Consider the following 57,671-nt stretch of genomic DNA (forward strand, 5'->3'; position numbering starts at 1 on the left):
AAAGGAAGGTTTTACTTTTTTCACCCTAAATAATACAGCTCTTGAAAATGCCTTTTATGGTGATACGACAATCATCCATGAGGAGCTTGCCCAGTTTTTCTATCCCTTTTTAGAGGATAAATTATTCCCATACGATATGAATAGCCCTGACTTTATTCGGTTTTCAAAAGCATTCTATACCCAAGGCTCCTTACATCATCTAGACAGTCGTATTCATTATGAAATCACGAGTATTGATGTAACACTATGTCCTTTTGGAAACGGTATTATAACCGTGAGAACAAATATAACAGATACCCCACATGATATAAGTGACATTTTAAATTTTATTCACTATTTTAGAGTACTGGAGGCTAAGCTTCGAGAAGAAAAAGGGGCGAGTCATCATTTTTCCTTTGGCCATTGTTCTTCAACCAGTGAACTATTATTTAACTATTTTATCCCCTATTTACAGCCTTTTTTACAGCATCAACAAGACAATAGCTACGAAGGATTACCGTTTTTCGAGGATGAGCGGATGTATGCTTCTGCCTATTTAATTGCTGAGAAAGAAGCAGACATATTACCTGAGCATTTATTTCGATTAGGACAAGTAGATGGTAGAACACCTGCAGGCAAGCCCTTTATTTCCAGCACAAACGCTCAATATATTGCGCAATATGTGCAAGACCATGCACATACACGTTGGGCACCCAATAGCTATATTATTACTTCGGCACAGGCACAAATGACCCTTACGAATTTGCCCTTTGAAAAGTGTACACATAGCATTCAAGAGTTTATGGGAACACACTATTATAATCTTTTCATTCATTATTTTTACAAAATGATGCTCTTAAAGTTGTCCTATGAATATAGTGAAATCAAATGGGGCAAGGATAAGCTCGTTGTGAATGAATTAATTGAATTAATTACAAAATTTTCGGCACGCTATTATTTTGAAGAAGTGATTGTTCGAACGGAAGGAAGAGAAATTTCCCAAATGCTACGAAAGCTGTTCCGTATTAATGAGCATTATGTAGAAACCAAAGCGACATTGGACAGTTTGTATCGCACACAAGAGGATCAATCAGATAATAGAAGTAATAATTTACTGTTTATTTTAACTGTATTTACTGTGGTATCTGGTATTTACGGTATGAACTTAGTTATTGAGGGGTGGAAGGATAGCAGTGATTTCGAGAGTATTTGGAGTTATACACTATTCGAATGGGTAGCGTTTATTACCGCATTAAGTGGGATTGGTTTATCGCTTGTACTCGTTTGTTTCACTGGCTTCAAGACGGTGCAAAATATGATTCGTCGTTATAAAAAATGATCTATAAAAAAGAATCTGCTTACCCTTAACATCTAATGTGGGAAGCAGATTCTTTTTTAGCTAAATGTTTTGTTGATTATTTGTATTTTTCTTATCTGCTAGAATACGTGCTTCGATTTCTTTTGATTTCATTTCCTGTTTCTTAGAAATTTTTCTAAAAAGCATAAACACGATAATACATAGAATAAGCATGATTAAAAACTCAAAAGCCGCTGGAATATAACCTGATTTGTCTTCAGGGAAATATAAAAATTGGTACATAAAGTTTTGCATACTCTACACGTCCTTATAAGTATTATTCAAAAACCGTAATTGACTCAATTTTCACATCTTCTAATGGTTTATCGCGGAAATCTTTTTCAACATCCGCAATTTTGTCCACAATGTCCATACCTTCCACAACATGACCGAATACTGTGTGTTTATGGTCTAACCAAGGTGTACCACCATTTTGTGCATAAGCTTCAATGATCTCCTCTGGGAAACCAGCTCCTTGTAATTGGCGAAGCATATCACTTGGCAGATGCTTCATTTGTACGATGAAGAATTGAGAGCCATTTGTGTTTGGACCTGCATTTGCCATTGATAACGCACCGCGCAGGTTAAACAAGTTATCTGAGAATTCATCTTCAAAAGAATTACCCCAAATCGATTCTCCACCCATACCAGTACCAGTTGGGTCTCCACCTTGAACCATGAAGTCTTGAATAACACGGTGGAAAATAATGCCATTATAGTAACCTGATTTAGCATGGCCTAAAAAGTTCTCAACCGTTTTGGGTGCATGCTCAGGGAACAACTTAATTTTGATAGCACCTAGTGTTGTGTTCATTTCTACAAGCACTTCGCCTGCTTGTACGTCTGTTGTTAATTGTGGAAACATGGAAGTCTCTCCTTTAATGATAAATTTCAGTTTCAATGAAAAAAATGACTAATGCATCCTTTCCGACCTCATTTTAGTCTAACATACTTCTTATTGGTTTTCTTCATCAAAGTATTGACGATTTTTGCAATTTTAACTTTCATAATCAAAACCAAGGAAATAGGTCTGAGCGAGTATTTGGAATCAATCCAAAATATGTTATTCTGATGAAGGATTTATCGAAAGAGTGGAGGCACACATGAAAAAGGCTTTTGGTTTTTTTATTATATTACTATCCCTACCTGCTTTATGGTGGATTAGTACAAACATTAGGACAGAAATCAATACCGCTCAAGCACATGAGGAACAAATATCGAGTGCTATTCATTTACCTGAGGTACAAACCCAACTTCCTGTCACTCTAATTGATCGAAATGGGCAAACATTTAGCGAGGAATATGTCGAATGGCGACAGCCGTTAACCTTACAAGAAATTCCACAAATTGCCCAGGAAATATTCATTACAAGTGAAGATGCTGATTTTTATGAGCATATCGGTTTTGATTTAAGTGCAATCATTCGTGCAGTTGTAGCCAATTCGAATAGCAACACAGCCTCTCAAGGTGGTAGTACGATTACACAGCAGCTCGTTCGAATGCGTTATTTATCTGATGAAAAAACATATGAGCGGAAATTAACAGAGCTTTTTTATGCGCATGAATTAGAAAAAGAATTTGATAAAGAAACTATTTTAACAATGTATCTTAATGAATCCTATTTTAGCAACCAAGTTTATGGCATCGGCGGAGCAGCGACCTATTATTTTCAAAAGCCACTTCAAGAATTAAGCATTGCTGAAATTGCTTTTATTGCGGCGATCCCAAATAACCCCTCTCTTTATAATCCTTTGAAAAATTTCGATCAAACTAAAGCGAGACAGGAGCGTTTGTTAGATACGCTAGCAGTTAATGGCGCTATTACAAAGGAAAATGCAGCTACCTACAAAGCTGAGCCGATTACATTAAATGTGAAAGATAAAATTCAAAGTTATCCAATGTATAGCACTTACGTTCTTCAAGAGCTAAAGTGGTTAGTTGCTGAAAAAGAGGGTTATGCGGATCGACTGAGCAATACAGAGAATGAGGAAGAAAAGAAAAAAATTAAAGCACAATTAGATAATCGACTAGATACACTATTTCAAAATGGACTCATCATTCAAACTGCACTTGATCCAAATAAACAGCAACATGATGAGGTTAAAATGTCAGCTATTCTCGGTACAGGTTCGTTGCAAGCAGCTGGTGCAGTTATTGAAAACCAATCAAGAGAAATTGTCAGCTTGTATGCAGGAAAAAACTATGAAAAATTTGATTATCATCGTGCATTCCAAGGAACACGTCAGCCTGGATCAGCCTTTAAACCTTTAGCAGTCTATGCCCCTTTCTTTGAAACGTCAGCACATACACCTGATTCTATTGTCAATGGAGGTAGATACTGTGTTGGCTCGTTCTGTCCGCAAAACTATGGGGGCTATACGTATGGTGATGTGTCCCTCCGTACAGCTTTTCGACACAGCTACAACACATCTGCACTGCGTCTCTTTGAAACTATTGGCGTTGAAACGGCCTTTCAATACCTTAATCGCTTTCACTTCCGTTCGATTGTAGCGAAAGATCATAATTATGCCGCTTCATTGGGTGGGCTAACTTACGGTGTGACAGCCTTAGAGCTAGCAGATGCCTATACAAGCTTTATCGATGGCTCCTATGTTTTAGCACATGGTATTCGTAAAGTGACAGCTTTAGATGGAACTGAGCTTTATAGTTGGGATACACAGCGTAATCAAATCTGGTCTCCGAAAACGGTGAAATATATGCGTGAGCTTCTTGCTGATGTTGTGGCAAATGGGACAGGACAAGGGGTTTACAGTAACAGCGACTATATAGGAGCAAAAACAGGCACAACTAATGACTATCGGGACTACTGGCTTGCCGGACTTAATGATGGTTATACTGCGGCTGTATGGCTAGGCTATGATAAGCCTCAATCCATGCAAAAATTAGAGGCATACAAAATTCATCATCAATTATTTAATGTTTTATTAGAGTAGTGAAACAGCCAAGAGGTAGCAGTCTTACATGACTGCTACCTCTTCATAGTGTTGAAAAACAAAACCATCCATAGAATTTTTGTGATATAAAATATAGGTATTCACTACTCATTTTATGGAGAGGTATTGTCACTATTCACTTCTCTACAATGAAAATAAGAGCCTATCCTTTCTTTAATTATACAAATAATCTACGACTAGTATAAAAAATAAGGAAAAGGCACTTTTGCCACAGGGTTGATTGGAGTGGAGCTAGCGTCACTCCAAGGGGATTTAGCGTCTCAGCTGAGACCCTGGAGCGAACGCAGTGAGTGAAGCGGCTCATCGGACGCCCCCTGGAAAGAACGCTGGCGGAACGGAAATCAACCCCTAACTTTACCAAAGGTTCTTTTTCTGCTATTGCGATCATCTTTTTTCAACAACAGCCAAGAGGTAGCAGTCTTACATGACTGCTACCTCTTTTCACTAGTATGTAATGTAACTAATTGGCAAACGGCAAACTTGCCAAAATGCCATTATATAGCTTCAACACAACATAAATAATGAGTGTTAAAAGAATGGTCCACATAAAAAGCTCAAAGATTAATAGACCAATTGTGCCGCCCATCGACATAAAATGACTCATTTTATAAATCAGATAAATAAAATAGGTAAACACTGTTATGATAAAGATACCAATCAAAACATAAATAAATTGGATGGCAAATGCGGAACACATGGCGCCGATAAACAAGATAATATAGCCACCTCGAGCCTGACTAACAGTAGCTCCATCATTATCTTTTGAGAAAAACAGCATTCCTAGCTCATGAATCGTTTCCCCTACTAGTTTGAGTGCAGAGAATAACATAAAAAAAACAATAGCAAAAACAATGAGCAAAAATACGCGTAACTCAAAATCAGACAAAAATTCTCGCATACCTGAATAAACACCGATTGCTTGAAAAATCTGTAAGGATTCGCCAACAGCATACATGCCAAATGTCAAACTAAACAATAAAATTGTAATTAATGGTAGATAACCATAGATATAAGGATTCCTCATAAAAAATTTTTTCCTCTATTTTTATTGATAACTTCCTATTTATAATATAACGAAAATTCTTCCACTACCGCAAGCTAAATCCCATTCGTCCATATGCATTCGCAATTAAAGTACGTTATAATTGGTATACTTACCTGCATAAAGGAGGGTTTTTTTGTTACAAGTACTTTATATTTTCATTCCAATGCTTGCTGCAATATTAGTGCCTTTTTTATATAAACGCATGAAAAATATTCACACAGGCTGGTTTGTTCTTGCTGTACCTGCTACACTCGCAGTTATCTATGCAACATATATTGCACAAGTAGCTGAAGGAGAAGTATTTATTGCAGAGCTACCTTGGATTCCATCACTTGATATTTCCATCGTTTCGTATTTGGATGGACTTAGCTTATTATTCTCACTACTCATTACCGGAATTGGTTCATTGGTTGTACTTTACTCTATCTTTTACTTAGATAAGCATAAAGAAAAATTACATAATTTTTATGTTTACTTATTGCTATTTATGTCAGCCATGCTGGGAGTAGTACAGTCAGATCATTTAATAACACTTTATTTCTTTTGGGAACTAACATCTATTTCGTCATTTTTACTCATTGGCTATTGGTATAACCGTGATGCCTCACGCTTCGGTGCACTGAAGTCCATGATGATAACAGTCGGTGGCGGCTTAATGATGCTAGGTGGTTTCGTTCTTCTTTATTTAATGGGAGGAACCTATTCCATCCGTGAACTGATTGTGATGGCACCTAATTTAGTAGACCAACCTTTATTCACTTGGTCGCTCGTTTTATTACTTTTAGGCGCATTTACAAAGTCCGCACAATTCCCATTCTATATTTGGCTACCAGATGCAATGGAAGCACCGACACCAGTAAGTGCCTATCTTCACTCCGCAACAATGGTCAAAGCAGGTATCTATTTAGTGGCACGCTTTACACCTATTTTTGCTGCCTCAGAGCTTTGGGTATGGCTTGTAACAGGAGTAGGTCTCTTAACGTTATTCTGGGGTTCCTTCTTTGCAGTGAAGCAAACAGACTTAAAAGGCATTCTTGCATTTTCTACAGTCAGTCAACTGGGACTGATTATGTCACTGCTTGGGGCGAGCGCCGTTGCCTTTCATGCTAACGACACAGTCGATACGATTAAATTTGCGGCATATGCAGCTATTTTCCACCTTATCAACCATGCAACATTTAAAGGCAGTCTATTCATGATTGCAGGGATTGTGGATCATGAAACAGGAACTCGTGATATTCGAAAACTTGGTGGATTAATGAGTATCATGCCGATTAGCTTTACTGTGGCAGCAATTGGTAGCTTATCAATGGCCGGTCTTCCACCGTTTAATGGCTTCTTAAGTAAAGAAATGTTTTTAACAGCTATGCTTGCCCTTCAAAAGTTTGAATTTTTCGGCTTTGAAACATGGGGAGCACTCTTCCCTATTATTGCTTGGATCGCTAGTATTTTCACATTTATCTATAGCTTTTATTTTGTTTTCCGAACATTTAATGGCAATTACAAGCCAGAACAATTACCTCATAAACCACATGAGGCACCAATAGGGATGCTTATTTCGCCGATACTTTTAGCAGCATTAGTCGTAATTATTTTCTTCATCCCAAATTTGATAGGCAATACCTTTGTCAAGCCTGCTGTTCAAGCCATTCAGCCATTTTTATATGATACGCCACAAGCTGTTGATATACATGTATCAGCTTGGCATGGCATTAACCCTGAGCTACTGATGACAATCGGAATAATTATCATTGGGGTATTATTATTTGTTGCCTTACCAAAATGGCAAGGAATATACCAACGATTCCCACAAGCATTCACATTAAACAATGCCTATGACAAAATTATGCAGGGGTTGGGTGTTGGCTTAAATCGTTTATCACGACGCTATATGACTGGCTCGATGCGTCACTATTTACTCTATATGTTTAGTGGAATCGCTATTATCGTCATTGGCTCTCTTTTTGTGAAGGATGCTTTTAGTCTTTCATTCCAAGGGGCCTCACCAATTAGACCATATGAAATTATATTGATTGTGGTTTTATTAATTGGTACAGCCATTACTATCTTGGCCAAGTCACGTTTAACAGCCATTATTGGACTGGGTGCTGTTGGCTACACTGTTGCATTATTCTTTGTTATTTTTAACGCGCCGGATTTAGCGTTAACACAGCTCGTTATTGAAACGATTTCAGTAGCACTATTTTTATTAGCATTTTATCATCTCCCAAAGCTTGGCAAGCGCGAGGAAAGAATGAGATTCCAATTAAATCGTGCCGTTGTTTCAATTGCAGTTGGTGTTATGGTAACACTTGTGGCACTATCTGCGCATTCACAAAAACTGATTCCTTCTATTGCTAAGTACTACGAGGAAACCGTGTACTCATTAGCTGGTGGAGGAAATATTGTAAACGTAATTTTAGTAGATTATCGTGGTTTCGATACATTATTTGAAATTACAGTACTAGGCATTGCGGGCATGGCCATTTTAGCCATGATTAAGTTGCGTATGAATAGAAAGGAGAAAACACATGAAAACAAATGATGTGATAATACAATTTACAGCTAAAATTGTATTTTTCATTATTTTCTTCTTCTCCATTCATATATTTTTAGCTGGTCACTATACGCCTGGGGGAGGCTTTGTTGGAGGACTGTTAACATCAAGTGCACTTGTTCTCTTAGTGCTAGCTTTTGATATCAATACAGTGCGCCATATCTTACCTATCAATTATACGTATGTAACAGCTATTGGCTTACTACTAGCCCTTGCTACTGCGGCATTCCCAATGTTTGTGGGCAAACCGTTTTTTACGCATTACTTTGATTATTTCGATTTACCGCTTCTGGGCAAACAGTCATTACACACGGCCATGCTTTTTGATAGCGGTGTCTATTTGGTTGTTGTTGGCGTTACGATGACCATTATTCAAACGATTGGGGAGGATGAATAATGGAAATAATTATGGCCTTTGTCATCGGCTTTCTCTTTATGGCAGCTGTCTATTTAATTTTATCGAAAAGCTTATTACGCATTATTATTGGAACAGGTCTTTTAAGTCATGGTGCCCACCTGCTCATCTTAACAATGGGGGGCCTTGGTGGCGAAGCACCACCCGTTTTAAACGAAGGAGCCAAAACTTTTGCGGACCCTTTACCCCAGGCACTTATTTTAACAGCTATTGTTATTAGCTTTGGGGTTACAGCATTCTTCCTTGTACTTGCTTATCGTTCCTATCAGGAGCTTAACACAGATGATATTAGCTTAATGAGAGGAAGTGATGAGGATGAATAACTTCCTATTATTGCCCATTATCATCCCGTTTTTCTTCGGTATGATTTTAATGTTTGGGCAAAAAAATCTAACCTATCAACGGTCATTTTCATTACTTGGTATTGGGCTCGCCTTCATCTCTGCTATTTCACTTCTTTTAAAAGTGAAACAGGATGGTATTCAAAAAGTAACATTCGGAAATTGGCCTGTTCCTTACGGTATTACAATGGTATCTGATATGGTATCTGTATTACTCGTTACAACGACATTGCTTATTGCATTTTTTGTTGTTTGGTATGGTTTCGGTTCCATTACGAAGGAACGTGAACGCTTCTTTTATTACCCTGGTATTATGTTTATTTTAACGGGGGTCAATGGGGCCTTTACGACTGGCGATATTTTCAACTTGTTTGTTTTCTTTGAGGTATTGTTAATGGCTTCCTACTTACTCATCGTTCTAGGTGGTGAGAAGGGACAACTGAAAGGGTCTATTAAATATATTTTAATTAATGTTATTTCTTCGGCCTTATTCGTTATTACCGTTGCCTTTTTATATTCCGTAGTCGGTACATTAAACATGGCGGATATTGCTGTCAAAATTGCTGAAATTAATCAGCCGGGAATTATTACAGTTATTGCCGTCCTGTTTTTAATGGTGTTTGGACTAAAAGCAGCCATTTTCCCATTATACTTTTGGCTTCCTACTTCTTATGCGACAGCGCCAATTCCTGTCCTAACTCTATTTGGTGCTTTGCTTACAAAGGTGGGTGTCTATGCCATTACACGTACCTATACGCTATTTTTTGTACATGATTTATCCTATACGCACGATTTATTAATGGTACTAGCCATCGCTACTATCGTAGCTGGATGTATTGGGGCACTCGCTTATTTTGATGTCAAACTCATTATTATCTACAATATTGTTATTGCAGTAGGTGTCATTTTATTTGGTGTTTCTCAAATGAATGAGGTTTCCTTAAAGGGTGCTATGTTTTATTTAATTCACGATATGCTTATAAAGGCAGCACTCTTTATGTTAATCGGCATTGTCATCTACATTACTGGTACATCTGATTTGCGTAAGATGGGTGGTCTCATGAAGAAATATCCTGCCCTAGGCTGGTGTTATTTGATTGCAGCTTTTGGTTTAGCCGGCATTCCACCACTTAGTGGATTTGTTGGAAAGCTGCTTATTGTACAGGGAGGCTTTGAGGCTGGTAGTATGTGGAGTAGTATTTTTATCTTAGCATCTTCACTGCTTGTCCTATTATCCGTGATTCGTATTTTCCTTTATGCTTTTTGGGGTGAGGAGAAAGAAACACACGGGTCTGTCGATAAATCTGTCTATAAGATGCTGTTTATGCCTACTGCCCTTTTAGTACTCATTACTGTAGCATATGGTGTTGGTTCAGAATGGATTACGCCATTCATGGACGATGCAGCAAAATTATTAACGGATCCATCTATCTATATAGATGCTGTCATGAAGGGGGATTAACACAATGGCATTTCAAATGATTTTAAATTTTGTACTTGCCTTCGTCTGGATGTTCCTCTCCTCTAATTACACAGCAGCTGGCTTTATCATAGGGTTCATCATGGGGATCATTTTACTTATCATCATGCGAAGATTTTTCAAATCACGTCTTTATGTCTACCGCTTATGGGCCCTTATTAAACTGACTTTGCTGTTTTTTAAAGAGTTAATATTAGCCAATGTGCAAGTTTTAAAGGTCGTGTTAAAGCCTAAATTGGACATGCAACCTGCCTTTTTTGCCTATCCTACTGTTTTAACCGAAGACTGGGAAATCACTTTATTATCAAGTCTTATTACGTTAACACCCGGAACAGTGGTAGTGCATGTATCAGATGATGCGAAAACATTGTATGTACATGCGATTGATATTAATGATGTGGATGAAGCTGTTGCTTCCATTCGAGATTCATTTGAGAAAGCGATTTTGGAGGTGAGTAAATCATGACAACATTTATTATTGCTGTGATCGTAGTGATTTGCTTATCGATGATTGCAGTTATTTACCGAATGGTAAAAGGCCCTTCTGCATCTGATCGTGTTGTCGCTTTGGATTCACTTGGTGTTTCACTTATTTCTCTTATTGGACTATTTTCGATTTTAGTGGAAACAAGCTTCTTTCTAGAAATTATTTTATTGCTTGCGATTTTATCGTTTATCGGGACAATGGCTTTCTCTAAATTCATAGAGAAAGGAGATATCATTAAACGTGACAATTCTCGCTAATAGCTTAGTTATCTTTTTCATTTCTGTTGGCGTACTGTTTATCGTCGTCACAGCTATCGGACTTGTCCGCTTACCTGATTTGTATACGCGTGCCCATGCAGCTTCTAAAAGTGCAACACTGGGTGTCATGTGTGTATTGATTGGTGTATTCTTTCACTTTTGGCTAATAGAAGATCATTTCAATCCCCGAATTTTACTAGGGATACTGTTCCTCTTCATCACTGGTCCTGTAGGGGGACACATTATGACTCGTTCTTCCTATATCGCTGGTGTAAAGCCTTGGAAAGGTACAGTACGTGATGAGTTAGGTCCTGAAATTGACAGAATGAAAAAGGAACAAAATGTAAAATAAACATAAAAGAACTGCTCGTTCGTACTGTCGAGCAGTTCTTTTAATTTCTTTAAATGTATCCCTTCAAAGTTAAAATCTTCGTCAGTTGTTCAACACACTCCTCGATGGAATGCTGTTCTGTGTTCAAAATAATTTCTGGATTCTCTGGTTCTTCATATGGGGCACTAATACCTGTAAAGTTCGTAATTTCAGCATTCCTTGCCTTTTTATATAAACCTTTCGGATCTCTTTTTTCACATGTTTCTACTGAACACTTTACATAGACCTCTAAAAATTCACCGTCGTCTACAAGTCCACGTACTACTTGACGATCTTCTCGATAAGGTGAAATAAAAGCGGTTAGCACTATTTGACCACTTTCAATAAATAGCTTAGAAACTTCCCCTATTCGGCGAATATTTTCCTTTCGTCCGGACTCATCAAATCCTAAATCCTTATTCAAGCCATGGCGTACATTATCACCATCTAAAACGAAGGCTTGATTGCCCCGTTCAAATAATCGACGGGCAAAAGCATTGGCCACGGATGATTTCCCTGAAGCAGATAATCCCGTAAACCACAAAATAAAGCTTTGATGTTTGTTTTTTGAACGACGTTCCTCTTTCGTAATGGAGGCTTCATGCCAAACAATATTTGAACTCATTTAACTACCTCCTTACGCATGCCTTTGATTAATACATCTACAACTTCTTTGCGGCTAAATGTACTAGGTGGTACTTCTCCATTACGAAGCATTTCACGTACTTTCGTTCCTGATAGAATAACATGGGCAGAGCCATCATGCGGACACGTTTTGGTAGTAGCCATCCCCTCACATCGCTGGCAATAAAAACTATGTTCGAATTTTAATGGCACTATTCCTAATTCATCTTCCGTAAACTGTTCAAAAATCTTTTGTGCATCGTACGTACCATAATAATCACCTACACCTGCATGGTCACGACCAACAATAAAATGGGTACAGCCATAATTTTTCCTTACAAGCGCATGGAAAATAGCCTCCTTTGGCCCAGCATAACGCATTGCGGCAGGAAAAACGCCTAATTGTACACGGCTTTCAGGATAGTAGCTTTTCAATAAAACCTCATAGCTCTCCATACGTATTGTAGCTGACACATCATCCGATTTTGTTTCACCAATAAGTGGATTTAAAAATAACCCATCAATTGTTTCAAGCGCTGCCTTTTGAATATATTCATGCGCCCTATGAACTGGATTGCGAGTTTGGAAGCCAACAATTGTTTTCCATCCCTTGTCGGCAAATAATTGACGTGTTTCTACGGGATCAAACGAATACGCAGGAAATTTTTGTGCGATACGTTTGATTAAGGTAATTTTTCCACCGACATAAATAGCAGGTCGGTCATGAAGCTTTTGAACCCCTGGATGTGCTAAATCCTCTGTCCCATATACAAGCAAAGCCTCTTTTCGTTTATTCGGCTCATAAATATCAACTACTTCAATAACGCCATAAACTTCATCTTGATAGACCAGTTTCACCTCATCACCAGGCTGTATAGTAGCTGCTTTTTCTTGTGTAACAGGTAATGTAATCGGAATACTCCATACTACGCCTGATGCTAAGCGACTTTGTTCCACAACTGACTCATAATCTTCTTGTGTTAAAAAGCCTTCAATTGGGCTATAGCCACCTATCGCAATTAACTCTAAATCACTTAAAGAAATAGCATCCAGCTCAATTTCCTTGTGAATGGTTGCTATCTCTTTTTCTGGGTTAAACGCTTGCACAAGAAGCCCACCATGTGGTTGTAAACTCATGAAAATCTCCTCCTACTTCTAGTTAAATACTAAGTTTTATAGTCAAAATAGTAGTTCTAGCATGATTCAATTTATATGCCTTCACCTGCGTCATAAATGGACTGCTCTTCTTCTCGCATCGTCCGCATTAGGCTAATGACACCTAGTGTCCCAACAATAATAGTGCCAATCAAAATAATGGCATAGAGGTCCTTTTCTAAAAATAGCTGCACTAAAAAGTACGAAATAGCTAACGAAAAGATAGGCGATACAATCCAAATCCGAATGATTTTTTTGACAATATGCTGATGGAAAATTTGTTTTCCATTCTTCGCCATGCCCATACCGATGATGGATGAAGATGTTACTTGTGTTAAAGGAACTGGAAGCCCAAAAAGCGAGCTTACGCCAACAAGAAGGGCACCTGTACTAGAAATTAAGATTCCTTCTGCCTTTTGAAAGCGCACAATTTTTTTACCATTGGTTTCAAGCACTCGTTTGCCAAGTAGCATAGCACCTAGTGCCACAAATGCCCCACCTAGGACAATGCCCATCGTAACATCCATCATCCCTGCACCAACAAGTGGTCCAACAGCATTGGCGACATTGTTCATGCCAGCTGAAAAGGCTTCGAAAAATCCAGCTAATACGAGCAGAACCGTTAAAATCGGACGATCTTTTAGCAGCCCTCTGTTTTGTAATTTATATAATAATTTTCCAAAGACAAGTGCAATGACAAAGGCGACAAGCGGTACAATGATCCAAAATGATATGATAACTAGCAATGAACGCACGAATAATACTTTATAGGCTATTCCTACTCCAACAACAGCGCCAACCGTTACTTCGCTCGTTGATAAGGGGATACCTAAAAGATTGGCGAAAAATAAGGAGCTTGTCGCCGAAATTAGGATAATGATGACAACCTTTACCGTAATATAGTCCTGCGGCATAATGCCTGAGCTAATCGTTTTGACAACCTCTCCTCCGCCTAATACAGCTCCACTATAGACACCTATTGCACAAAAAAGTAATGCTTGCCAAGCTTTTTTGATAGCACCTGCACCGTAAGCAACGCCCATTGAGGCTGCTGCTCCGCTTGCCCCTATATTCATCGCAAAAAATAAACTAATAGCTATTGCAAAATATTCAAGCATGGCAAAACTCCTTTATTCATGTAAACCACACTCCGTTTTACCAGAACCTTGCCATCGTCCTGAACGTAAATCATCCATCGTAAATGCAGGCTTTGTACAATGCTCGCAGCCGATACTTGGATAGCCTTGATCATGCAATGGGTTGTATGGCAGATTGTGCTTAGAAACATAGCGCCAGACATCCTTCCATGTCCAATGAATCAGTGGACAAACTTTAATCGATTTAAATTTATCGTCCCTATTTAGAAAGTTTGTCTGTTGACGTGTTGGCGATTGTTCACGCCGCAAGCCAGATATCCAAGCCTTGTTACCTGACAAGGCTTCATGCAAAGGTTTTATCTTGCGAATGTCACAGCATTTATTTGGATTGGACTTCCAAAGCTCATCACCATATTGAGCGGCTTGTTGTTCTAATGTAAGGATAGGCTTCTTCATGACAATGTTTAGTTGTGGATATTTTTCTTTGACTCTATTAATCGTTTCATAGGTTTCTTTAAAATGGACATCTGTATCCAAAAAAACAATCGTAGCGTCTGGCTTTACCTTTGAAATGAGATCAATTAAGACAATACCCTCAATGCCAAAGCTACATGCATAGACGATTTCCTCTCCATATTCTCGATAGCCCCACTGTAAAACTTCCAGTGCACCCTTATACAGATCATCGACTTGAAAATCAATAATCGGTTCTTGCCAATTTTCGTACGTTAACATCAAATCCCCCTCATAGCAAAAAAGGCGTTTTAACAATAAGACACAGTAAAACAGGTCTTTGTTAAAACGCCTCTAGTTTGACTAGCCAGCTCTTTATTTAATGATTGTTCACTAGTATTTGCTACCTCGTATCACAATCATTCTTCTTATTACCAAATATATACTAAAATACACCAAGTAGTCAACTAGGTTTTTTGACATATCTTTTTCATCCACCCATTTTTTCAGTTCCTTCCTGCATAGAATGAGTGGTATCTAGTGACCGTTACATTCATTTTCAAAATAATTAATTTTTTATTTAATTCCTTGTTGACTAATAGGAAATATATGTTTAATGTATTATTAAAGCTTTGACATAAATAATAAGTTGCTGATCAGAGAATCTGAAGGCCATCTACCCATGAAGTCATAACATTATGGGGGATGGCTTTTTGCATTCTTTAGATGGAAAAGGAGCGAAATGATATGAAAAAAAGGAGCTATGTTCTCCAAACGTTAGCACTATTAGCTGCAGTAACGTTAAGTTTAACTGGCTGTGGAAGTGCTAATTCTGATGAAAAAGCAAGTGGTCAGGAAGCAAAGAAGTCTGTAGAACTACTCAATGTTTCCTATGACCCAACACGCGAGCTTTACGATGAATTTAACAAGGATTTTATAAAAAAATGGAAAGACGAAACAGGTCAAGATGTCAAAATCAATCAATCACATGGTGGATCTGGCAAACAAGGTCGAGCTGTGATCGATGGTCTCGAAGCTGACGTTGTCACCCTTGCACTAGCTTACGATATAGACGAAATTGCTCAAACACGCGAGCTATTGAATAAAGATTGGCAGACAGAATTTGATTATAACTCGACCCCCTATACATCGACCATTGTGTTTTTAGTACGCAAAGGGAATCCAAAAAACATTCAAGACTGGGATGATCTAATTAAAGAAGATGTGTCGGTCATTACACCCAACCCCAAAACATCTGGTGGTGCACGTTGGAACTACTTAGCGGCTTGGGCTTATGCTGGAAAGTTATATAACAATGATGAAACAAAAATAAAAAAATTTATGAAATCACTCTATAGCAATGTTGAAGTATTAGATTCTGGCGCTCGTGGTGCTACAACGACATTCGTAGAACGAAAGATTGGAGACGTCTTAATTGCATGGGAAAATGAAGCCTACTTATCTTTAAATGAATTAGGGAAGGACGAATTTGAAATCATCACACCATCATTAAGTATTTTGGCAGAGCCACCAGTTGCAGTTGTTGACAAAATCGTTGATAAAAAAGGGACACGTGAAGTTGCGGAAGCTTACTTACAACATTTATATAGTGATATCGGGCAAGAAATTGCGGCAAAAAACTATTATCGACCACGTAATGAAACCATTCTAGCAAAATATAAAGAGCAATTTCCTCAGCTTGAACTTGTGTCCATTGATGATTTTGGCGGTTGGTCACAAGCACAAGCTACCCATTTTAAAGATGGTGGTACCTTTGATGAAATATATGTACCACAATAAGGAGCGTTTTGATGAGTCAGTTAATCCTTCCTAAAAAATCACGGCGAATAATCCCAGGCTTTCATCTGTCTCTTGGTTATACAATGCTCTATGTTAGTTTACTAGTGTTACTACCACTTTCAATGATTTTCATTCATACCATGTCCTTAAGCTGGACTGAGTTTATCGCTATCATTACAGAGCCTCGTGCTGTTGCCTCTTATAAAGTGAGCTTCAGCACAGCATTGATTGCGGGCTTACTAAATGTACTTTTCGGCACCATTATCGCATGGGTTCTCGTTCGCTATCAATTTCCATTTAAACGAATCATTGATGGGCTAGTAGATTTACCCTTTGCCTTGCCTACTGCTGTTGCTGGTATTGCTTTAACATCACTCTATGCGCCAAATGGCTGGATCGGTCAATTTTTTGATTTTAAAATTGCCTTTACACCTCTTGGTATTATGATCGCGTTAACATTTATCGGGCTACCTTTTGTAGTACGTACAGTCCAACCCGTATTACAAAATATTAGCGCTGAGGTCGAGGAAGCTTCGGCAAGTCTTGGTGCCAATCGTTTACAAACCTTCAGTAAAGTCATTCTGCCAGAGCTATTACCTGCCATTTTAACTGGCTTTTCATTAGCCTTTGCCCGTGCACTTGGTGAATATGGCTCCGTTGTTTTCATTGCAGGAAATATGCCGATGAAAACAGAAATTACACCGTTAATTATTATGACGAAGCTAGAACAATATGATTATGCAGGTGCTACCGCAATAGCAGTTGTCATGCTTGTGACATCCTTTATTCTGTTGTTCACCATCAACTTGATCCAATGGCTAGCCAATCGTCGTTTTGTACAGTAGGAGGTACCACATGGAACAATCAACATTTATTCAGCAGGCTAGTAGTGAGAAAAATAAAGCAGCCCCAAAGCCTGCTGCATTACAGGAGCCCCGTATTGTTCGCTATTCGTTAACGTTCATTGCCTTAGCTTTTTTAGCTTTCTTTATCGTACTACCTTTACTATCTATTTTTATTACAGCCTTTCAAAAGGGAGCCGACGTTTATTTTGCTGCTATTACACATCCAGATGCGTTAGCTGCTATTAAGCTTACGTTAACGGTTGTAGCTATTGCTGTACCACTTAATGCTCTTTTTGGCGTAATGGCTGCATGGGCCCTTACAAAGTTTAATTTTAAAGGGAAAAATCTATTACTTACCATCGTTGATTTACCATTTGCCGTCTCCCCTGTTATCGCAGGACTAGTATTTATTTTATTGTTTGGTTCACAGGGACTTTTCGGTGATTGGCTGTTCGCACATGATATTAAAATTGTTTTTGCCTTGCCTGGCATTGTCCTCGCCACTATTTTCGTCACTTTACCCTTTGTTGCACGTGAGTTAATACCACTCATGCAAACACAGGGCACATCTGAGGAGGAAGCGTCCATTTCACTTGGTGCCAACGGCTTTAAAACATTTTGGTATGTTACATTGCCTAATATTAAATGGGGATTGTTCTATGGTTTGATTTTATGTAATGCACGAGCCATCGGGGAATTTGGGGCGGTCTCTGTTGTATCAGGTCATATCCGTGGCATGACCAATACGATGCCACTTCATATTGAAATTCTCTATAATGAATATCAATTTTCAGCAGCCTTTGCTGTTGCCTCCTTAATGAGTGTTATGGCCATCTTTACATTAGTTGTGAAAGATATAATCGCATGGAAATCAAAATCTAGTTAAAAGGAGATGGTCACGTTGAGTATACAAATTCAAAATGTATCCAAAAAATATGGTGCTTTTCAAGCATTAGAGGATATATCAGTTCATATTCAGTCAGGGGAGCTAGTAGCACTGCTCGGCCCTTCTGGTTCGGGAAAAACCTCTTTATTACGTGTGATTGCGGGGCTGGAAACCACTGATGTTGGTGATATCTTATTCGATGGTCAGTCCATAACCAATCGACATCCAAAGGAGCGCAATGTGGGCTTTGTCTTTCAGCATTATGCCCTTTTTCGTCATATGACAGTCTTTGATAATGTCGCATATGGGCTAAAGGTTCGCCCGCGAAAAAGCAGACCCTCAAAACAAGAAATAACAAATAAAGTGATGGAATTATTGCAGCTAGTCAAACTCGAAAATTACGCTAATCGATATCCAACACAGCTTTCAGGGGGGCAACGGCAACGTGTAGCACTGGCAAGAGCCCTTGCTGTAGAGCCTAAGGTTCTTTTATTGGATGAACCGTTCGGAGCACTTGATGCAAAAGTTCGCAAGGAATTACGTCGCTGGCTACGAAAGTTGCATGATGAATTTCATATTACCAGTATATTTGTGACACACGATCAGGAGGAAGCACTAGATGTAGCGGATCGCATTGTCGTAATGAATAATGGCAAAATCGAACAAATTGGCAGCCCAGATGAGGTGTATACGAATCCAAATAGTCCATTTGTTTATGACTTCTTGGGCAATGTCAATCTTTTTAAAGGTCGCTTACATAATGGTAAGCTCATGCAAGGCGAAGTTGCACTGGATGTACCAGATGCCCTCACACATACGAATGATAACGTAATTGGCTATGTACGCCCTCATGACATTCATATCGAAAAAACAATTATTCCAGGGACAGTTCCTGTTAAAATCAGTCATATTCATTTGCTAGGACCTATTGTCCAAATTGAGCTACGCCGTGAGGATCTTGATGAATTTTTAGAGGCGGAGTTATCAAAAGAACAATTTTTCCACCTACAGCTTAAAGTTGGCGATCAAGTATTTGTAAAGCCAAAACAATTAAAAGTATTTATTCCCGAAGATTACTCCATTTAAAAAGCCATGTAGCAAAGCAATTTGCTACATGGCTTAGTGTTGAAAAAACAAAACCATTAATAGTATTTTTGTGAAATGTGAAAATAGATTTCCATTGCAGACTACTTGCTTTCCTGTGGGCGAGAGCCGAGCCGCTTCCTCCGCTCCAATCCATAAAAATGTTTCTTGTTAGCAAAGGCTTTCAACTAAAGTGAAGGTATTCACTACTCTTTATGGAGGGATGTTGTCACTCATCACTTCTCTACATTGAAAATAAGAGGTTATCCTTTCTCTACAAATAATGGGCTATTTTGTTCACTACGGCTCGTATGAAAGATAAGGAAAAAACACTTTTATCACATGGTTGATTGAAGTGGAGCCAGCGTCACTCCTAGGGGATTTAGTGAGCTGCACCCAAAATATTGGACTTAAAAATCTACTATAGGGGGTGCAGGTAGTGATTTCTGATGAACAAAAATTAGCCGCAGTTCTAGCTTACTTTGAAGAAAAAGAAAGTACGTATCAGATTGCCAATCGATTACAGAGGGATCGACAGTACATTCGATTATGGATTGAATTATATCGCTATCATGGCATCGAAGGAATTATTCGTCCTCAAGGGTTCACGAATTACGAAGATTCTTTTAAAATAAAAGTAATTCAACACCTGATAGAGACGGGCGATTCGCTCCTTCAGACCGCTGCGAAGTTTAATATTCCTTCCCGTGAAACCATTCGGAGATGGAAAAAACAATGGATGTCAACGGCTGGTGAGGTGCTCTATCAAGTAGAAAAGGAGCGCCAATCAATGCCAAAAAAACAACCACCTTCGTCCGATTTAAATGGAAAAACAACGGATGAGTTAAAAGCGGAAATTGAGTATTTACGGATGGAAAATGCCTATTTAAAAAAGTTGAAAGCCTTAGTTCAAGAAAAGGATGCCTTCAAATCCAAGAAAAAGTAAGAGCTGTCTATGAGCTAAGGTTGGATTTTCCTCTTCAAGCTCTATTAAAAGTCGCGAAACTTAAGAAAAGTACGTATTATTATCATCTCCAAAAATGGGTAAAACCAGATAAATATCAGGCGATCAAAGAACGAATTCAGACGCTTTTTCATTACCATAAGGGGCGTTATGGCTATCGTCGTATTTGTTTAGCCCTCCGAAATGAAGGGTTTTTCATCAACCATAAAACAGTCCAACGATTGATGCAAGAATTGGGCTTAAAAGGGACGGTACGCCCTAAAAAATACCGTTCGTATAAAGGGACAGTCGGCTATGTCGCAGAGAATGTCATCCAACGTGATTTTGAAGCCACTGCACCCAATCAGAAATGGGTAACCGATGTAACGGAGTTTAAAATAAACGGTCAAAAAATCTATATATCCGCTGTATTAGATTTATTCAATCGAGAAATCGTTGGGTATGAGGTATCAAAATCACCTAATTTTGAGTTAGTTCAACAGTCTTTTAAGAAGGCGTTTACGTATACAAAGTTATCGAAAAAGAATGGCTTAATCGTCCATTCTGATCAAGGATGGTTATATCAAATACCACGTTTTAAAGCGTTATTGGCAACACATGAAATCAAGCAAAGTATGTCACGGAAAGGAAATTGTTTAGATAATGCCGTGATAGAAAGCTTTTTTGGCATTATGAAATCAGAATTTCTATACGCAACAACGTTTAAGAACTACGAAGCATTCAAAAAAGCGTTAGTAGACTATATCCACTACTACAATCATGAACGGATAAAAATAAAACTCAACGGAAAAAGTCCAGTTGAGTTTCGAAGAGTTTCTTAAAAGTTCAAATTTTTGGGGTCAGTTCATAGCGTCACAGCTGAGACCCTGGAGCGAACGTAAGTGAGTGAAGCGGCTCATCGGACGCCCCCTGGAAAGGACGCTGGCGGAACGGAAATCAACCTCTCGCCTTGCTAGGTTCTTTTTTTGCTATTGACATCACCTTTTTTCAACAACAAGCCATGTAGCAAAACAATTTGCTACATGGCTTTAATCATTAGTGAAATTCTCTCCCATCATTAACAGCTGTCACATATCCAGCACGAATAACAAAGTCACCAAAATGCTCCCCCTCTAAACGCTCCTTCGCAAAATGCAGAAGAATTGGTCGAAGCTCTGCTAATATCTCTTCTTCGCCAATATTTTCACGATAGATTTTATTCAATCGGTTGCCTGTAAAACTTGCCCCTAAATACATATTATATTTCCCTGGTCCTTTACCGATAAAGCCGATTTCAGCCATAGCTGCACGTGAACAGCCGTTTGGACAGCCAGACATACGTATAACAATTTCTGTTTCATTTAATCCTGCCTCATCGATAATGGCATCAAGCTTCGTAATGAGCGAAGGTAAATAGCGTTCTGCTTCCGCCATTGCTAAACCACAGGTTGGTAAAGAAACACAGGCAATGGAATTGCGACGTAAGGCAGAATAATGCGCACCATCTGTTAGTTTGTATTGTTCAATAATCGTATTAATTTTTTTCTTTTTTTGTGGGGTCACATTGCTAATCATTAAATTTTGGTTCGGTGTTAGGCGAAAATCACCTGTGTGTACTTTAGCTATTTCGCGTAATCCTGTTAACAGCTGATAATCTTCAAAGTCTTTTATACGACCATTTTGAATAAATAACGTGTAATGCCAATGACCATCTGCCCCTTTAATCCAGCCAAATTCATCACCAGTACGCTCAAATGTATAGGGACGAGCCTGCTGAATTTCCCAGCCTAGCCGACGTGTTAATTCTTCTTGGAACCAGGCAAGCCCTCTTGCATCGATCGTGTATTTAAAACGTGCATTTTTGCGCACAGAACGATTCCCATAATCACGCTGTATCGTAATAATTTTCTCTGCTGTTTCCAATAATTTATCTGGCGTAATAAAGCCAATTAAACGAGCAAGCTGTGGATAGGTTTCATGGTCACCATGGGTCATGCCCATTCCTCCACCAACAGCTACATTAAAGCCAATAAGCTGATTTTTTTCAACGATGGCAATAAGTCCAATATCTTGTGAAAAAACATCCACGTCATTACTTGGTGGAATCGCAATCCCTATTTTAAATTTACGAGGCAAATATTGTGCTCCGTAAATCGGTTCAATTTCTTCATCCTGACTATCTACCACCTTTTCCCCATCCAACCACAATTCATGGTAAGCCCGTGTTCGAGGTAATAAATGCTCACTTAGTTTGGCAGACCAGTTGTAAACCTCTTCATGCAATGCCGATTGGTTTGGATTCACATTACACATCACATTGCGGTTTACATCTCCACAAGCTGCCAGAGAGTCCAATAGTACCTCATTGATTTCCTGCATATATTTTTTGACATTCCATTTTAAAATACCATGTACTTGAAATGCTTGACGTGTTGTTAACTTTAAAGAGCCATTACCATACGTTCTAGCCATTTCATCCATGACTAGCCACTGTGCTGGTGTAGCTGCGCCACCTGGTGTTCGTACACGCACCATAAATTGATAAGCAGGCTCCAGCTTTTGGCGTTGACGTTCATTGCGCAGATCTCGATCATCCTGTAAATAACTACCATGGAATTTCATAAGACGATTATCATCCTCTGGAATACCAGAGCTTAATGGATCATTCATGGTACGTTCGAGCGTACCACGTAGGTAATTACTGTCAGTCTTAATGCGCTCTACATCACTTGGTTCTCCAGGCTGTGGAGGTAAAACTATCTTTTCTGTCATTCTTGATCGCTCCTTTAATCCTTTACACCTCGGCGTTTTGGCTTCCATCTGGGGCTGTGCTTTTTAGCTAAGGTACGAGCCTCACTATAGGAATCATTTGCTAAAGAACTCATGCTAAATACAGTTAGTAAACGTCACGTTGGTAGCGTTTCTGCTGTTTTAATTCATTCACAATGATTTTTGCTTCCTCTGGTGTTTTCTGCCCTTGCTGCTCAATGATGTGATGAATGGTTGCATCCACATCAGCTGCCATCGACTGTTTATCACCACACACATAAATGACAGCACCCTGCTCAAGCCATTCATAAAAGCTCGCCGCATTTTCTTGTAATTTATGCTGAACATATACTTTTTGGTCGGTATCTCGTGAAAAGGCTACATGCATTTGGCTTAATGTGCCCGATGCAAGCCAACGTTGCCAATCCGTTTGATAAAGAAAGTCCGTAACAAAATGCTGGTCGCCAAAAATAAGCCACGCTTTCCCCTCAATCCCTAACTCTTCTCGCTCCTCTAGGAAAGCTCGATACGGGGCAACTCCTGTACCTGCTCCAATCATAATAATTGGCGTATCTTCATTCTCTGGTAATCTGAAGTTCGGGTTTTTATGAACATAGATTGGTAATGTATCACCAATTTGAACGTGTTCTGCTACACTGCCAGAACAAACACCCAAACGTTTTCTCCCAGCTGTCTCGTAGCTAACCTTTCCAATGGTTAAATGAACTTCTTCGTTATTGGCCTTTTGGCTACTAGCGATGGAATAAAGTCGTGCTGGAATTTTACGTAGCATCTCTACAAATTGCTGAGCACTCCATGTAAATGGTGCAAAATCCTTTACCACATCAAGTAAATCTCTACCTTTTGCATAGCCCTTCCAAGCATTCGGTTCCTCAAATAGCTTTAAAAATTGTTGATGCTCTGTATAAGCACCTATTTTTTCGAGTAAAGGCCTAGATAACACCGTAATCTCTAATTTTTTCTGTAACGCATCCCTCAATGCTACCGTTTCCTCAAAAACAGTCACTTCCGTTTCTGGATTGAATTGAAGGGCTGCCAGCAATGTATGGACTAATTGCTCATCATTCTCTGGCAGAATGCCAATGCTATCTCCAGGTTCAAAATGAAAATGAGCTCCCTCAATTGATAATTCAAGATGACGTGTCTCTTTATTCGAGCCACGACCATTTAAATTCAGATTTTCAAGTACTTCAGCGTAAAATGGATTTTTTCTTGAATATGTAGATTCTTCTAGTAGTTGCGTGTCTTCGTTTGATGTTGAAGTAGACCCTACAGCAGTTGCTTGCTGCAGAAATTTTTGTTGAACTGCTGAGAACCATTGTGCAGCTGCGTCGTCATAATCCACATCACAATCAGTTCGGGGAACCATTCTTGTTGCACCTAATTTGGCGAATTGCTCATCGAAATCCTTCCCCGTTTTACAGAAAAATTCATAGGAGCTATCCCCTAAAGCAAGGACCGAATACTGTAGATGCTCTAGCTTAGGTGCGCGCTTACTGTGCAAAAACTCATAGAATTGTATCGCTTGATCTGGTGGATCACCTTCCCCATGTGTACTAACAATCAGTAAAAGATTTGTTATCTTTTTTAAATTAGTTGCTTTAAATTTTCCTAATGATGAGATAGTAACCTCCACATGTTGAGCTTTTAAAGCGGCTGCATATTTTTCAGCTAACCCTTGACTATTGCCTGTTTGAGAGCCATATAAAATGGTCATTGTTTGGGTAATGGGTTGGGCTGCTGGTGTTGGCTGTTCCTCATTTGCCTCCAATGTTGCTAGTGGTGCACTTAAATAACCGTTAAGCCAAATTTTTTGTTCGGTTGTTAATTTAGGAAGAAGCTCATTTAATAACTTCACCTGCTCTTCATTAAATGGACTGTTTATTACTTGCAATTTCAATCTTTGCCACCTCACGAATCATCATCATTTCATTTTTTTAGATTATCGAAGCCTGATCTTTTCCTTTTTTTCGATTTGAACCACGTACGCATTTTGTACAATTAATGTAATTGATCCGTGGTTCACAGTATTTAACATTTGGCGGACATTCTCTAATGCTAGATTTACGTTTTCAGCTCTTTTATCTACCATTACGAAACACCTTCCTCTTTAAAATGTAATAATTCATCAATACGTTCCACTAACACCTTTTTCACATTGTCATCATAGCCTAGGCTTTCACAAAGCACGATATCTTGACTGTCAAAACTCTGTATTCGCTTGGCAATACTTTGCCTTAAAATACCTGTAAATAATAAATACGGTACAATAAAGACTTGCCGTTGCTTCCCTTTTTCTTGTTGGAGCCAGTCTTCAAAAGTCGGTCCCATCCCATATAAAAAGCATGTATCAACAACTTTATAGTGATATTTAGTACGTAACTTTGCTGCAATTTTTGCTAGATCTCTTTTGACGGCTGAATCACTACTCCCACGCCCTATAAGTAAAACACTTGCGTCAAACTTAGGTTGCTGTTTTTCTATTATCCTAGCTTGTAATGAGTCAATTAATCGTTCATGGATTCCAAGAGGCTCACCATAAGTAAACTTTACAGATGGATATTGCTTTTGAGCTTTTGCCACTTCTTTCGGAATATCTTGTTTGGCGTGTTGGGCAGCTAGTAGTAGAATGGGCATCACTGCAATCGCTGTTGCACCTTTTCGAATACAGCTCTCAATTCCTTCAGCAATGGTCGGTGTTGCAAGCTCCAAAAAGCAGATTTCTTGAATGGATACATGAATTTCCTGCTGCACGCGTTGAAGAAACATTACGGCCTGCTCTACGCCTGCCTTGACTCGGCTGCCGTGTGCAATATATAAAATTGCTTGCATCATTCCACATCCTTACCTCGTTATTTGGACTGGCTGTGGCGTGTTATGCTCAAACCATTGAATTGTTTCTCTTAGTGTCACAACTTTCCCTACTAATATGATGCTAGGGTTTTGAATAGTTTCCGTACACACAATTTCTTCAATTGTAGCTAAAGTACCCGTAACGGTTTGTTGCTTTGTGGCTAATGTGCCCCAATGAATAACAGCCACAGGCGTATTTTCATCACGGCCATATTTGAGTAATTGCTGACGAATGTATGGCAGATTACCAACCCCCATATAAATGGCAATCGTGTCAATTCCCTTCGCAAGACTTTCCCAACGTATCGCATCTTCTTTCCCATCCTGCATATGCCCCGTAACCATGGCAAAACTTGAACCTAATGCCCGATGTGTAACAGGAATGCCTGCATACGCTGGCGCTGCTATACCTGAAGTAATGCCAGGTACAATTTCAAATGGAATCTGATGCTTAGCTAGTACCTCAGCTTCCTCAGCCCCTCTACCAAAGACAAACGGATCTCCTCCTTTTAATCTTGTTACGACATACCCTTGCTGTGCATAACTGACAAGAGTCTGGTTGATCTGCTCTTGAATCATTGCATGCTGTTGTGGCAATTTCCCACAAAAAATCAATTTAACGTCTTGCTTGGCATAATCCAATAGCTCTTTATTAATGAGTCTGTCATATAAAATAATGTCAGCACATTCAATACAACGTAATCCTTTGACCGTAATGAGGTCAACGTCTCCAGGACCTGCACCTACGATATAAACTTTCCCCATTCCGTTTCACTCCTTCTATCCTCTATTTATAGTGGAGGGAGTCTTCTGTACCTGGTGGTTCAAAAAACACTTATTGAATCAAGATAATAAAAGAGGCCAATATTATCCTTAGGCACAACAATGCCTATGAACAATAAAAGCCTCTAGTTTGCTAGTCAGCCACCTATTTAATTCTTAGTAATATAATAAGAATAATAAATAATTTAGTATATTCTGTCAACACCCAATTTGCTACTTCGTAAGGCACAAATCAGAACCACCAGTATAACTGGTGGTTTGCTCTGCGCGTGAAACGCTGGGGTACTGGCCCATGTCTAAAGACATTCTGAATGGTCTGCCAACCGCACTCCGTTTTCACACAAACCGCTAAAGCGGCTTACTTATTTTTTCTTTCTCTTGATTTCTTCTCCTGTGAATGGGTCAATGAATTCTTTCATCGTCATTTGATCTTGCAGGATATCTTCTTGTAATTGATTTTTTATATACTCTTGTATCTTTTTCTTATTTCGGCCGACTGTGTCCACATAGTATCCTCGACACCAGAATTGACGATTACCGTATTTATACTTTAAATTCGCATGTCGGTCGAAAATCATTAGACTACTCTTCCCTTTTAAATAACCCATGAACGCAGATACACTCAATTTCGGTGGAATACTTACCAACATATGAATGTGGTCAGGACAGGCTGTTGCCTCTATGATTTCTACATCTTTTCTTTCACATAATTGGCGCAATATTCTTCCAACATCTGCTTTAATTTGACTATAAATAATCTGCCTTCTATACTTTGGCGCAAAGACGATATGATACTTACAATTCCACGTTGTATGTGCTAAACTTTTGTTATCCATTTATGGTGGCTCCTTTCGTACGAAGTCGGTTGACTAGACCTGACTTTATTGTACGTTTGGAGTTTTTTTATTGTCCATAGCTAAAAGCTTTCCGGAACCCCCTGCATAGCAGGGGGTTTTCAAAGCACACAACAAAAACCAGTTGCCGATTATAGGGCAACTGGTTGATCGTTTTATGTGCTTACCAAGGTCTGCGATACCGTGGACCTGGTCGAAAATATGGACCTGGCTGATATGGTCGATAGTTTGGATAATATGGATTATAAGGATATTGATTAAATTGAGAGCCAAGGAAACTTCCTAAAAAACCACCGAAAAACGGTGCACCAAATGGCCAAATAAAGCCTCCAAATCCTCCTCCTGGGTAACCTCCGAAATTGCGCATATGCTACCTCCCTTTTTACTCTATCGTATGAAGGAAGATACATCTATCATATGTAGAATGCCTATTCTATCGGGATTAGTGCTTAAATCACAAAAAATCAGCGAGAACAAATTCCCGCTGATTGCCATTCTCTCTTACTTTTCTTCCCCTAAACGTTGAACAAAATTCGCAAGCGTACGTACCATAACCCCAGTACCGCCTTTAGGCCCTAAATCATGTATAGCCACTGCATCAGATGTGCCAGCAATATCTAAATGAATCCATGGCGTATCGCCAACAAATTCGCCTACAAAGCCTCCACCGAAAATCATATGACCATCACGACCTGGAGAGTTGTTTAAATCAGCTACATCTGATTTACGAATTCGTTTTTTATCATTCTCTGTTAAAGGCATACGCCAAACAAATTCATCTGTCTCATTTGCAGCTTCCATAAATGCTGCGAAAAATGCATCATCATTCGCAAGAGCACCTGTTTTATCCATACCTAGCGCAGTAATGACGCCTCCAGTTAAAGTAGCAACATCAATCAGTGATGTAGCACCTTGCTGTTTAGCATATGTAGTTGCATCTGCCAGAACTAAACGTCCTTCTGCATCCGTGTTTAAGACTTCAACCGTTTTCCCACTATACGTAGTAATCACATCATCTGGTTTAAATGCTGTATCAGATACCATGTTATCTGTAGAACCGATAACAGCTACAACATTTTTATTTGGACGTAATTCACCGATAATTTTCATCGCTCCAAGCACAGCTGCTGCGCCGCCCATATCGCCTTTCATACCGACCATTGAGTCTTTTGGCTTTAAAGAATATCCACCTGTATCATACGTTACCCCTTTACCGACAAGGCCAATTGGATCTTCAAAATCTTCAGTCGCTTTATATTTTAAAGTAATTAATCGTGGTTCTTCATATGAGCCTTGGTTAACACTTAAAATACCGCCCATACCTAGTTCCTCTAATTGAGCTTTACCTAAAATCTCTACTTCAAAATCATACTCTACTGCAAGTGATTGTGCATAATTGGCTAAATCAGTTGCTGTTAGTAGATTTGGTGGTAGATTAATTAAACTACGAGCTTCATTGACAGCATCCGCATAAATTACACCTACTTCAAAGCTAGCCACAACCTCATCTATATCCTCTGACATTGTCACAAGATGAACAGCATTAATACGTTTATCTACTTCGTTTGAAGTTGTTTTGTAATGAGGAATAGCATAATAGCCAAGTCCAATTCCTTCTCCTGCTAAAAACGCTACATCTGTAGTTGCAATTGAATCTGTTGTAAATGATTCAAGCCAAATGGAATACTCTTTTGCCTTTAAAGCTTTTAATTCTTTTCCTACTAAACCAAATGCTGCGCGAATATCACCTTCTGTTAAGTTTTTACGCTCGTCCAGGCCTACAAATAAAATACGTTTAAGGTTCGCATGGTCTTTCACAAATGGCAATTTCGTTAGTTTCTTTAATTCTGTTGATACGTCCCCAGCACTAATCCACGTATCAAGTGATTCACCGTAAAAAGATGAAAAGCTTGTCCAATCCTGCATTTGTTCACGATGTTTTGTGACTCCCACCACTAATAGTTCTGTAGAAATCGTTTCAAATGTTTTTGCTTCTTTTACAATATGCATGTAAATTCCTCCATTCCATATACTATTATAACGAAGTTTCTGAAAAGTACGTAATATTTGCCTGTATCTTCTTTTAGAAAATAATGAATGTTATAATAAAAGCAATTATTTGCAAAGGTTGTGATGAATTGAGTTTACTTCAAAATACCCCATTACTAATTGCCCTCTTTGCCGTTCTCTTTGCACAGTTTGTCAAAATCCCCATCCATTTTTTAATGACTAGACAAGTGAATTGGAGCCTGTTTACCTCGACGGGTGGTATGCCTAGCTCTCACTCTGCCTCAGTCACTGGACTGGCAACCTCGATTGCTTATGAGACGGGGTTGGAATCCCCTATTTTTGCAGTAGCCGCTATGTTTTCCATTATTGTGATGTACGATGCCAGTGGTGTTCGTTACCAAGCAGGACAGCATGCCGCTATATTAAATCAGCTGCGCAAGGACTTCCAAACATTGCTCCATGATTTAAAAAAATGGCCTCAGATGGATGGGCAGGAGAAAATGGAGGAATTAAAAACATTATTAGGTCATAAACGAAGCGAAGTATTTTTTGGGGCTCTCACAGGTATTTTTATCGCCATCATAACCTACGAGTTTTTCATATTATAAGCAATAAAAACACATCCTCTAGAGGGAGGTTGTGTTTTTTTGTATAAAAAAAGTATTCTTCCTTCGATTGAAAGAAGAATACTCAGCAAGTTAGAACATTCGATATCCACTTTTTCGTAAATAAATCATCACGATACCTGCCACAATGGAACCCGCAAATCCACCTGATAAAATAGCAATATCTACAAACTGTAGCGCCTGTAATTTATCGATTAGTGCTGGGAATGCAGAACCTGGCTTAAAAATATAATCTAAGAAGCTTACTTCATCTACAATAAAGATGACAACGATTGGATACACAATCGACATTAACCATGTCATACGTAACAGCATATTTAACAAAAATCCGATACCAAAGAACATGACGAAAAATAACAATATTGAAATGATTAACTGTACTAATGAAACTGGACCATCCATGTATGTATAACCTCCGTTTTCCTCTCATTAGTTTACATGATTACGACAACGCTTTCAATGAACATATCCTTGTTTTCGCTTGTTCGACATATTTAGTTAATCTTTCAGTTATCGCGGATTTTTGCAGGTATTCTTTCTCTTAACAAGAGTATTTCTTTGTCTTCCGCGAGTATTCCTCCTCCTATCGAGAGTATTTCCCTGTCTTCCGCGAGTATTCCCTCCTTCATCGCGGGTATTTTCCCGCTTTTATCATCAAAAAACTATTGAAGATAGGGCTTCTAATCTTCAATAGTTTTACTGTTTCTTTATGAAGCTGTTTGAGCTAGCAAGAACTTCGGTGATTTCCAAAGCTGTGCCCATTTTTTAAAGGCTGTGATGACGATTAATAAACCGAGCATCAGCATAATAACGGATAAGATGCCATTTAACATATTGAAGCCTGCAGCTGCTGGATTCCAATACACATTTTTAATCATCCAATAGCCTGCAACATTGACAGTGACGTATAAATAAGCCAATGGAATAAAGCATGTTAACGCATAAACTCGCTTATCTGCCACCTTCAATACCATCGTCACTCCACATACTAAACCAATAGCTGCCATCAGTTGATTGGATACACCAAATAATACCCAAATGGAGCTAATATCCCCCGAATACAATAAATAGCCCCACATAAAGCAGGCGAGTGCACTGGCAAAAATTGTACCCGGTACCCAATTGGTACGCTTCAATGGTTTATAAACATTGCCACCAAAGTCTTGAATCAAATAGCGAGCTACTCTCGTTCCTGCGTCAATAGCTGTTAGAATAAAGACAGCCTCAAACATTATTACAAATTGATAGAAATAAGAAGATAACTCTGCGAACCAAGGAATGCCTGTAAAGATATCTGTCATTCCAACAGCCAAGGTTACAGCGCCTCCTGTTCGTCCCTCTAAATCCATGCCAATGCTTTGAGACAAGGCTTGTAAATGAACAGGCTCCATCCCTAATGTGGCAAATACAGCTGGTGCTGAATTAATCGCAAAATAGTCTGCTGGATGAAGGGCTGTAGCTGCAATCAAGGCCATCACGCCTACTAATGACTCTACTAACATTGCGCCAAAGCCAACAATACGAATATCTTCCCAACGATCAATCATTTTAGGCGTCGTTCCTGAGCCTACAAAAGCATGGAAGCCTGAAATAGCTCCGCAGGCAATCGTAATAGACACAAATGGCCATACAGGACCTGCAATTACTGGGCCACCGCCATGAATAAATTCTGTTAACGGCGGGAACTGAATAGCAGGATTGACAAAGAAAACGCCAATAATTAATGCAATAAATACACCAATCTTCATGAAACTACTTAAATAATCACGTGGGGCTAGTAATAGCCATACAGGCAAAGCAGCGGCTAAAAAGGCATAAATCGGTAAGATAATAGCTAATGTATCACGGTCAAACGTTAAAAATTCACCAAATGCTGTACCTTGAATAAGTGGCCCGATAAATACGCCAATCATCAATAAAATAAAGCCTACTGTGGATGTTAAAATTAAATTGCCTGTTTTTCGATAAGCAATCCCTACTAGTATCGCGATTGGAATAGTAATCCCTACCGCAAACGTTCCCCATGGATTACGTTCTAAAGCTCCTAACACCACCATTGAAAGACCTGCCATAGTAATCGTAATAATAAATAGCATCGCAAGGCCTGTACAGAAGCCAGCAATAGGACCAAGCTCCTCCTTCATCACTTCTGATAAGGATTTCCCTCCATGACGCATGGAAGCAAATAACACAACAGCATCATGGACAGCCCCACCAATTACCGCTCCTATTAATAACCATAGAAGTCCAGGTAAATACCCGAACTGTGCAGCTAAAATCGGTCCAACCAATGGTCCTGCGGCGGCAATCGCTGCAAAATGATGCCCAAAGGTTACCCATTTATTCGTCGGAACATAGTCCTTACCATCTTCCAAAGCATGCGCTGGCGTGGGCGTATCATCTTTTATTTTGAGTACCTTTTTTGTAAAGAATATGCCATACAAACGATAGCTAATCACCAAAACACAAATAGATCCTATCACAATTGTAATCGCATTCATGCAAACACCCCTTTTACTTTTTTCACATCATAGCAAAGGAATGTCCCCCATATTCATGAAATTAACTGAAATGTCAGAAATCAAAGTTGAAATGTCGTATTCTTCTATTGAAATGCAACTATTTTGATAGGTCAAAAATTTTCCGTACATCCTTCATATACAGCCTACTAACCGGAATTGAATGTCTGTTGTGCAATATTAAATTATATTTAGAACTACTCCAAGGCTCTAGTTCCACAATATGCTCTAAATTAACAATGAACGCACGATGGACACGCACAAAACCTTTTAAAGCCAGCTTCTTCTCTAACGCTGCCAATGACTCCGAAGCGAAAAATCTCCCTTGCTCTGTCACAACCACCGTTTTACTGTCCTCAGATGTACAATATAAAATATCCTGTATTTTCATTAATAAAATTCGATCGTTTACATAAACCGTTAATTTATCGAGCTTGTCCAACTGTGAAAACTTTATTTCTTCCATTGTTTTTACCTGGGCAGCTCTTTTTTTAGCTAATAGCTTTTCCACAGTAGCTTGTACTCTTTGTGCCTCAAATGGTTTCAAAATATAATCAAAGGCACTGACCTCAAATGCCTGTAATGCATATTCATCATAGGCTGTAGCAAAAATAATTTCGGGTCTTTGTGCATCTAACAGTAGTTGCTTAGCTAAATCGAGTCCATTCTTCATTCCTAACTCAATATCTAAAAATACACAATCTATCTGTTCATACTGTTTGCAAAAGTCCTCTAGATTTTCAGATTCGCCACAAACATTTACTAACGCTGTTTGCTCTAATAAATACCTCAACTCAGCGCGTGCCAACGGTTCATCATCCACAATATATACATTCAATCTTTTCTACTCCCATCTAGTCGCCTTTAGCGGCAGTTGAATCATTATTTTCGTTCCTACATCCAATGTACTCGCTATATGAAAATCTGCCTCTGTGCCGTAAATTTCATGAATGCGTTGGTAAATATTCCATAACGCCGTTCCTGTTCCTTGCTCCGATTGCATAATATGTTTACCGAGCTGTTTCACCTGTTCTTTTCTCATACCACAGCCATTATCTTCCGTTACTAGTACTAGCTTATCGTTCACTCGTTGTACTTTGACAAAAATCTTGCCTTCCTTGCGGTTTTTAAAGGCATGATAAATAGCATTTTCAACAAGAGGCTGTAATGTAAATGGAGGAATTTGCACATCAAAGAGTGTTTCATCCATCATAAATTCGACTTCGTAACGATTAGGAAATCTTGTTTGCTCAATGGATAAATAAGCCTCAACATGATCAATTTCATTTTTTAATGGAATGAGCATTTGCCGTGCGCCTTGCAAATTGCTTCTAAAAAATGTGCTTAGTTTGATCAATAGTGCTCTTGCCGCATCTGCATCTGTTCGGATCAAGCTCGAAATCGTGTTCAGACTATTAAAGAAGAAATGAGGATGAACTTGTGCCTGTAATGCTTTAATTTCAGCGTCTTTTAATAACTTTCGCTGTTGTTCAATTTCAGCATATTCGAGCTGTGAGGAGAATAGTCTACTTAAGCCCTCCGCAAGCTCCTTCTTCACTCCTGTTAAAGATTCTGCTTTCGTGAAATAGAGCTTTAAGCTTCCAACAGTGCGCTGCTGTACCATTAAAGGCAGAACAATGGCAGCGCTTAATGGGCAACCATCATGTGGACATTGAATCTCCTTTGCCGAAGTAGCCATTAAAATTTCGCCTTCCTTTAATACACGTTTCGTTAGAGCTGTCATAATTTCACGATGAATTAAATGATGATCCTCACCAACACCGACATGTGCCAATATGCCCTTTTTATCAGTAATAGCGACCGCCTCTACTTTTATTTCCCTTTTAATAATTTCAGCAACCGTTTGGCATGATTCTTCATTCAAACCCTTACGAAAATGCTCAATCGTTTGTTGGGCAATCGAAAAAGCTTGATGTGTTTGTAAAGCTTTTGTCCGTTCTTCCTCATCAATAAATGTTTTAATAATCATGAAAAATAAAAATATCCCAAAGGCATTCATCAAAATCATTGGCAGCGCAATTAACGATACTAACTGCAAAGCTTGCTCGAATGGCTTCGCGACTACTAAAATGACAATCATCTGAATCGTTTCCGCACAGATTCCAATAATGACAGCTTTCTTATAGGAAAAAGTTTGACGTATTTTGAAACGTTTGCTTAATCCACCTGTCATAAAGCCAGCAAGAATCGTCGAAACACCACAGGCTATCGCTGTAAAGCCCCCAAGTGTAATTCGGTGAACACCTGCAATAATCCCTACACAAACACCTACAAGGGGCCCACCAAAAATACCTGCAATGGCTACGCCGATTAACCTCGTATTAGCAATAGCCTCCTCAGCATTGATCGTACTATGTATCATCTGATTTAAAGGATGAATCGTACCGCTTTCAATTTTAATACCTGTATAGCTACTAATAATACATAAGCTACTAAAGATAATGATAAGCCATATTTTCTCCTTCTTTCCTTGCTCCTGAAACAGCTTCTCTCGAAAAAGTCTCCATCTGGACATTAAAAAGGCAAACACAATGATCAAACCGACTCGCTCCAGCATAAATAAAAATAACTCCATCATAGCCTTCCTCCTGAAGTCATATCATTTTTTAAAGAACAGTCGATAAGAGGTATAACCAAAAATATCGCCAGGATTAATCCCCTCTATCGCTTCTAATTGATGTTTTTCGAATTGATTGGATGCCATTTCTTTTAACATAACCGAGGTTGTTTCATCCTGTGCTAGCTCATGAGGATACAACCATTTGGCTTCTAGTATTTCTTTTTCCTGAATGCATACCTGTTGCTGCTCATCTAGCATATGACAATAAAAAATCGCCATATTATCACTAATGTCATCACGGATGACACCCGTTCTAAATCCAATTAAGCCTGATACACTGCAATCAATTCCTGTTTCTTCTTTGATTTCACGAATGACCGCCTCATCCACTGTTTCACCTGCGTTGACAAACCCTGCTGGCAATGACCAACGTCCTTTCAAGCCGCTATAAGCCTTTTTCACAACTAACCATTGTCCAAGCTCATTGACCGTAACACCTGATACACCCAACCATATTTTTCCTCGATCTTTTTTCATAACCTTCACCTCTATCTAACTATTATACCTGCTTGCTTTCAATGGAATGAAGCTTTTATTCAGAATTTTAAGACCAATCTTTATATACTATAAAAATGCGTATACATACCTTATTTGTAAATATGTTACACTTTCAATAACAAGGAAGTTTGATTTAGGAGGAGACCTTATGTTAAATGCACTCTCAGTGCGAGCAAAGTACTTTATAACAGCACTTATGTTAGCAATATTAACTCCTTTTCTTGCCTTTTTTATGCCCTTAACTATATCGCATACATTTTATTTTAATAGGGATAATGTCGTACTGATTACACCTCCTAGCAACTTTATTATGCTTTTAATAGCCATCGGATTGATAGTATTAGCTTTGATTGTCCTCGGATTAAAAAGAAATCCATATATTTACGCCATTTCTTCTGCAATCATCTTAAGCAGCTTCGTATTAGGTTATTATTCTTTTTTAAGCTATAGCGCCATACAAAAGGATCAAATCGTTTTTCAACATTATCACAAACAAATTATTTATAAATGGCAAGATATAAATGAGGTTATCTACGAATATGAAATAGGCTCTGTAGGAACGTATTACTTTCAAACAACAAACAATGAACAATTTGTTATCGAGGAAAACGGACAATTTGGTCTCGATGAAAAAAGGGCCATTTACCAGCTAGCTATTTTAAATGAGGCAAAGTTTATTGAGCGTGAAAAATCTGATTAGCCCATGAAAAAGACTTCTTTCATTATCAATGAAAGAAGCGCTTTTCTTAGAACTGATTGTACATTAACTATTATTTCATTAAAGAGGGTCTCACCAATGTAAACATGTAAATTCCAATTTCCTGCTATCGGGAATTCCATTAAAGAAGGTAGATGTTAGTTTGGCTTAAGATAGGTAGAAATCCTACCTCAATGGAGAAAGGGAGATGAAAATGATTATTAAAATGACTCAAGATAATCTAAGGGATTTTAATAAAACAAACGACGGTTTTATGGTTTCAGGAAGGATTGTACCGACATATGCAAATAACATTTGGACATTCACAGAGGAAATATTTGCTGAGCCTTACTTCAAGAAATATGATGATAATGAAATGGACCTTCGTTACATAGAGGAAGTCGAGAAAGCTGTATTTTTTTATTATATTGAAAACAACTGTGTTGGGCAGATTAAGATGTGCTCTAATTGGAATGGATATGCACTTATTGAAGATATTGCTGTTGCAAAGGATTATAGAAAAAAGGGTGTTGGTACTGCCTTACTAAATAAAGCAATTGAGTGGGCAAAAGAAAAGAGCTTTTGTGGTCTCACTCTTGAAACACAGGATATCAATGTTTCAGCTTGTCATTTTTATGCCAAAAATCACTTTATAATAGGTGCAGTGGATACAATGCTTTATGCAAACTTTCCAACAGCAAATGAAATAGCGATTTTTTGGTATTATAAATTTTAGATTATTAGAATGCCCTGTTTCATTATATAAACGGGGCTTTCGTTTTAAATTTTTATGTTTGCAAACCATAGTAAAAGCCTCTTCAATTTGTTGTTATCCCAACATACAAATCAAAAAGGCTTGGTATCTATAACCCTAAACCGCTATTTTAGGGTTGTGTTCTTATTTTAAGGATTGTGTACACTTATCTATCAACTTCCTGATACAAGTTTTTATTCACAAACCTCAGGTGTACCTTCACGTTTAGCTGTTTTAAATGAAGTACCACAGCCACATGATGCAATAGCATTTGGATTATCAATTGTGAAGCCACCGCCCATTAGCGATTGTTTATAGTCAATTTTTGTTCCCATCAAAATCGGCGCATCTTCACGGGAAACAAGAATTGTTAAACCATGCTGTACATCTTCAAAGTCATCCTCTTTTTTCTCTTGATCAAAGTGCATGCCATAGGATAGTCCGCTACAGCCGCCACCGTTCACCACTACACGTAAAAAAGAACCTTGTTCTTCATTATGCTCCATCATTTCATTAATATGAAAGCCAGCAGCTTGTGTAACTTCAATTACTTTTTTTGTACTTGTCATCCCAATCACCTTCCTTCTTACGTATTATCATATCAATTTTGACCATTGTATGACAAACATTCAGCTTCAAGTCGATTTTTAGTCATAATTCTAATATTTTTCACATTTTTAGTATTTTTTATTCATGTTAATAAAAACTCTATTGGTATAATAGTTACAACGACTTCTTTGTAGGGGGGAATATATATGGAGATTTCACCATATTACGAAAAAAAAATTCAATGTTTGAATTGCAAAAAAGATTTTCCGACATTAAAGGTACGCTCTAAATTTATTAAAGTAGACCATACCGAAACAGATTTTCAACCGATCTATGCAGATGATGTCAATGCTCTTTATTACAACGTCTTTGTTTGCGAGCATTGCGGCTTCTCCTTTACAGAAGACTTTACAAAATATTTTGCACCAGGTATTCAAGATGAAATTCGTACACACATTACGGAAAAATGGGTGCACCATGATTTCAAGGGTGAACGCACCGTATTTCAAGCGATTCAAGCCTATAAGTTAGCTTTTCTTTGTGGGACAATTAAAAAAGAAAAAAATGTAGCGATTGCCGGATTAACTTTACGTCTTGCTTGGCTTTATCGTTCTTTGAACAATAGCGGACAAGAGGAACGTTTTTTGAAATTAGCACGTGATTATTATATGGAATCTTACTCAACTGAGGATTATAGTTCAACACAAATGTCAGCTGTCCGCATCATGTATATGATTGCTGAATTATCCAGACGCATTGGAGATATTGAAAATGCCACACGTTTCTTTTCAAGAGTCATTGAAAAACAAAGTGCTGGGGGCGAAGCAAAAATTGTGGATATGGCGAAAGAGCAATGGGCCATTATACGTGAAGAGAAAGAACATGCACGCCATGTATAGCTGAAAAAAGTTCTAGCTGTGCTGACAGCTAGAACTTTTTATGATAGCTTAGAATACTTGCTCTACTTCCACAATACCTGGTACTTCTTCTAGTAAAGCACGTTCAATACCAGCTTTTAATGTAATCGTAGAACTTGGGCAACTGCCACATGCACCTAATAAACGTAATTTAACAACGCCATCCTCAACATCTACTAATTCACAGTCTCCACCGTCACGTAGTAAGAATGGACGTAATTTATCTAATACCTCTTGTACTTGGTCGTTAATTGTTGCTTCTGCCATTTATCTCGACTCCTTTCCTTATAATGATTATAATGTTAGCAACAGAAAAAATCCAATATTGAATCACAAGGAGAGAAAATACTATGCCATCAACAAAACCGATGATTGAAATTTATGGAACAGCTGTTATCTGTGCTAGCTGTGTCAATGCTCCATCTTCAAAAGATACATATGAGTGGCTTCAAGCAGCCATCGACCGTAAGTACCCAGATCAAACCTACGATATTCGCTATATTGATATTGAAGGTCCAATTGAGAATGATCGCGACCAAGAGTATGCCAAACGTATTCAAGAAGATGAGTTTTTTTACCCTCTTGTCCTCATAAATAATGAAGTTGTTGGTGAAGGCTATGTGCAATTAAAGCCTGTATTTACAGCACTTGAAAATTTAGGCTTTGTTCCAGACGAAACTGTTTAAACAAAGCTAAGGGATTGCTTCAACATGATGTTAGAGCAATCCCTTTTCTCTCTATGAAAGACAGTAGCTAATTAATCATTTTGACGTTTGTAATACCATAATAATCCTGATTTCATTAAGCGCGCGATACGTCCAGTGACTGTTGTATCAGCTAAGTACACAAAGCCTTGTTTTTTACCAAGAGCCCCCATGAAGCCTTTTAATTTAATGTCCGGCATCTTCTCTGGTAAATGTTCACCTTTCCAACGCATACGAAGTACTTTTACGATTTGCTCCGCTTGTTCCTCAGCTAACTGTGCTGTTGGAGGTAAATCTGATGAAGCACAATCCCCTACAATATAGACATGTTCATCATCAAGTACATTAAAATACTGAGTGACAAGTGGACGGTCATGTTTATCTTTCTCAACATCCATATCACGAACGATTTTGACAGGCTGTACACCTGCAGTCCAAACGACAGCATCGAGTAAAATTTCATCTTCGTGATTGAAAATTTTACCTGGTTCTACTTTTGTAATATTGGAGTTGGCTATAACATCAACATTATGCTTAACAAACCAATCCTTTACATACTTACTTAGTTTTTCTGGAAAATCCTTAAGAATACGTTGACCACGGTCAAATAACTTTATTTTTAAATCTGATCGACTTTCACGTAGCTCACTTGCAAGCTCAATTCCACTCAAGCCAGCCCCTACAATTCCCACTGTAGACCCAGCAGGTAAACCACAAAGTGCTTGGAATGTTGCGCGCGATTGTCCCATCGTTTGAATGCTATATGTGTGCTCTTCCGCACCTGGTACACCATGATATTTATCTTCACAGCCAAGCCCAATGACTAAATCATCATATTCAATACGTTGCCCGTCTTCTAAAAGGACTACTTTTTCTGCACGATTAATTTCAACGACTTCTCCATATACAGCCGTTAAACGTTCATGCTCTGGGAAGCTTACACGAATTTCTTTATCTGTTGCAGTCCCTGCCGCCAATGCATAAAATTCTGTTTTTAAACTATGGAAAGGGGCTCTATCTACTATAACTACCTCTCTGTCTAATGGTAAGCTATTTAATAGACGAAGCATGACACGCATATTGCCGTAGCCGCCACCTAAAAGTACTAATTTACCCATAATAGTCTCCTTTTATATCTCTTTTAATAATTGTTCACAAAGTATCCACAAACGAGTATAACCGATTGTGAGAAGTTTCACAATATCAGAATGAAATTTTGTGAAAGATTTCACATAATAAATGAGAACTTGTTCATTTCGATTGATTTTAGAGCTATTAATAACGAATTCCCTTTATCTTTTATCAAAAAACGTTTCTTTTACCTTAAACATAAATAATTGACGAAAATCGTAAAACCGAGTAGCATTACTTTGGTGAGGTGACATGAATGAATCCAATGGTTGAATTTTGTATAAGTAATTTAGCAAATGGCTCTCAAGCAACTTATGAAGTACTCGAACGCGATCCAAACATCGACGTTTTGGAATATGGCTGCCTCAGTTATTGTACAAAGTGCTCGGAATCTTTTTATGCAATTGTAAATGGTGAATTAGTAGAAGCCGATTCTCCTGATGCATTAACGAAAGCCATTTATCAATTTATTGAAGAAAATCCATTATGGTAGTTTTCTAAAATGCCTATATGAAATAAATTTGAACAAATAAAAAGGATGTTATGCTAAAAATCAGCATAAACATCCTTTTATTATTTTAATACATCCACTACATATGTAGGTTGACATTCTTTTTCTAGTACAACCTTTGTAGGAGTAACACCTGTATTCACATGAATGGTGTCACAGCCAAAATGAATACCACACATAATGTCCGTGTCATAGTTATCACCGATCATCACCATGTCTTCTTTAGCAATTCCATGTTCTGTAGCGATTACTTCCAGCATGGCTGGTGATGGTTTACCAATATAGATTGGTTCAACATCTGCAACCTCTCCTACTAAGCGAGCAAAAGAACCATTGCCTGGTAAAAAGCCGTACTCTGTCGGGAATTTAATATCTTGATTAGTCGCAATAAAGGTTGCCCCTTTTTGGACAAAAATCGTTGCTCTAGCAAGTGCCATATAATCAAGCGTACGATCAATACCCATAACAAATACTTCCGGCTCATCTTCAACAGGTTCAATATTTTCATTGAGTAATGCCTGACGTATTCCATCTGTGCCCATCATGGCTACTTTTTTGCCTGCGAAATGAAGTGCCACATATTTTGCTGTTACCAATGCACTTGAATAAATATGCTCTAATGGTGCGTTTACACCAATAGACATTAAAGCTTCCTGCAGTTGTTCTCGCGTCTTCGAAGAATTATTCGTTACATAAAATGGCTCAATTCCTGCTTGCTGTAAACGATGAATAAACGCAACCGCTGAAGGAATTCCTTCCTTCCCGCGATAGACAGTGCCATCTAAATCAAAGCAATAGGCTTTATATTGTTTCATTGATGGTCCTCTGGTAAAAAAGCTGAAACTGGCCCTAATTCATTTGTTAAATAATGGTGGACTGCTGGCGAGAATTGCTTTAAAGCCTCTAAATTGGCTGTTAGTACCTGAATAACCTCTGGGATATCTACATCTATAAACTCGCGTACAAGCATTTTACGCAAGCCAACAACTGCTTTATATGGTGCTTCCATTTCAGCAGCTACAACTTTTTCATCGACTAAAATATCGATGATATCCTCGTAGCTTCCTGGATCACGCATAATGAAACCGTCAATCATTAAATTGCCTACATCCATCATTGACTCCATAATGTTGTGTCCAATTCGCTCGATAGCTAATTTCTTTATATCATTTTGAAGCCAGTTATCATTATCCTCTGTCTCCAAAATAGTTAATAGCCCATCTAAGTACTGTAAATTTTTTGTGATTTTATTACGATCTACAAAATACACAAGGAAAGCCCCCATTCAAATCATTAAAAGTTGATAGTCTTTTCTCTTCTATAGTACCATAACTATAGGACTGGAAGGAGATTAAAAGATGGAACGTTTTTTTTTATATGATGATGTAGAAGATACAAAAACACGCTTTGTTAGTTTTGCTGGGAAAAAGCTACGTTATGATTTAGCTATTTTACAATCAGGCCGCTTCTTTGGAAAAGTGCTTGTCATGGATATTCAATTTGGTCGCTTTGCTATCATCGGCCCTGATGATATAGAAGAACCTGGTTACTTAGAACATGTGTACAATCGCACAGAGGAAGAAACGATAGAATTACGAGAATATTTACGTGAATTATTGAACTAACACCCTTTTTATTGGGTGTTTTTTTATAGGGCATAAAAAAATTCCGCGTTACCCTGTAGGCGATTGCGAAATCTTTTTACGTATTGTTATTTATTTAAAGTAGATGGATTATTTTTATTATGGGGCTTATTGTCTTTGTTTTCTTCATCATTTTGTTTTTTTGCTTGCTGATTTTGACCAATAACCGCTAAATCATCTACACTTATATCAAAACCATATCCGTATTCCTCACGATCTAATGGCTTTTTATCGCGCTTGTTCTTTGCCAATATCATCACCTCCACTCATAAATTATCCTTTTTTTAATGTTTTATACTTCTTTTTTTCACACTAATTAAGTCGTTGAATCCTCAATAATCCAATGTGCAGCACTTATTAAATCTGGGAAAACGGCATCTGCTAATGGATCTTGGTCTCCTAAAAATACACCCTTTGTTCCTGCTTGTTTGCCTGCAATTATATCCGTGTCCGTATCACCAACCATATAGGATTTAGATACATCAATGTTATATTTCCTCGCTAAATCCACAATTAATTTACTATTGGGCTTTCGGCAAGCACAGCCCGACCTAGGCTTATGTGGACAATAAACGACCTCATGGATAGTGGCGCCTTTTTTCTTGAGCTCCTTCACCATATGCTCATGTATTTTCTGTAAGTTCGTTTCCTTCATGAAACCTAAACCGACACCACCTTGATTTGTCACAACAAACACATAATCAAAATGTTTATTTAACTTCTTGATCGCCTCAGGCACCTGTGGTAAAAAGTATAAATCCTTAGGCTTATTGACAAATTTCACACGACTCGTTAGTACCTCATTGATGACACCATCGCGATCTAAAAATACGGCTCTTTTCATATGCAACACACCTTTAATAAGCTGTTTTGTGCTTTAGTTTTCCCCCATTACTGCAAAAGAAAACAAGGACACAAGAAAAAACCTGATGCCTATCACATCAGGTTTCTCTTATCTTTTTTATTCCGCTAAAGGTTCTTGGTCTGTTGGCTTTGTTACCACACTTGTATCCAACACTTCAGGCTGTTTCATGACTTTGCCCGTTTTACGTAACACAAAATAAGCACAGCCAAAATTACAATACTCATATAGATAGTCTTGAAGCGTACTTATTTTCGTATCAAAAGTTGACTTTTGATTTTTATCATCAAAAAAACCCTTTAAACGTAATTGATTATAGCCCCAATCCCCTACAATATAATCGTATCTGGCTAAAATATCTGAATACCTTTCCTGAAAAACTTCCTCCTGAAAGGCTTCTCGATAATCCTTTATTAGTTCATATTCTAATCCTTCAATTATGATCAAAGTGACACCACCCTTTTCGTTCAGCCTTGACGTTTAGAGTTCTGCTTGTAATTGACGTTCTTTTGTTGCAGCATTTACTTGTTCATCTGCATGATAACTACTACGTACAAGTGGGCCTGCTTCACAATGTTTAAAGCCTTTTTCCATGGCAATCTTACGCAGTTTACCAAATTCAATTGGTGAATAATATTTTTTAACTGGTAAATGCTTTTTCGTTGGCTGTAAATATTGACCGATTGTCATAATATCTACATTATTCGCACGTAAATCGTCCATTACTTCTAAAATTTCTTCGTGTGTTTCGCCTAAGCCAATCATTAACGATGATTTCGTTGGAATTTCTGGCTGCATCTCTTTAGCCAAGCGAAGGAACTCTAATGAGCGTTCGTATTTTGCACGAGCACGTACTCTTGGTGTTAAACGGCGTACCGTTTCAATATTATGGTTTAAAATATCTGGTTTCGAATCCATTAGCAGTTGAAGGTTTTCTTTTATACCACCTAAATCTGATGGCAGCACCTCAACAGATGTGAAAGGACTTTTACGGCGAATAGCACGAACTGTTTCGGCTAATACTTGCGCACCGCCATCCTTTAAATCGTCACGCGCTACCATTGTGATTACAACGTGCTTTAAGTTCATAATTGCTACTGAATCTGCAACGCGCTCTGGTTCAGCCAAATCTAGTTCATTGGGTAACCCTGTTTTGACTGCACAGAAACGACAAGCACGTGTACAAACGGAACCAAGAATCATCATGGTAGCAGTACGTCTTTCTCCCCAGCATTCATGGATATTTGGACAGCGAGCTTCTTCACATACTGTATGCAGATTTTTCTCACGCATCAGCTTTTTAAGCCCTTTATATTCGTCGTTCGTGTTTAGTTTTATTTTTAGCCAGTCTGGTTTTCTTACATGTTCTTCTTTACTTGTAGGTTTACAAGATGTCATACGAATATCGCCCCTATCAAAAATATGCATTTTTTAATATTAACTATCTTCACTGTTGTCAATGTAACATATTAAAGGAGCTCCAACAACTATCACAATAACATTTCTACTTATAAGGGACAGGTATTTCGATGGAGGGTTGCGGTGCATCACTACTATTTGTATAAATGTTTGGAACAGGACCTCTCGTTAAGCCCATTGCTACAGGGATATCTTGTGCAACGGTTGAAGATTTACTAGCGAACGGGACAATAATCTGTACATTGACTTCTAAATGAATACCTACCTCCACATAAGCACTGTTGATCCCAAATTCCTGAATGGAGGACGTCACATTGCTATGAACATTTCCAATCACGTGGAAGCGTATCGGAATCTTTGGCCCTAAATTTCCGAGCAAAGGTATATTGGCCGCTTGACCAAGAGGTACAAAGAAGACAATACCATCACCTTCCTGAATTCTGTTAATATCATATTCAACATTATCTAATTCAGGTAAATGCGATAATTCTCCTTGTTCAGCTTGCTCTAAATACATTTTAACAAGCTCTAATGTCTCTGCTCGAACACGATTAATAATTTCTGTATTAAACTTAGTCGTCATCATTTCAGATGTACCGGGAGGAATATCTTGAATGATATCATTGACATCTAATACATTTGAGGTACGTGAATTAATGGCTTTGCTCACAACGTATGACGCAATCTTAGTGGTTTGTACCTCGGCATACTGCAAATAGGTTGGCATGAGCCGTTCGTTTAAATAATAAATAAATAATATAAGGCAAATAACCGTACTTACAATTAAAATTGTTAATCGATTAAGACGTATTCCCCTTTGATTATATGAGCGTAATTTCATCCTTTTTCGAGGGAAAAACAAAAAAATCTCCTCCTGTTCCATAACGTATGAACAGGGGGAGCAATTTATTCTACTTTTGCGGAAGCCACGTAATCGGTCTCAACACTTTCAATTGAAACACTAGGATAATCCACTAAATTGATTTCATATGTAGCTGCGAGCAATTGATTTTGCTCTTCAAAAATACGAATCCACGGTAATGCTGCATCCAATGTATTTTGTCTGGATACAATACCGCGTCGTCCATCCGATAATTTTAAAATAACGCCATTTGGATAGTGGACCACTGCCCTTTTTAACGCTTTTACAACACGAGCATCATAAAGAGTACCAGAGCCTGCTTCAACAATTGCTAACCCTTGTGAAGGTAGCATCTTTTCACGGTAAACACGATTGGTTGTAACTGCGTCAAAAACATCTGCCACGCCAATAATCTTGGCAAAAGGATGAATTTCAAAATCAACAAGCCCTCTTGGATAGCCGCTTCCGTCAATTCGCTCATGATGCTGAAAAGCACAATGTGCCACAAGTAATGAGATAGAATGTAGATTGCGCAATAAATCAAAACCATAACGAGCATGCATTTTCATTGTTTCAAACTCATCATTAGTGAGACGATCAGGCTTTGTTAATATATCTTTAGGTACCATGAGTTTACCAACATCATGCAGTAAAGCACCAATACCGATTAAGCGTAAATCCTCAGCCGAATAACCAAGCTCTTTGGCAATCGCAATGGAGTACAAGGTCACTTGGAAGGAGTGTTGATATAAATATTCATCAAATAAATAAGCATCTGTTAAAATAGTTAAAATTTCATCATTTCCAGTTACTGCAGAAAGTAGTTCATCTACAATTGAGACAATTGTCTTTGATTGCTGATCTAATATATAAGAGGCATTTACGGGATTACAACCATCAATGGATTGGAATGAATCCTTTATAGTTGTAATCACTTTATTTCGCATAGCAGGTGGAACGGTCTCTTCTACTTCTATACCTTCAGAAATATCATCGTTAATATATAGATAATGCATATTTAACTGTTGAAGTCGTTGAATAATCCGGTCATTAATAACAACATCTTTCTTTAAAAGTGGATGACCTGCCTCATTCCAAATGGTTCTACCTAATACCATTCCTTCTTTTAATACATCGATTGAAATTAATCGCATGATTTCTTCCCCAATCCATTCTTTAAACTCTCTCTATTGTTTAAAGAATCTTTGACCATAATCTATCATAATGTTTCGTAAAAATTCAGGTAAAATATATTGTTTCTTCGCATATTTAAAGCTTGGATAAAAATAACCAAATGTAAATAAATCTAACGTCACAAGTTTATAAATATGATCGTGATCCGCTAGCTTGCCATTAATCAATAATTGGCGATTGTCATTCATTGAAAATCCGTATGTCAACATTTTCCCAAAAATAACGCCTCTAAACCCTAAACCTTTTAATTCGATATAGGGCCACTCTTCATTTTTGGATTGCATATAAATTTCTTTCATTTCTGCAACGGATAATTCAATTGTACATAAATTAATAGGATGTGGAAAAATTCGATGCAAATCTAGCGCAGTTACAGTGCCCTTCGGTAAACCATCTAAAAAGATACCTGCATTGAACAATGCACAGTCGGCACCGCTTTTTTCCAAAATGGCATGTGCAAATAAATCTGATAGCTGTGAGTAATGGAACCATTCCTTGTTATAGGATTTATTTGTTGTAAAGACTGGTGTATCCAGTATTCTGTTACCTTCATCCTCCCAAAACTGTACCATTTTCTGTTCATTATTAACAATTGGCAAATCCTTATTATGAATTAAAGTATCCTCTTTTTCAACAATTTTCCTCATTTTTTTATCATATTCTATGACAAGATGACCTGTATATTGGCCAAATTTCCCTCCACCTGTCAGTAAAACACCATTGATATGTTTGCCAGTTGGCAAGACATGATGTGTATGGGACCCGAATATCACATCAATTTCGGGACATTCTTCCGCTAAGAGCTCATCCTCTGTAATGCCTAAATGTGACAAGCACACAACAATGTCAACCTCTTTACGTAGTTGATGTGCTAGACGTAGCAATGTACTGCGGGCATCGTCCATATGCCAATTTAATTCTTGATAATACACTTCAAACATGGCTGTAGCAGCAATTACACCTATTTTTGTACCTGTTTCTGTTGTTAAAATAACATAGGGCTTCATCCAAGATGGCTTTTCCCCTTGAGAGGCATAGACATTCGCCACCACAACTTCAAAATTGGCATCATCATATAAATGGAAGAGCTCTTCATGTGACAATGTAATGCCTTCGTTGTTACCGATTGTCACTACATCATAACCTGCCTCATTAAGTAATTGTACATTGCCTCTCCCAACCGTCGCCTCTGTATAAATATTAGAACGGTCTAAGTGATCTCCAACATCAAATAAATAGCTTGTTTCCCCTATTGCCGCTAGATTGTTACGCATCTCTTTCACATAGCTTTGCATACGTGGCCAATACTTAAAATGACTATGCAAATCATTTGTGTGAAAAATATGGATTTTTTCAAGCATTAAAGCCACCTCATTTCAAATTAAGCTAATATGCCTTCTATAATGGAACGAATTCCTAATAATAATAAAATAATCCTTAGGGCGAGTACAAGCGTATCTGATTTAATTCTTTTATTTAATGCCGCCCCCAATTTTGCCCCAATATAGGCCCCTGGAATAACAGGGATTGTATAGAGCCACGGCACATGTCCGAAGTAAATATGGCTTGAGGAATTTACAATGGACGTTAAAAACACCATAAACATCGATGTTGCCACTGCGACATGTGGTGGAAATAAAAACAAAATAATCATTGCTGGTACAATCATCGAGCCACCACCAATGCCGAACAGCCCAGAAGCAAAGCCAATACCAAATGTTAATATAAAGGCAAACCAAATAGGATAGCCATATATAAAGGTATTGCCCTCAGAGTCTGTAAATTCTTGTTGCGTACCATTTTTCACAAACCATTTTACTGGCTTCAACTTGTCACGGACAAGCAAAATGATTGATAAAATAATAAGCAGAATACCAAAATATAAATTGAAGGATGGTAAGTCTAATCCTTTATTGACCCAAGCTCCAAGAATCGTTCCTGGAATACTTCCAAGAAAAAATATAAAGCCACTTTTATAATCCACCGTTTTGGATTTCATATAGCTTAATGTGGAGGCTAGCCCTGTAAAGATCATCATAACAACTGATAAACCCACTACTTTTTGAGGCGTAATATCTGGAATCATTCCTAGATTTAAACCAATATATAAGGTTGCTGGTACTAAAACGATACCACCACCTAGCCCAACCAATGAGCCAATTAGACCCGCCAATAGTGCAATGATAACTAATAAAATAAATTCCATTATAGTTCCCCTTCAAACATGTTTAATTGTTTAGGCGCTAGTCCAACATCTTTAATATTCAACATGTCTTGTAGCTCCTTTGCATTTTTCGCTGCATGATTACCTGAATTATTATTAAATAATACGAAGAGTTCATTGACCTCTTTTTCAAGCTTTTGCATGCTATGCCCAAGCTGTTGTAATTCTTCTTTATTATAATCATATAAAAAGCGAACTTTACGCCAATTTTCAGCATTCCCTGTGTTGCGCCACCCATGGATATTGCGCCCATGGATACGGATAAGTGCTTTACTCGCCGTCACTACAGGATAGAAGGGGACTGAACCTACACCAGCCTGTGGTTCATCACAAATCGTATGAATAAATTGATGTTCACGTAAAAAATCCATCGTCTGCTGTACGACATTTTCTGCATACCATGTTTGATTTCGAAACTCAATAGCTACTTCAAAATCCTTGAGCTGCTGCCGTATATACAATAAATATTGTACATTTTTTGCCTGGCAATCAAACCACGGTGGAAATTGTGCTAATACCATCGCTAGCTTTCCATAACGTTTAAATTCATTCGCACATTCGATAAAAGCATTGAACATATCATTTTTTGTTTCAAAAGGTATATCACCACGCAAATGGCCAGTCATACCTTGGTACGCCTTTACAACAAAACGAAAATTTTCGGGTGTATCCTCACACCATTTACGAACATGCTCCTTGGACGGGATGGCGTAAAAAGACGTATCGACTTCGACCGTTAAAAAATGACCTGTATAATCAAATAATTTATCTTTTGAGGTAGTCACTCCACTAGAAAGTGAAGGGTGATCGCCCCAACCAGTTAATCCAACTACAATCATGTGACACCCTCCTCTATGTACATAATCATAGCACACAGTATGATACTAGAAATAAACATCATGTAAAAAATATCGCATTCTTTTGTACATTCAAAATGAAGGTTTGTCTCTTATATGCAAAAGAAAAAGCATGAGTCCATATACCCTTGAACTCATGCTACTTAATTGGGCTACCTATTATTTCACAAGATTTTGTTGGATAGCCTCTAAAAACTTAATTCGGCTATAAGCTGGGCCACCTTCCATTAATGGATCAAGTACATTGACAAACACTTGGTCATTTTTAAAGGCATTAATATTTTGGATGATTGGATTGTTTTTAAAGTCTTCTAAAGCATTTGGTGCATCCGCATTTTCATCTGTTGAAAACTGTACAAATAAATAATCAGGGTTCATATCTGCCAGTTGTTCCACAGAAATGGCTTCTTGTGCTTTTGCTTTCGCAACTTCATCAGGCACTGCTAAACCGAGTTCTCCATAAAGAACAGCATTTAAAAATACTTCTTTTGGATAAACATAAGCCTGTCCACCACGAATACGAACAGCAGCTACTTTTTTATCTTGTAGTTTCTCAGTTAACGTCGTTTTAGCAGCTTCAATATCTGCCTTATATGTAGCTAAGATTTTCTCTGCATCTGCTTGCTTACCTGTTAATTCAGCTAATAAGTTTAAATTAGACTCCCAGTTCGTCGATATATGTGACACTAAAATAGTAGGAGCGATTTTCTCTAATTTACTTTGTACTTCTTCTGGGAACTTTGTTGAACCTAAAATGACATCAGGATCTAATTCTAATATTTTTTCAAAATTTGGTTTGATTTTCTCACCAATTGATTCTGCTTTGTCTGTTACAGAAGCATATAGCTCAGGGAATTTGCCACCAATAGCAATAGCTCCTACTGGATGAACATCAAGAACAACCATATCCTCCATCGCTTCCATAGCACCTGTTACAACAATTCTTTCGACCTTTTCTGGTACTTCATAGCTTTCACCAAGATATTCAATTGTTCTCGTACCATCTTCATTTGTAGATTCATCTTTTGTTTGCGTTGCTTCTTCTTTTGGCGTATCTGTGGATGTTTCCTCTTCCGTAGCCTTTTTCTCACCACATGCTGCTAGGATCAGCATAAATAATGCGATGACACTAATAAATAGAAACTTCTTTTTCATTGACAATAATCTCCTTTAAATTGTTATCGTTATGACAAACAGCTATGTCATCTGGCATGTTGAAGCATTGAACATGAAATTATTTTATCAGCTCCTACTTTTCAATTGATATTGATTCTCATTATCATTTTAGTATGTATTCATCCAAAAATCCAGTATTATTTTAATATATTACAAAAATCCATTTTCGATCTGATATATCAGATCATAAAAAAACCCCTAGTCACAAGTTTTACTGTGACTAGGGGTGGTAAGTTAATTACCCGATAGAACCTTCCATCTCGAATTTAATCAGACGGTTCATTTCTACTGCGTATTCCATTGGTAGTTCTTTTGTGAATGGCTCGATGAAGCCCATTACAATCATTTCTGTCGCTTCTTCTTCAGAAATTCCGCGAGACATTAAGTAGAATAATTGCTCTTCAGATACTTTTGAAACTTTTGCTTCATGCTCTAAAGAAACATTATCATTTAAGATCTCGTTGTACGGAATTGTATCAGAAGTCGATTGATTGTCCATGATCAGTGTGTCACATTCGATGTTCGCACGTGCACCACTAGCTTTAGGACCAAAACGAACTTGTCCCATATAAGTTACCTTACCACCTTGTTTAGCAATCGATTTCGATACGATTGTTGAAGATGTGTTTGGTGCCATATGGATCATTTTTGCGCCAGCATGTTGGTGCTGTCCTTTACCTGCTAATGCAATGGATAATGTCATACCACGAGCACCTTCACCTTTCAGGATACATGCTGGGTATTTCATTGTTAACTTAGAACCGATGTTACCATCAATCCATTCCATTGTACCGTTTTCTTCAACAACTGTACGTTTCGTTACAAGATTGTAAACGTTATTCGCCCAGTTTTGAATCGTTGTATAACGGCAATAAGCATCTTTACGTACAACAATTTCTACAACTGCAGAGTGTAAAGAGTTTGTTGTATAAACAGGTGCTGTACAACCTTCAACATAATGTACGTGTGCACCCTCGTCCACGATAATTAATGTACGTTCGAATTGACCCATGTTTTCAGAGTTAATACGGAAGTAAGCTTGTAATGGTGTTTCTACTTTTACACCTGGTGGTACATAGATAAATGATCCACCTGACCATACAGCTGAGTTTAATGCAGCAAATTTATTGTCCGTGTAAGGAATTACTTTGCCCCAATATTGTTTGAAAATATCTTCGTTTTCACGTAAAGCTGAGTCAGTATCTTTGAACACAATACCAAGATCTTCAAGGTCTTTTTTCATGTTGTGATAAACTACCTCAGACTCATATTGTGCTGATACACCAGCAAGATATTTTTGTTCTGCTTCTGGAATACCTAATTTATCAAATGTAGCTTTGATTTCATCAGGTACTTCATCCCATGATCGTTGTGTAGCTTCTGATGGTTTTACGTAGTACGTAATTTCATCAAAATCTAAATCTCCAAGATCGCCACCCCATTGTGGCATTGGTTTTGTATAAAATGTTTCAAGTGCTTTTAAGCGGTACTCAAGCATCCACTCTGGCTCTTGTTTCATATTTGAAATTTCACGGACGATTTCTTCAGTTAAACCACGTTTTGAACGGAAAATTGATACGTCCTTGTCATGGAATCCGTATTTGTAATCGCCGATATCAGGCATTTTTTTAGCCATCGTTTCTCCTCCGTTCACTGAGATGTATTTTCTCCAGGTATTCAACCCTTGTCTTGGATGAAAGCCATGTCGCTTTCATCCAAGCAACAAGGATGTAAGATTTATTTCACGCCTTTTTCCATTGCTTTCCAAGCTAATGTCGCACATTTAATTCGTGCAGGAAATTGTGAAACACCTTGCAGTGCTTCTACATCCTCAAGGTCGTATTTATCGCTATACTCTTCCCCCATCATCATCTTAGAAAAAATATCTGAAAGCTCTATTGCTTCTTCAACCTTTTTCCCTTTGATGAGCTGTGTCATCATCGATGCAGAGGACATGGAAATAGAGCAGCCTTCGCCGTCAAATTTTGCATCCTCTACGATACCGTCAGTCACTTTTAATGTTAAGTGAATGCGGTCGCCACATGTTGGATTGTTCATATCAATCGTTACAGCATCCTCTTCTAAAGATCCTTTATTACGAGGATTTTTATAGTGATCCATAATGACCGAACGATATAGTTGATCTAAATTATTAAAAGACATCTCCAAAATACTCCTTCGCAGAACGTAACCCTGCAACTAAACGGTCAATATCCTCCTCTGTATTGTACAGATAGAAGCTTGCACGCGCTGTTGCTACTTGCTGAAGACATTTCATTAGTGGCTGTGCACAATGATGTCCTGCACGAACAGCAATCCCATTCATGTCAAGCACCGTTGCAACATCATGTGGATGTACATCATCTAAGTTAAATGTCACCAATCCACAACGCTTCATTGGATCACGTGGGCCGAAAATTTTCAAACCGTCAATTGTCTCAAGCTGATCCATTGCGTAGCCTACAAGCTTATGCTCATGTGCTGCAATATTATCTAGCCCAATGTCAGTTAAGAAATCAATAGCGGCACCTAAACCTATTGCACCTGCAATAATAGGCGTTCCACCTTCAAATTTCCACGGTAATTCCTTCCACGTTGAATCATAAAGCCCGACAAAATCAATCATTTCGCCACCAAACTCAATTGGCTCCATCTTTTCAAGGTGTTCCTTTTTACCATATAGTACACCTATTCCAGTTGGTCCGCACATTTTATGCCCTGAGAATCCGAGGAAATCCACATCCAAATCTTGCACATTGATTTTCATATGTGGGGCAGCTTGTGCACCATCGGCTACCATAACCGCACCATTAGCATGTGCAATTTGAGCAATTTCTTTAATTGGATTTATTGTTCCAAGGACGTTTGACGCCATAGATACGGAAACGATTTTTGTTTTAGGTGTGACTGTTGCACGAACTTTTTCCAGACTAATAGTACCATCCGCTTCTAGCTCAATGTATTTCAATGTTGCATTTTTCTCTTTAGCCAGCTGTTGCCAAGGAATAATATTGGAGTGATGCTCCATATGGGTAATAACAATTTCATCACCCTCCACGACATTAGCACGCCCATAACTTGACGCCACCGTATTTAAAGCCGTTGTTGTGCCACGTGTAAATATAATTTCCTGCGTTGATTGTGCATTGATAAACTTACGAACTTTTTCACGTGCACCTTCATATTTATCTGTTGCACGATTTCCTAATGTATGCACGCCACGGTGAACATTAGAATTATCAAATTCATAATATGCTTTAATAGCTTCAATCACTTGAACAGGTTTTTGAGACGTTGCAGCACTATCAAGATAAACAAGTCTATGACCGTTGACATCCTGATTTAAAATTGGGAAATAGCTTTTAATGTCTTTATTCATCATTAGCGAACTTTCCTTTCAATAACCTCCGTCAGTTGCTTTTGAACGCCCTCAATTGGTAATTGCGTAACAACTGGCGCAAGGAATCCATGGATAACAAGGCGCTCTGCCTCTGCTTTTGAGATACCACGGCTCATTAAATAATAAAGCTGTAATGGATCTACTCGACCAACAGACGCTGCGTGTCCTGCTGTTACATCATCTTCATCAATTAATAAAATTGGGTTTGCATCCCCACGAGCTTTTTCTGACAGCATTAATACACGTGATTCTTGTTGTGCATCTGCTTTTGTCGCACCATGCTCGATATAGCCAATACCGTTAAAGATTGATTGAGCTGCATCTTTCATTACACCATGCTTTAAGATATGCCCGTTAGAGTTTTTACCCCAGTGACGAACCTCCGTAGTGAAGTTAAGTTTTTGTTCTCCACGACCAACTACTACTGTTTTTGTATCTGCATGAGAACCGTCACCAATTAAATGTGTAATGTTTTCAGAGATTGTATCTGAGTCATTCATCAAACCAAGAGCCCAGTCAACTTTTGCATCACGTGCTAATCGTGCACGACGATTTACGTATGTCGTAAAGCCTTTTGCAAGTACATCTACTGCACCATATGTTACTTGTGCATTATCTTGGACAACGACTTCAGCAATAATATTTGCTTGACCTTTTGCCTCTTCAATTGTTGAAATATATGTTTCTACATAAGTTACAGCAGAATTAGCTTCCGCTACTACTAAAACGTGGTTGTATAATGAAGCTTCTGCATTGTCGTTTAGGAAAACAACTTGAAGTGGTTGCTCAATGATTACATTCTTTGGTACGTATACAAACACACCACCATTAACAAGCGCTGTATGAAGTGCTGTTAACTTATGCTCCTCCACTTTAACAGCTTCTGTCATAAAGTATTTTTGAACAAGTTCACCATGTTCACGGACTGCTGTGAAAATATCAGTAAAAATAACACCTTTATCAATAAGTTCTTGCGATGTCTTAATGTACGCTGGTGTATTATTACGTTGGATATATAGGTTTTCTTGTGATTCAAGGTCAATTAACCCTTTTGCTTCTTCAGGTAGAGCATCCAATGAAGAGAATGCCTCACTATGAACCGCCAATTGCGGGAATTCCATGAAATCCCATTTTGTAATATTCGTTCTATCTGGTTTTGGCAAATCTAAACCAGTTACTTTGTCTAGTGCTGCCGCGCGAAGTTCTGTAAACCAAGTTGGTTCACCATTTGCTTCTGAGAACGAGCGCACGTCCTGTACTGTTACAGGCAAGTTAAGTTCCACTGTCATGCTAGTTCGTCCTCCTTCTTATGCTTCTTGTTCTTCTGCTTCTTCTTCGATACCTAATTCTTTTTTAATCCAATCATAGCCTTCTGCTTCTAAGCGTTGTGCAAGCTCTGCACCACCAGATTTTACAACACGTCCTTGCATCATTACGTGTACATGATCTGGAGTAATGTAGTTTAATAGACGTTGATAGTGTGTGATCATTAAGCAGCCAAAGCCTTCACCGCGCATTGCGTTAATGCCTTTTGATACTACTTTTAATGCATCAATATCAAGTCCAGAGTCAATTTCGTCTAAAATGGCAAATGTTGGTTTAATCATCATTAATTGAAGAATCTCATTACGTTTTTTCTCACCGCCAGAGAAACCTTCATTTAAATAACGTTGAGCCATATCTTCATGCATTTCTAGGAAATCCATATTTTTATCTAATTCACGAATAAATTTCATTAATGAAATTTCATCGCCTTCTTCACGACGTGCATTAATCGCCGAACGTAAGAAATCAGCATTTGTTACACCAGCAATTTCTGATGGATATTGCATTGCTAGGAATAAACCAGCTTGAGCACGCTCGTCCACTTCCATTTCAAGTACATCTTCGCCATCAAGCTCTACAGTACCTGAAGTGACTTCATATTTAGGATGACCCATAATTGCAGAAGCTAGTGTCGATTTACCAGTTCCGTTTGGCCCCATGATTGCGTGAATTTCATTTGTATTAATTGTAAGATTTACGCCTTTTAAAATCTCTTTCCCGTCGATCGCAACGTGAAGATCTTTAATAACTAAAGTTGACATGAAAATACCTCCATAGTGTTCAGTGAATGGGTCAACCATTCCTTAATTATTATCATTCTAATCTTAACTGAAAATCGTTCTCTATGCAAACCATTTCAATTACTTTCCCATTTCTCAAATAAAATATTGAAAAACAAAGGATTTATAAGCATTTTCAGATTATTACTAGTTCAGCTAGACAATGAGAATAGACTTTCTTCATTTTCAATGAAATATCCCTAATTGAGAATAGATTTCATCTAGCTACATAGTGAAAACCTCTTGGAAAGTGTTAATTGTAGCGGTTTTATGACAAATTTGCATAAACAACCATAACTATACTATAACCTATTTCATTAAAATGGAATCAATTAAAAACAAGATATTTTAGGCAAAGTTTCTTCTAGACTTCAATAACCAAATCCATCTCGCAAGATAACATAATATTCTAATTATTATTTTGACATTTACAATCATTTTTCATCTTAAATAATATATAATTAAGGTAAAATCAATCTTATTTTTAGATTAATAGAGGTGAATATTTGTGGAGTTACGTCAATTACGCTATTTTGTAGAGGTTGCTGAACGGGAGCATATTTCAGAGGCCGCGGAGCATCTTCATGTAGCCCAATCTGCCATCAGTCGGCAAATCGCAAACCTTGAAGATGAATTAGGCACGCCATTGTTCGAGCGCGTTGGTCGAAATGTGAAATTAACTCCCATTGGGAAAACATTTCTTGAGCATACCATTACAGCCTTAAAGGCCATTGATTTTGCGGCAAAGCAAGTAGAAGAATATTTGGATCCTGCCAAAGGTTCTATTAAAATTGGCTTTCCAACAAGTTTGGCTAGCTATGTTCTGCCTACTGTTATATCCGCCTTTAAACGGGAATATCCTGATTTACAATTCCAACTACGTCAAGGATCTTATCGATTTTTAATTGATGCGGTCAAAAATCGGGAGTTAAACCTAGCCTTT

The 57,671-nt window shown here is 38.1% G+C and carries 63 protein-coding genes (2 of these 63 cut by a window edge); 23 read left to right on the plus strand and 40 right to left on the minus strand.

The features are described 5' to 3' along the window. A protein-coding gene (locus tag NST76_RS17065) for a hypothetical protein (RefSeq protein WP_271910771.1) crosses the window boundary here: on the plus strand, window positions 1–1,318 show its 3' portion. The gene continues 101 nt to the left of window position 1, outside the view; 1,318 of the gene's 1,419 nt are visible here — the last part of the coding sequence; the start codon falls outside the window, past its left edge; its stop codon occupies window positions 1,316–1,318. 60 nt (window positions 1,319–1,378) lie between these two features. Here NST76_RS17065 and NST76_RS17070 read toward each other — a convergent pair whose 3' ends face one another. Then, window positions 1,379–1,591 carry a hypothetical protein gene (locus tag NST76_RS17070; protein WP_036118109.1) on the minus strand — a complete coding sequence of 71 codons (213 nt, stop codon included), beginning with the start codon at window positions 1,589–1,591 and terminating at the stop codon, window positions 1,379–1,381. Between the two features lie 22 nt (window positions 1,592–1,613). Further along, a complete protein-coding gene (locus NST76_RS17075; RefSeq protein ID WP_036118107.1) occupies window positions 1,614–2,201 on the minus strand; it encodes a peptidylprolyl isomerase in 588 nt (195 codons plus the stop codon). A gap of 238 nt (window positions 2,202–2,439) precedes the next feature. Here NST76_RS17075 and NST76_RS17080 point away from each other — a divergent pair, with 238 nt between their 5' ends. Continuing rightward, window positions 2,440–4,290, plus strand: coding sequence for a transglycosylase domain-containing protein (locus NST76_RS17080; protein WP_036118104.1), 1,851 nt, complete (start codon window positions 2,440–2,442; stop codon window positions 4,288–4,290). 481 nt (window positions 4,291–4,771) lie between these two features. Here the strand turns inward: NST76_RS17080 and NST76_RS17085 are convergent, their stop codons facing one another. Then, window positions 4,772–5,335 (minus strand): DUF5366 family protein, encoded by a 564-nt coding sequence (locus NST76_RS17085; protein WP_089934034.1) that lies wholly within the window; start codon window positions 5,333–5,335, stop codon window positions 4,772–4,774. Window positions 5,336–5,489: 154 nt separating this feature from the next. On the opposite strand from NST76_RS17085, the gene NST76_RS17090 reads away from it, so the two are divergent. Genes NST76_RS17090 through mnhG form a run of 7 tightly spaced genes read left to right on the plus strand, consistent with a single transcriptional unit; the run spans window position 5,490 to window position 11,245 of the window. Further along, on the plus strand, window positions 5,490–7,901 hold the full coding sequence (locus NST76_RS17090) for a Na+/H+ antiporter subunit A (RefSeq protein WP_342544190.1): 2,412 nt from the start codon (window positions 5,490–5,492) through the stop codon (window positions 7,899–7,901). After that, on the plus strand, window positions 7,888–8,310 hold the full coding sequence (locus NST76_RS17095; protein ID WP_036119837.1) for a Na(+)/H(+) antiporter subunit B: 423 nt from the start codon (window positions 7,888–7,890) through the stop codon (window positions 8,308–8,310). Before NST76_RS17090 ends, NST76_RS17095 begins: the two co-directional genes overlap by 14 nt. Further along, the gene (locus NST76_RS17100; protein ID WP_004228379.1) at window positions 8,310–8,651 is read left to right on the plus strand and encodes a Na(+)/H(+) antiporter subunit C; all 342 of its coding nucleotides are present in this window, start codon (window positions 8,310–8,312) and stop codon (window positions 8,649–8,651) included. The genes NST76_RS17095 and NST76_RS17100 overlap by 1 nt, the downstream gene beginning before the upstream one ends. Beyond that, on the plus strand, window positions 8,644–10,131 hold the full coding sequence (locus NST76_RS17105; protein WP_342544192.1) for a Na+/H+ antiporter subunit D: 1,488 nt from the start codon (window positions 8,644–8,646) through the stop codon (window positions 10,129–10,131). Before NST76_RS17100 ends, NST76_RS17105 begins: the two co-directional genes overlap by 8 nt. A 4-nt stretch (window positions 10,132–10,135) precedes the next feature. Further along, entirely contained in the window at window positions 10,136–10,615 is a 480-nt protein-coding gene (locus NST76_RS17110; protein WP_036119832.1) for a Na+/H+ antiporter subunit E, read from the plus strand. Then, window positions 10,612–10,893: a Na(+)/H(+) antiporter subunit F1 gene (locus NST76_RS17115; RefSeq protein ID WP_004228375.1), complete on the plus strand. Its 282-nt coding sequence runs from the start codon at window positions 10,612–10,614 to the stop codon at window positions 10,891–10,893. The genes NST76_RS17110 and NST76_RS17115 overlap by 4 nt, the downstream gene beginning before the upstream one ends. Next, window positions 10,877–11,245 carry a monovalent cation/H(+) antiporter subunit G gene (mnhG, locus tag NST76_RS17120; RefSeq protein ID WP_036119829.1) on the plus strand — a complete coding sequence of 123 codons (369 nt, stop codon included), beginning with the start codon at window positions 10,877–10,879 and terminating at the stop codon, window positions 11,243–11,245. The genes NST76_RS17115 and mnhG overlap by 17 nt, the downstream gene beginning before the upstream one ends. A gap of 49 nt (window positions 11,246–11,294) precedes the next feature. Here the strand turns inward: mnhG and cysC are convergent, their stop codons facing one another. The 4 genes from cysC to NST76_RS17140 all read right to left on the minus strand — a co-directional run bounded on the left by cysC (window position 11,295) and on the right by NST76_RS17140 (window position 14,874). Then, complete coding sequence (gene cysC / locus NST76_RS17125) at window positions 11,295–11,888, minus strand: adenylyl-sulfate kinase (RefSeq protein WP_036119825.1); 594 nt, start codon at window positions 11,886–11,888, stop codon at window positions 11,295–11,297. Next, window positions 11,885–13,024: a sulfate adenylyltransferase gene (gene sat, locus NST76_RS17130; RefSeq protein WP_036119823.1), complete on the minus strand. Its 1,140-nt coding sequence runs from the start codon at window positions 13,022–13,024 to the stop codon at window positions 11,885–11,887. Before sat ends, cysC begins: the two co-directional genes overlap by 4 nt. A gap of 71 nt (window positions 13,025–13,095) precedes the next feature. Next, the gene (locus tag NST76_RS17135; protein ID WP_036119821.1) at window positions 13,096–14,160 is read right to left on the minus strand and encodes an inorganic phosphate transporter; all 1,065 of its coding nucleotides are present in this window, start codon (window positions 14,158–14,160) and stop codon (window positions 13,096–13,098) included. Between the two features lie 12 nt (window positions 14,161–14,172). After that, window positions 14,173–14,874 carry a phosphoadenylyl-sulfate reductase gene (locus tag NST76_RS17140; protein ID WP_036119818.1) on the minus strand — a complete coding sequence of 234 codons (702 nt, stop codon included), beginning with the start codon at window positions 14,872–14,874 and terminating at the stop codon, window positions 14,173–14,175. A 465-nt stretch (window positions 14,875–15,339) separates the two neighbouring features. On the opposite strand from NST76_RS17140, the gene NST76_RS17145 reads away from it, so the two are divergent. The 6 genes from NST76_RS17145 to NST76_RS17170 all read left to right on the plus strand — a co-directional run bounded on the left by NST76_RS17145 (window position 15,340) and on the right by NST76_RS17170 (window position 20,991). Next, window positions 15,340–16,392, plus strand: a complete 1,053-nt coding sequence (locus tag NST76_RS17145; protein ID WP_036119815.1) for a sulfate ABC transporter substrate-binding protein — start codon at window positions 15,340–15,342, stop codon at window positions 16,390–16,392. A gap of 11 nt (window positions 16,393–16,403) precedes the next feature. Continuing rightward, entirely contained in the window at window positions 16,404–17,237 is an 834-nt protein-coding gene (cysT, locus tag NST76_RS17150) for a sulfate ABC transporter permease subunit CysT (RefSeq protein WP_036119812.1), read from the plus strand. A 10-nt stretch (window positions 17,238–17,247) separates the two neighbouring features. After that, window positions 17,248–18,123 carry a sulfate ABC transporter permease subunit CysW gene (gene cysW, locus NST76_RS17155; protein ID WP_342544195.1) on the plus strand — a complete coding sequence of 292 codons (876 nt, stop codon included), beginning with the start codon at window positions 17,248–17,250 and terminating at the stop codon, window positions 18,121–18,123. Window positions 18,124–18,138: 15 nt separating this feature from the next. Continuing rightward, window positions 18,139–19,209, plus strand: coding sequence for a sulfate/molybdate ABC transporter ATP-binding protein (locus tag NST76_RS17160; protein ID WP_342503505.1), 1,071 nt, complete (start codon window positions 18,139–18,141; stop codon window positions 19,207–19,209). Window positions 19,210–19,645: 436 nt separating this feature from the next. Further along, window positions 19,646–20,152, plus strand: a complete 507-nt coding sequence (locus NST76_RS17165; RefSeq protein WP_180957841.1) for a helix-turn-helix domain-containing protein — start codon at window positions 19,646–19,648, stop codon at window positions 20,150–20,152. Beyond that, complete coding sequence (locus NST76_RS17170) at window positions 20,137–20,991, plus strand: IS3 family transposase (RefSeq protein ID WP_342545271.1); 855 nt, start codon at window positions 20,137–20,139, stop codon at window positions 20,989–20,991. The genes NST76_RS17165 and NST76_RS17170 overlap by 16 nt, the downstream gene beginning before the upstream one ends. A gap of 214 nt (window positions 20,992–21,205) precedes the next feature. Here the strand turns inward: NST76_RS17170 and cysI are convergent, their stop codons facing one another. The 8 genes from cysI to NST76_RS17210 form a co-directional block, all read right to left on the minus strand. Beyond that, a complete protein-coding gene (gene cysI / locus NST76_RS17175) occupies window positions 21,206–22,921 on the minus strand; it encodes an assimilatory sulfite reductase (NADPH) hemoprotein subunit (protein WP_342544197.1) in 1,716 nt (571 codons plus the stop codon). A gap of 124 nt (window positions 22,922–23,045) precedes the next feature. Continuing rightward, on the minus strand, window positions 23,046–24,839 hold the full coding sequence (locus NST76_RS17180) for an assimilatory sulfite reductase (NADPH) flavoprotein subunit (protein ID WP_342503503.1): 1,794 nt from the start codon (window positions 24,837–24,839) through the stop codon (window positions 23,046–23,048). Between the two features lie 42 nt (window positions 24,840–24,881). After that, window positions 24,882–25,031, minus strand: coding sequence for a YezD family protein (locus NST76_RS17185; RefSeq protein ID WP_080717104.1), 150 nt, complete (start codon window positions 25,029–25,031; stop codon window positions 24,882–24,884). Next, the gene (locus tag NST76_RS17190) at window positions 25,031–25,774 is read right to left on the minus strand and encodes a sirohydrochlorin chelatase (protein ID WP_342544198.1); all 744 of its coding nucleotides are present in this window, start codon (window positions 25,772–25,774) and stop codon (window positions 25,031–25,033) included. Before NST76_RS17190 ends, NST76_RS17185 begins: the two co-directional genes overlap by 1 nt. A 9-nt stretch (window positions 25,775–25,783) precedes the next feature. Continuing rightward, a complete protein-coding gene (gene cobA, locus NST76_RS17195) occupies window positions 25,784–26,557 on the minus strand; it encodes a uroporphyrinogen-III C-methyltransferase (protein WP_342544200.1) in 774 nt (257 codons plus the stop codon). A gap of 380 nt (window positions 26,558–26,937) precedes the next feature. Then, window positions 26,938–27,411, minus strand: coding sequence for an IS200/IS605 family transposase (tnpA, locus tag NST76_RS17200; protein WP_271912593.1), 474 nt, complete (start codon window positions 27,409–27,411; stop codon window positions 26,938–26,940). 181 nt (window positions 27,412–27,592) lie between these two features. Beyond that, the gene (locus NST76_RS17205; protein WP_036119794.1) at window positions 27,593–27,796 is read right to left on the minus strand and encodes a hypothetical protein; all 204 of its coding nucleotides are present in this window, start codon (window positions 27,794–27,796) and stop codon (window positions 27,593–27,595) included. Between the two features lie 134 nt (window positions 27,797–27,930). Further along, the gene (locus NST76_RS17210; protein ID WP_036119791.1) at window positions 27,931–29,439 is read right to left on the minus strand and encodes a leucyl aminopeptidase; all 1,509 of its coding nucleotides are present in this window, start codon (window positions 29,437–29,439) and stop codon (window positions 27,931–27,933) included. Window positions 29,440–29,522: 83 nt separating this feature from the next. Here NST76_RS17210 and NST76_RS17215 point away from each other — a divergent pair, with 83 nt between their 5' ends. Further along, window positions 29,523–30,047, plus strand: a complete 525-nt coding sequence (locus tag NST76_RS17215) for a divergent PAP2 family protein (protein WP_342503501.1) — start codon at window positions 29,523–29,525, stop codon at window positions 30,045–30,047. Between the two features lie 90 nt (window positions 30,048–30,137). Here the strand turns inward: NST76_RS17215 and NST76_RS17220 are convergent, their stop codons facing one another. The 5 genes from NST76_RS17220 to NST76_RS17240 all read right to left on the minus strand — a co-directional run bounded on the left by NST76_RS17220 (window position 30,138) and on the right by NST76_RS17240 (window position 35,702). After that, window positions 30,138–30,467, minus strand: coding sequence for a YuiB family protein (locus NST76_RS17220; protein WP_036119784.1), 330 nt, complete (start codon window positions 30,465–30,467; stop codon window positions 30,138–30,140). Between the two features lie 305 nt (window positions 30,468–30,772). Continuing rightward, the gene (locus NST76_RS17225) at window positions 30,773–32,566 is read right to left on the minus strand and encodes a carbon starvation protein A (protein ID WP_342503500.1); all 1,794 of its coding nucleotides are present in this window, start codon (window positions 32,564–32,566) and stop codon (window positions 30,773–30,775) included. Window positions 32,567–32,684: 118 nt separating this feature from the next. Further along, on the minus strand, window positions 32,685–33,422 hold the full coding sequence (locus tag NST76_RS17230; protein WP_338651801.1) for a LytTR family DNA-binding domain-containing protein: 738 nt from the start codon (window positions 33,420–33,422) through the stop codon (window positions 32,685–32,687). 6 nt (window positions 33,423–33,428) lie between these two features. Beyond that, window positions 33,429–35,180: a sensor histidine kinase gene (locus NST76_RS17235; RefSeq protein WP_058844841.1), complete on the minus strand. Its 1,752-nt coding sequence runs from the start codon at window positions 35,178–35,180 to the stop codon at window positions 33,429–33,431. Window positions 35,181–35,204: 24 nt separating this feature from the next. Then, entirely contained in the window at window positions 35,205–35,702 is a 498-nt protein-coding gene (locus NST76_RS17240; protein WP_058844840.1) for an NUDIX hydrolase, read from the minus strand. Between the two features lie 169 nt (window positions 35,703–35,871). Here NST76_RS17240 and NST76_RS17245 point away from each other — a divergent pair, with 169 nt between their 5' ends. Together NST76_RS17245 and NST76_RS17250 are read left to right on the plus strand one after the other, a co-directional pair. Next, window positions 35,872–36,423 carry a hypothetical protein gene (locus NST76_RS17245; protein ID WP_036119763.1) on the plus strand — a complete coding sequence of 184 codons (552 nt, stop codon included), beginning with the start codon at window positions 35,872–35,874 and terminating at the stop codon, window positions 36,421–36,423. A gap of 211 nt (window positions 36,424–36,634) precedes the next feature. Next, window positions 36,635–37,156, plus strand: a complete 522-nt coding sequence (locus tag NST76_RS17250; RefSeq protein WP_342504467.1) for a GNAT family N-acetyltransferase — start codon at window positions 36,635–36,637, stop codon at window positions 37,154–37,156. 212 nt (window positions 37,157–37,368) lie between these two features. Here the strand turns inward: NST76_RS17250 and NST76_RS17255 are convergent, their stop codons facing one another. Then, window positions 37,369–37,743 (minus strand): iron-sulfur cluster assembly accessory protein, encoded by a 375-nt coding sequence (locus NST76_RS17255; protein WP_036119760.1) that lies wholly within the window; start codon window positions 37,741–37,743, stop codon window positions 37,369–37,371. A gap of 186 nt (window positions 37,744–37,929) precedes the next feature. On the opposite strand from NST76_RS17255, the gene NST76_RS17260 reads away from it, so the two are divergent. After that, window positions 37,930–38,622: a DUF2225 domain-containing protein gene (locus tag NST76_RS17260; protein ID WP_342503498.1), complete on the plus strand. Its 693-nt coding sequence runs from the start codon at window positions 37,930–37,932 to the stop codon at window positions 38,620–38,622. Between the two features lie 48 nt (window positions 38,623–38,670). Here the strand turns inward: NST76_RS17260 and NST76_RS17265 are convergent, their stop codons facing one another. Further along, the gene (locus NST76_RS17265; protein WP_004228295.1) at window positions 38,671–38,907 is read right to left on the minus strand and encodes a NifU family protein; all 237 of its coding nucleotides are present in this window, start codon (window positions 38,905–38,907) and stop codon (window positions 38,671–38,673) included. A gap of 83 nt (window positions 38,908–38,990) precedes the next feature. On the opposite strand from NST76_RS17265, the gene NST76_RS17270 reads away from it, so the two are divergent. Continuing rightward, window positions 38,991–39,326: a YuzD family protein gene (locus tag NST76_RS17270; protein WP_141905624.1), complete on the plus strand. Its 336-nt coding sequence runs from the start codon at window positions 38,991–38,993 to the stop codon at window positions 39,324–39,326. Between the two features lie 71 nt (window positions 39,327–39,397). Here NST76_RS17270 and NST76_RS17275 read toward each other — a convergent pair whose 3' ends face one another. Then, window positions 39,398–40,462: an NAD(P)/FAD-dependent oxidoreductase gene (locus NST76_RS17275; RefSeq protein ID WP_036119742.1), complete on the minus strand. Its 1,065-nt coding sequence runs from the start codon at window positions 40,460–40,462 to the stop codon at window positions 39,398–39,400. 269 nt (window positions 40,463–40,731) lie between these two features. Between NST76_RS17275 and NST76_RS17280 the strand changes: the two genes are divergently transcribed. Continuing rightward, window positions 40,732–40,968 carry a YuzB family protein gene (locus tag NST76_RS17280; RefSeq protein ID WP_036119739.1) on the plus strand — a complete coding sequence of 79 codons (237 nt, stop codon included), beginning with the start codon at window positions 40,732–40,734 and terminating at the stop codon, window positions 40,966–40,968. Window positions 40,969–41,048: 80 nt separating this feature from the next. Here the strand turns inward: NST76_RS17280 and NST76_RS17285 are convergent, their stop codons facing one another. Both NST76_RS17285 and NST76_RS17290 read right to left on the minus strand, forming a co-directional pair. Next, entirely contained in the window at window positions 41,049–41,801 is a 753-nt protein-coding gene (locus NST76_RS17285) for a TIGR01457 family HAD-type hydrolase (protein WP_271910797.1), read from the minus strand. After that, the gene (locus NST76_RS17290) at window positions 41,798–42,256 is read right to left on the minus strand and encodes a DUF86 domain-containing protein (protein WP_036119733.1); all 459 of its coding nucleotides are present in this window, start codon (window positions 42,254–42,256) and stop codon (window positions 41,798–41,800) included. The genes NST76_RS17285 and NST76_RS17290 overlap by 4 nt, the downstream gene beginning before the upstream one ends. Window positions 42,257–42,344: 88 nt before the next feature. Between NST76_RS17290 and NST76_RS17295 the strand changes: the two genes are divergently transcribed. Further along, entirely contained in the window at window positions 42,345–42,611 is a 267-nt protein-coding gene (locus tag NST76_RS17295; RefSeq protein WP_036119730.1) for a DUF3055 domain-containing protein, read from the plus strand. Between the two features lie 86 nt (window positions 42,612–42,697). Here the strand turns inward: NST76_RS17295 and NST76_RS17300 are convergent, their stop codons facing one another. The 15 genes from NST76_RS17300 to sufC form a co-directional block, all read right to left on the minus strand. After that, a complete protein-coding gene (locus tag NST76_RS17300; RefSeq protein ID WP_170829885.1) occupies window positions 42,698–42,886 on the minus strand; it encodes a hypothetical protein in 189 nt (62 codons plus the stop codon). A gap of 59 nt (window positions 42,887–42,945) precedes the next feature. Continuing rightward, window positions 42,946–43,473 carry an HAD family hydrolase gene (locus tag NST76_RS17305; protein WP_342544201.1) on the minus strand — a complete coding sequence of 176 codons (528 nt, stop codon included), beginning with the start codon at window positions 43,471–43,473 and terminating at the stop codon, window positions 42,946–42,948. Window positions 43,474–43,590: 117 nt separating this feature from the next. Further along, the gene (locus NST76_RS17310; RefSeq protein WP_036119722.1) at window positions 43,591–43,938 is read right to left on the minus strand and encodes a YutD family protein; all 348 of its coding nucleotides are present in this window, start codon (window positions 43,936–43,938) and stop codon (window positions 43,591–43,593) included. Window positions 43,939–43,971: 33 nt separating this feature from the next. Beyond that, complete coding sequence (lipA, locus tag NST76_RS17315; protein ID WP_036119719.1) at window positions 43,972–44,889, minus strand: lipoyl synthase; 918 nt, start codon at window positions 44,887–44,889, stop codon at window positions 43,972–43,974. 106 nt (window positions 44,890–44,995) lie between these two features. After that, the gene (gene yunB / locus NST76_RS17320; protein WP_051891599.1) at window positions 44,996–45,793 is read right to left on the minus strand and encodes a sporulation protein YunB; all 798 of its coding nucleotides are present in this window, start codon (window positions 45,791–45,793) and stop codon (window positions 44,996–44,998) included. A gap of 23 nt (window positions 45,794–45,816) precedes the next feature. Continuing rightward, window positions 45,817–46,926 (minus strand): HD-GYP domain-containing protein, encoded by a 1,110-nt coding sequence (locus NST76_RS17325; protein ID WP_036119715.1) that lies wholly within the window; start codon window positions 46,924–46,926, stop codon window positions 45,817–45,819. A 33-nt stretch (window positions 46,927–46,959) separates the two neighbouring features. After that, window positions 46,960–48,327 carry a bifunctional UDP-sugar hydrolase/5'-nucleotidase gene (locus NST76_RS17330; protein WP_058844835.1) on the minus strand — a complete coding sequence of 456 codons (1,368 nt, stop codon included), beginning with the start codon at window positions 48,325–48,327 and terminating at the stop codon, window positions 46,960–46,962. Between the two features lie 20 nt (window positions 48,328–48,347). Beyond that, complete coding sequence (locus NST76_RS17335) at window positions 48,348–49,172, minus strand: sulfite exporter TauE/SafE family protein (protein WP_058844834.1); 825 nt, start codon at window positions 49,170–49,172, stop codon at window positions 48,348–48,350. Continuing rightward, window positions 49,172–50,029 carry a DUF72 domain-containing protein gene (locus NST76_RS17340; protein WP_058844833.1) on the minus strand — a complete coding sequence of 286 codons (858 nt, stop codon included), beginning with the start codon at window positions 50,027–50,029 and terminating at the stop codon, window positions 49,172–49,174. Before NST76_RS17340 ends, NST76_RS17335 begins: the two co-directional genes overlap by 1 nt. Window positions 50,030–50,206: 177 nt before the next feature. Then, window positions 50,207–51,202 (minus strand): ABC transporter substrate-binding protein, encoded by a 996-nt coding sequence (locus NST76_RS17345; protein ID WP_342544202.1) that lies wholly within the window; start codon window positions 51,200–51,202, stop codon window positions 50,207–50,209. 259 nt (window positions 51,203–51,461) lie between these two features. Continuing rightward, on the minus strand, window positions 51,462–52,859 hold the full coding sequence (gene sufB, locus NST76_RS17350; RefSeq protein WP_036119701.1) for a Fe-S cluster assembly protein SufB: 1,398 nt from the start codon (window positions 52,857–52,859) through the stop codon (window positions 51,462–51,464). A gap of 101 nt (window positions 52,860–52,960) precedes the next feature. Next, window positions 52,961–53,386 (minus strand): Fe-S cluster assembly sulfur transfer protein SufU, encoded by a 426-nt coding sequence (gene sufU, locus NST76_RS17355; protein ID WP_036119698.1) that lies wholly within the window; start codon window positions 53,384–53,386, stop codon window positions 52,961–52,963. Continuing rightward, window positions 53,376–54,605 carry a cysteine desulfurase gene (locus tag NST76_RS17360; RefSeq protein WP_342544203.1) on the minus strand — a complete coding sequence of 410 codons (1,230 nt, stop codon included), beginning with the start codon at window positions 54,603–54,605 and terminating at the stop codon, window positions 53,376–53,378. The genes sufU and NST76_RS17360 overlap by 11 nt, the downstream gene beginning before the upstream one ends. Then, a complete protein-coding gene (gene sufD, locus NST76_RS17365) occupies window positions 54,605–55,912 on the minus strand; it encodes a Fe-S cluster assembly protein SufD (RefSeq protein ID WP_036119683.1) in 1,308 nt (435 codons plus the stop codon). Before sufD ends, NST76_RS17360 begins: the two co-directional genes overlap by 1 nt. 18 nt (window positions 55,913–55,930) lie before the next feature. After that, window positions 55,931–56,716 (minus strand): Fe-S cluster assembly ATPase SufC, encoded by a 786-nt coding sequence (sufC, locus tag NST76_RS17370; protein ID WP_089934132.1) that lies wholly within the window; start codon window positions 56,714–56,716, stop codon window positions 55,931–55,933. A 520-nt stretch (window positions 56,717–57,236) separates the two neighbouring features. Here sufC and NST76_RS17375 point away from each other — a divergent pair. Continuing rightward, window positions 57,237–57,671, plus strand: partial view of a LysR family transcriptional regulator gene (locus tag NST76_RS17375; RefSeq protein ID WP_036119678.1) — the 5' portion only. 468 nt of this gene lie beyond the right edge of the window; only the first 435 of its 903 coding nucleotides appear in the window; its start codon is at window positions 57,237–57,239; the stop codon falls past the right edge of the window.

Source organism: Lysinibacillus sp. FSL W7-1291 (assembly GCF_038593415.1).
Lineage (GTDB): Bacteria > Bacillota > Bacilli > Bacillales_A > Planococcaceae > Lysinibacillus > Lysinibacillus fusiformis_D.

Bases quoted from the DNA above. Each gene is read 5' to 3' on its own strand.
- NST76_RS17080 (WP_036118104.1), top strand. From the start codon at position 2,440: ATGAAAAAGGCTTTTGGTTTTTTTATTATATTACTATCCCTACCTGCT.
- NST76_RS17240 (WP_058844840.1), bottom strand. From the start codon at position 35,702: ATGAAAAAAGATCGAGGAAAAATATGGTTGGGTGTATCAGGTGTTACG.
- NST76_RS17105 (WP_342544192.1), top strand. From the start codon at position 8,644: ATGAATAACTTCCTATTATTGCCCATTATCATCCCGTTTTTCTTCGGT.
- NST76_RS17330 (WP_058844835.1), bottom strand. From the start codon at position 48,327: ATGCTTGAAAAAATCCATATTTTTCACACAAATGATTTGCATAGTCAT.
- NST76_RS17095 (WP_036119837.1), top strand. From the start codon at position 7,888: ATGAAAACAAATGATGTGATAATACAATTTACAGCTAAAATTGTATTT.
- NST76_RS17250 (WP_342504467.1), top strand. From the start codon at position 36,635: ATGATTATTAAAATGACTCAAGATAATCTAAGGGATTTTAATAAAACA.
- NST76_RS17275 (WP_036119742.1), bottom strand. From the start codon at position 40,462: ATGGGTAAATTAGTACTTTTAGGTGGCGGCTACGGCAATATGCGTGTC.
- NST76_RS17300 (WP_170829885.1), bottom strand. From the start codon at position 42,886: ATGATATTGGCAAAGAACAAGCGCGATAAAAAGCCATTAGATCGTGAG.
- NST76_RS17265 (WP_004228295.1), bottom strand. From the start codon at position 38,907: ATGGCAGAAGCAACAATTAACGACCAAGTACAAGAGGTATTAGATAAA.
- NST76_RS17295 (WP_036119730.1), top strand. From the start codon at position 42,345: ATGGAACGTTTTTTTTTATATGATGATGTAGAAGATACAAAAACACGC.
- cysW (WP_342544195.1), top strand. From the start codon at position 17,248: ATGGAACAATCAACATTTATTCAGCAGGCTAGTAGTGAGAAAAATAAA.
- NST76_RS17285 (WP_271910797.1), bottom strand. From the start codon at position 41,801: ATGAAACAATATAAAGCCTATTGCTTTGATTTAGATGGCACTGTCTAT.
- lipA (WP_036119719.1), bottom strand. From the start codon at position 44,889: ATGACATCTTGTAAACCTACAAGTAAAGAAGAACATGTAAGAAAACCA.
- NST76_RS17140 (WP_036119818.1), bottom strand. From the start codon at position 14,874: ATGTTAACGTACGAAAATTGGCAAGAACCGATTATTGATTTTCAAGTC.
- NST76_RS17220 (WP_036119784.1), bottom strand. From the start codon at position 30,467: ATGGATGGTCCAGTTTCATTAGTACAGTTAATCATTTCAATATTGTTA.
- NST76_RS17325 (WP_036119715.1), bottom strand. From the start codon at position 46,926: ATGCGATTAATTTCAATCGATGTATTAAAAGAAGGAATGGTATTAGGT.
- NST76_RS17225 (WP_342503500.1), bottom strand. From the start codon at position 32,566: ATGAATGCGATTACAATTGTGATAGGATCTATTTGTGTTTTGGTGATT.
- NST76_RS17345 (WP_342544202.1), bottom strand. From the start codon at position 51,202: ATGAAAAAGAAGTTTCTATTTATTAGTGTCATCGCATTATTTATGCTG.
- NST76_RS17210 (WP_036119791.1), bottom strand. From the start codon at position 29,439: ATGCATATTGTAAAAGAAGCAAAAACATTTGAAACGATTTCTACAGAA.
- sufU (WP_036119698.1), bottom strand. From the start codon at position 53,386: ATGTCTTTTAATAATTTAGATCAACTATATCGTTCGGTCATTATGGAT.
- NST76_RS17335 (WP_058844834.1), bottom strand. From the start codon at position 49,172: ATGGAATTTATTTTATTAGTTATCATTGCACTATTGGCGGGTCTAATT.
- sufD (WP_036119683.1), bottom strand. From the start codon at position 55,912: ATGACAGTGGAACTTAACTTGCCTGTAACAGTACAGGACGTGCGCTCG.
- NST76_RS17100 (WP_004228379.1), top strand. From the start codon at position 8,310: ATGGAAATAATTATGGCCTTTGTCATCGGCTTTCTCTTTATGGCAGCT.
- NST76_RS17255 (WP_036119760.1), bottom strand. From the start codon at position 37,743: ATGACAAGTACAAAAAAAGTAATTGAAGTTACACAAGCTGCTGGCTTT.
- NST76_RS17115 (WP_004228375.1), top strand. From the start codon at position 10,612: ATGACAACATTTATTATTGCTGTGATCGTAGTGATTTGCTTATCGATG.
- NST76_RS17070 (WP_036118109.1), bottom strand. From the start codon at position 1,591: ATGCAAAACTTTATGTACCAATTTTTATATTTCCCTGAAGACAAATCA.
- NST76_RS17135 (WP_036119821.1), bottom strand. From the start codon at position 14,160: ATGCTTGAATATTTTGCAATAGCTATTAGTTTATTTTTTGCGATGAAT.
- NST76_RS17270 (WP_141905624.1), top strand. From the start codon at position 38,991: ATGCCATCAACAAAACCGATGATTGAAATTTATGGAACAGCTGTTATC.
- NST76_RS17305 (WP_342544201.1), bottom strand. From the start codon at position 43,473: ATGAAAAGAGCCGTATTTTTAGATCGCGATGGTGTCATCAATGAGGTA.
- NST76_RS17075 (WP_036118107.1), bottom strand. From the start codon at position 2,201: ATGTTTCCACAATTAACAACAGACGTACAAGCAGGCGAAGTGCTTGTA.
- NST76_RS17185 (WP_080717104.1), bottom strand. From the start codon at position 25,031: ATGGTAGATAAAAGAGCTGAAAACGTAAATCTAGCATTAGAGAATGTC.
- NST76_RS17260 (WP_342503498.1), top strand. From the start codon at position 37,930: ATGGAGATTTCACCATATTACGAAAAAAAAATTCAATGTTTGAATTGC.
- NST76_RS17205 (WP_036119794.1), bottom strand. From the start codon at position 27,796: ATGCGCAATTTCGGAGGTTACCCAGGAGGAGGATTTGGAGGCTTTATT.
- yunB (WP_051891599.1), bottom strand. From the start codon at position 45,793: ATGGAACAGGAGGAGATTTTTTTGTTTTTCCCTCGAAAAAGGATGAAA.
- NST76_RS17340 (WP_058844833.1), bottom strand. From the start codon at position 50,029: ATGATTGTAGTTGGATTAACTGGTTGGGGCGATCACCCTTCACTTTCT.
- sufB (WP_036119701.1), bottom strand. From the start codon at position 52,859: ATGGCTAAAAAAATGCCTGATATCGGCGATTACAAATACGGATTCCAT.
- tnpA (WP_271912593.1), bottom strand. From the start codon at position 27,411: ATGGATAACAAAAGTTTAGCACATACAACGTGGAATTGTAAGTATCAT.
- NST76_RS17190 (WP_342544198.1), bottom strand. From the start codon at position 25,774: ATGATGCAAGCAATTTTATATATTGCACACGGCAGCCGAGTCAAGGCA.
- NST76_RS17085 (WP_089934034.1), bottom strand. From the start codon at position 5,335: ATGAGGAATCCTTATATCTATGGTTATCTACCATTAATTACAATTTTA.
- NST76_RS17360 (WP_342544203.1), bottom strand. From the start codon at position 54,605: ATGATGAATAAAGACATTAAAAGCTATTTCCCAATTTTAAATCAGGAT.
- NST76_RS17235 (WP_058844841.1), bottom strand. From the start codon at position 35,180: ATGGAGTTATTTTTATTTATGCTGGAGCGAGTCGGTTTGATCATTGTG.
- NST76_RS17145 (WP_036119815.1), top strand. From the start codon at position 15,340: ATGAAAAAAAGGAGCTATGTTCTCCAAACGTTAGCACTATTAGCTGCA.
- cobA (WP_342544200.1), bottom strand. From the start codon at position 26,557: ATGGGGAAAGTTTATATCGTAGGTGCAGGTCCTGGAGACGTTGACCTC.
- sat (WP_036119823.1), bottom strand. From the start codon at position 13,024: ATGAGTTTACAACCACATGGTGGGCTTCTTGTGCAAGCGTTTAACCCA.
- NST76_RS17215 (WP_342503501.1), top strand. From the start codon at position 29,523: ATGAATGTTATAATAAAAGCAATTATTTGCAAAGGTTGTGATGAATTG.
- cysI (WP_342544197.1), bottom strand. From the start codon at position 22,921: ATGACAGAAAAGATAGTTTTACCTCCACAGCCTGGAGAACCAAGTGAT.
- cysC (WP_036119825.1), bottom strand. From the start codon at position 11,888: ATGAGTTCAAATATTGTTTGGCATGAAGCCTCCATTACGAAAGAGGAA.
- NST76_RS17245 (WP_036119763.1), top strand. From the start codon at position 35,872: ATGTTAAATGCACTCTCAGTGCGAGCAAAGTACTTTATAACAGCACTT.
- NST76_RS17110 (WP_036119832.1), top strand. From the start codon at position 10,136: ATGGCATTTCAAATGATTTTAAATTTTGTACTTGCCTTCGTCTGGATG.
- cysT (WP_036119812.1), top strand. From the start codon at position 16,404: ATGAGTCAGTTAATCCTTCCTAAAAAATCACGGCGAATAATCCCAGGC.
- NST76_RS17280 (WP_036119739.1), top strand. From the start codon at position 40,732: ATGAATCCAATGGTTGAATTTTGTATAAGTAATTTAGCAAATGGCTCT.